The following is a 55,320-nucleotide window of genomic DNA, read 5'->3' as shown; positions in this document are numbered from 1 at the left end:
CGAAGGACGATTCCGTCCGCAAGGCTTTCGCCGGTGAGCTCGCAGAGCTCGGTGACGCGCTGGTCTCGGACGGATTCGGCGTCGTGCACCGCACGCAGGCGAGCGTCTACGACCTCGCCGAGATCCTCCCTTCGGCGGCCGGTCTCCTGATCGCCACCGAACTGGATGTGCTTGACCGTCTCACCGAGACCCCTGAGCGCCCCTACACGGTCGTACTCGGCGGCTCGAAGGTCAGCGACAAGCTCGGTGTGATCTCGCACCTGCTGCCGCGCGTCGACCGGATTCTCGTCGGCGGCGGAATGCTGTTCACGTTCCTCGCAGCCCAGGGGCACGCAGTGGGGTCAAGTCTCCTTGAGAAGGACCAGCTCGATACCGTGCGCGGATACCTCAGTGAGGCGACCGAGCGCGGTGTGGAGATCGTCCTGCCGACGGATGTCGTCGTCGCAGCGTCATTCTCTGCGGATGCTGCGCACGAGACGGTTGCAGCGGATGCCATCGAGGAGTCCTCGTTCGGAGCATCCGGAATCGGACTCGACATCGGCCCCGAGACCGCTGCAGCCTTCGCAGACGCGATCCGCGGGTCCAAGACCGTGTTCTGGAACGGGCCTATGGGCGTGTTCGAGTTCCCTGCCTTCGCGGCAGGAACCAAGGCTGTCGCACAGGCACTCACCGAGGTCGCCGGCCTCGGTGTTGTCGGCGGCGGCGACTCGGCGGCTGCTGTGCGTCAGCTCGGCTTCACCGATGACCAGTTCGGTCACATCTCGACGGGCGGAGGCGCAAGCCTCGAGTTCCTCGAGGGCAAGAAACTACCCGGCCTGGAGGTGCTCGGATGGGCATGACAACCCGTACCCCGCTGATCGCGGGAAACTGGAAGATGAACTTGGACCACCTGCAGGCGGTCGCATTCGTGCAGAAGCTGCACTGGGCGCTCAAGGACGCCAGGCATGAGGACGGCTCGGTCGAGGTCGCGGTCTTCCCGCCGTTCACCGACATTCGCAGCGTCCAGACGCTGATCGACGCGGACAAGATTCCGTTCGCGCTCGGGGCGCAGGACCTGTCGGCTCATGACTCCGGTGCGTACACCGGCGAGGTATCGGGTGCGTTCCTGTCGAAGCTCGACGCGAAGTACGTCATCATCGGCCACTCCGAGCGTCGTGAGTACCACGCCGAAGGCGACGATGTCGTGGCGGCGAAGGTTCAGGCGGCGTTGAAGCACGGTCTCGTGCCGGTGATCTGCGTCGGTGAGACAGCAGAGGACCTCGAGAAGTTCGGCGCGAGCGCTGTACCTGCCGGTCAGCTCGAGGCAGCGCTGAAGGATGTTCCTGCTTCTGCAGACATCGTGGTCGCGTACGAGCCGGTCTGGGCCATCGGCTCGGGCCAGGCTGCGACGCCGCAGCAGGCGCAGGACGTCTGCGCGGTTCTGCGGGGTGTGCTGGCGAAGGCACTGGATGACGATGCTGCGGCCCGCACACGCATCCTGTACGGCGGATCCGTGAAGGCTGCGAACATCGCCAGCTTCATGCGTGAACCCGATGTCGATGGCGCACTGGTCGGTGGCGCAAGCCTCGTCGTCGACGATTTCGCCGCGATCATCCGCTTCGAAAAGCACGTCGGGGTCTGAGGGGGTGCGGGGGCTGCGGCCCCCCACCTGCGTATACTTGACCCTTGCGGGCAATCACGGCCCAATCGAAAGGCATTCCCTCGTGGCAATTCTTGAGTTCGTTCTGCAGGTTCTGCTGGGCATCACCAGCGTCCTGCTGACACTCCTCATCCTTCTCCACAAGGGCCGCGGTGGCGGTCTGTCCGACATGTTCGGTGGCGGGATGACATCTGCGGTCGGCTCCTCTGGTCTCGCTGAGCGCAACCTCAACCGTTTCACCATCGTCCTGGCGCTCGTGTGGTTCATCTCCATCGTCGCGCTGGGCCTCATCACGAAACTTGAGGTGATCTGACATGGCCACTGGAGGCAATGCCATCCGCGGAACCCGCGTCGGTTCCGGGCCGATGGGCGAGCAGGATCACGGCTACCACGCCGATCGCATCGCCGTCTCGTACTGGGATGGGCTCGGCAACGAGACCGTCCGCCACTTTGCGGCGGGGCTCCCTGACGAAGAGATTCCCGAGACGATCGACCACCCGCAGTCCGGTCTTCCGGCCGGCCGCGACAAGGCGAACCCGCCCGAGCTGGCCAAGAACGAGCCGTACAAGACCCACCTCGCATACGTGAAGGAGCGTCGTACCGATGACGAAGCAGTACAGCTTCTCGATGACGCCCTGACGCAGTTGCGTGAGCGTCGCGGACAGGCCTGATCCATCACTTTTCGAAGCCGTCGTGCCCTCAGGGGTACGGCGGCTTTGGCGTAGGTGCTCAGCGGCACCCGGCGGCTACAGCGACCAGCTCCTGCGGGGGAGGACCGTAAGCAGAGGTTCCGTTTGCGATATCGGTGAAGCCCTGGCTGATCGCCCAGGCTGTCGCCCACGCTTCGATGCTCTGCGGGTTCGAGTCGTCGTACATCCCCTCGCACTTCACACTGATCGCGTGCCCGACTTCGTGAGCGATGAGTGCCTGACTGCGCGCGCCCGGCCAGTGCGCCGCCACTGAGTCCGACAGCTCGATCGTCGCGTACCCGGGGTCGCCGTACCACCACGTAGCGAGCCCGCCCATGCTGTCGCCATCGCCGAACCCATTGACGTACGCCGACCAGTCGAAGTCGAGCAGGATTCCCGGCGCGAGGCCGCGTGCGAATGCTTCGATCTGAGTTCGGGCCTCGAACAGAGCGCCCTGCTTCTCTGCGATCTCGGCTTGTTCAGAGCTCAGCATCGCTGCTGCGGCGGCTTCGAGTTGTTCATACGTGCCGGAGACTGTGGAATCGAGCTTCTCCACCCCGGCGAGTTCGGCCGCGGTGTTGCGCAAGGCGAGAATGTCGAGGTTGCGCGCCGCGATATGCGCTGCCTCGAAAGCACCAGCAGCGTCGGTTGCAGACAGAATTGCGCTTGTGCCGGCGTCGTTCACGGTCTCGGCAGCATCGTCAGCCACCGTCCGCGCGGACTCGAATTCTGAGCGCAGTCCAGACGCGGCCTCACGCTCATCGTTCAGCTCAGCGGCCTCGCCGAAGAGCTCCCATGCCCAGGTCGGCTTTTCCTCTGCCGTCGGGAGCGTCTCATCGAGGAGTGCACTCGTCGACGCCTCTGCATCTGCCGCGTCGGTCAATGCTGCCGCGAGGACCTCTTTCGCCCCGGGATCCATGAGAGTGCCGGTATCCGCAGCCGCAATGGTCGATGCGGCGTCCGTCATTGCCATCAGCGCAGCCATGTCCTGTTCGAGCTCGTTCTGGCTGGTCGCGGTCTGCACGACGGCATCCCGGAACGACTCCCGTGCGTCGTCGTACGCGACGTTGGCGCCCCACTGGGTTCCGATGCACGCGACGCAGATGACTACCGCACCGAGCACGGCGAGCACGACGCCGGTTCGTCTGCGACGGGGCGTGCGCTGAGAGGCGGCGTGGGAGATGACTGTGCCGCCGAAAGTCGGAGCGAGATGATGGCCGCCATGCGAAGGAGCGGGTGACATTGCCACGGGCATTCCTCCTCGGGGGAGATGGAGGGGCTGACGAGAATCGAACTCGCATCAGCTGTTTGGAAGGCTGATGACGCCCCGTTCAGGCGGGTTCAGAGAGGTTCAGGACGGGTCACGCTCAACACAGAAGCGCCTGATGAGATCGTGCGTTGTGACGCGATCTCAGTCTAGGCGAGGCGCTGGAGGGCATGGTCGGATGCCGAAACAAATGCTGTCAGGGATGCTGTCACGGTTCTTGACATGCAAGAAGCCCCATGACGAACTTGGGTCTGCTGTAGGAACAGTAGGCCCCCCGCTTGATCGTCCCATTTTGAAAACAGACACGGGATCGCCTCTATCTCAATGGAATGTAATTTCGGTTAGAAGCACGGGTGATACGAGAATGAGCTTGTCGGCCGCGTCGAGAAACCGGAAGCGAAACATGACCCTGACAATCGTGTACGCGAAGCACTCTGGTGTTGTCTGATGGTCAATTCAGATCATGACACACTCGCGGTATTCAGAAATTCCAAGCTCCAGATGAGCAGGCCGGTCATGAAAGCGGCCAATATCAGGTAAACGATCCATCGTCCAAGACTGTATTCCCAATAGGGGATGGGCTTTGGTTTCTCGCGTAGTGCGCCGATCAACACGCCAACGTAGGCTGCCGGCCAAATCAGGATCGCAAAGATGGGGAGACCGAACTCTTCGCCCGAGTTTCGCTGATTTAGTGTGATTGTTGTGTTCCAAGGGACCTGGACGAACACGTACAGCGCAATGATGACTGAAACTGCGAGTGCAATACCTACAAATATTTGTGTGCTCCGACGCGACCGAAGATATCTGGGATCATCAGCTGGTAGTAACGCTTTCCATTTTGACGGGACTGCGGGTCGGTCCTCTGGGAAGCTGTCTTCCTGATCTACGCTATTTAGTGCACCCATATTCTTAGTCCACCCATATTCCTGGATGAGGAGGGTGCCAGTGTCACCGGCGCCCCAGCCCACCATCTGACCAGCGCCGGCGGTACCCCAATAGTCCATGCCCGTGGGTTTTGCCCCGCCACTGAGATCAGTCGGGCCTGGCACGAGGGTACCACCAGCGCCTACCGCAAAGTCCCATGCCCCTTGGGTGGGGAGTAACCACCTATCCCGACCTGCGTAGATACCACGCGCGCACGCGAAGACGACGTTCCGATCGAGGTAGTGAGATGCGCAGCGAGAGCAGCGTCGAGCGGCAGGTTCACGCTTCTCGGACTGACCTCCGCCACCAACTAAAAAGCCCCTCCGTGGATAACCACGAGAGGGGCTTTTTGGTGCGTATGCTGTCAAAACTGTTGTCACATTTGAGGGGCTGACGAGAATCGAACTCGCATCATCTGTTTGGAAGACAGAGGCTTTACCACTAAGCTACAGCCCCGGAAACTGAGCGTGGCTCAGAGACCGATTCCGGCGCGAACCGGACTTATCGATCATAGCGGACGTTTCGGCTGTTCTCGTCCGTTAGACTCGTGGAGGCCGTTCCCGCCTGTGCGGGGTTTAAACGGGGCGTAGCTCAGCTTGGTAGAGCGCCCGCTTTGGGAGCGGGAAGTCGCAGGTTCAAATCCTGTCGCCCCGACCACGGCCCCCGAACCTCAGGCCGCGCCGGTTGCGCGGAAACCCAAAGGAGAACCACAAGCATGGCGAACAGCACCGTTGAGAAGCTGACCCCGACCCGGGCGAAGCTCACGATCACGGTCACCCCGGAAGACCTGGGGCCCTCCATCAAGCACGCGTACGAGCACATCGCGCAGGACGTGCAGATCCCCGGTTTCCGCAAGGGCAAGGTCCCGGCTCCGATCATCGACCAGCGTCTCGGTCGCGGTGCCGTCATCGAGCACGCCGTCAACGAGGCGCTCGACAAGTTCTTCCGTGAAGCTGCCAACGAGCACAAGCTCCGCGTCGTGGGCCGCCCGTCTGCCGACATCACGCAGTGGCCGAACGAGAAGGACTTCTCCGGCGACCTGCTCGTCGAGGTCGAGGTCGACGTCCGTCCCGAGATCGAGATCCCGGCGCTCTCCGACATCACCCTGACAGTCGACGCGGTCGAGGCAGACGATGCCGCGCTGGATGCCGAGCTCGACAACCTGCGCGCCCGCTTCGGCACCCTGATCCCCGTCGACCGCCCTGCAGTCAAGGGCGACTTCGTCGAGCTCGACCTCGTCGCAGCGATCGACGGTGCAGAGATCGACCGCGCCGAGGGCGTCTCCTACGAGGTCGGCTCCGGCGAGCTGCTCGAGGGCATCGACGACGCCGTCGAGTCACTGACCGCGGGCGAGGACACCACCTTCCGCTCGAAGCTGGTCGGTGGCGACCACGCGGGCGAAGAGGCAGAGGTCTCCGTCAGCATCAAGTCGGTCAAGGAGCGCGAGCTTCCCGAGGCAGACGACGACTTCGCGCAGATCGCCAGCGAGTTCGACACCATTGCTGAGCTCCGCGACAGCATGGCTGAGCGCGTGAACGAGCAGGGCGTCTTCGCCCAGGGCTCTGCAGCCCGCGACCAGCTCATCGAGGCGCTTCTCGAGAAGATCGAGATCCCGGTTCCGCCGCAGGTCATCGAGGACGAGGTGCACAACCACCTCGAGTCTGAGAACCGCCTTGAGGACGACGAGCACCGCGCCGAGGTCACCGAGGCGAGCGAGAAGCAGTTCCGCACGCAGGTGCTGCTCGACACGATCGCTGAGCAGTCTGACGTACAGGTCTCGCAGGAAGAGCTGAGCCAGTACCTGATCCAGTCGGCCGCGCAGTACGGCATGGCGCCGCAGGAGTTCGTCGAGGCGCTGCAGTCCTCGAACCAGCTCCCCGCGCTCGTCGGCGAAGTCGCCCGTAACAAGGCGCTCGCGATCGCACTCGGCAAGGTCAAGGTCGTCGACTCCAACGGAAAGGCCGTTGATCTGTCGAGCCTGGTCTCCGTCGAGGACGATGCTGCAGAGGACGACGCTGCAGAGGCCGACGCTCCCGCCGACGAGAAGGCTGACGAGAAGCCGGCCAAGAAGGCCGCCGCGAAGAAGCCCGCCGCGAAGAAGGCTCCGGCCCAGAAGGCTGACGAGGCCGCCGAGGAGAAGCCTGCTGCGAAGAAGGCTCCCGCCAAGAAGGCTCCCGCCAAGAAGGCTCCCGCCAAGAAGGCGGCCGACAAGGCCGAGTGATAGCACTGCGATTCTGACGAGAGGGCGGATGCTTCGGCATCCGCCCTCTCGCGTCTGTGAGGAGAACCGTGAACGACTGGCAGGACCGCGTTGATGCACTCTGGCAAGAGGATGCGCTGTCGGATGAGGACAGAGTCAGAGAGATCGACGCGCTCGCGCTCGAGAAGCCGAGCGACGACGCGGTCGCGCTGTTCGAGCGGGCGGGTGCTCGCGATGCCGCCGGGGCCGAACTGGCCGCAGTCTCCTTCTATCGTCGCGCTCTCGCTGCAGGCCTGGACGAATCGCGTCGGGCACAGGCGACGATCCAGCTGGCCAGCACTCTGCGCAACCTCGGACACGTCGACGAAAGTCTGAAGCTCCTGCGTGAGGAGCGCGAACGATCCGGAGCGCTCAGCGACGAAGCATCCGCGTTCTACGCACTCGCGCTGGTGTCTGCCGGCGAAAGCGCGCGCGCGGCAGCTATCGCTTTGGAGACGCTGGCTCCGCACCTGACGCAGTACCGACGTTCAGTGACGGCGTACGCGCAGGAGATCGGTGACAGCGACACCTGATATGCCGACGGCGAACAAGGCCTGAGGGCTGCGTCGTCGCCGGTAGATTCGAATCACCGAACACGGAAACAGGAGCGTGAAATGGCTGAACCGCTTGTCGCGACCAGCGTCTTTGACAGACTGCTGAAGGACCGCATCATCTGGCTGGGGTCAGAGGTGCGTGACGAGAACGCCAATGAGATCTGCGCGAAGATCCTTCTTCTTGCCGCAGAGGACTCTGAGAAGGACATCTACCTCTACATCAACTCGCCCGGCGGTTCCATCACCGCGGGAATGGCGATCTACGACACCATGCAGTTCGTCCCGAACGACATTGTTACTGTCGGCATCGGCATGGCGGCGTCCATGGGCCAGCTGCTGCTCACCGCGGGCACTAAGGGCAAACGCTACATCACGCCTAACGCCCGCGTCCTCCTGCACCAGCCGCACGGCGGTTTCGGTGGCACGTCGAGTGACATCCAGACCCAGGCGCAGCTCATCCTGTCGATGAAGAAGCGTCTCGCCGAGATCACCGCAGCGCAGACCGGCAAATCGGTCGAGCAGATCAACGCAGACGGCGACCGCGACCGCTGGTTCACCGCTGACGAGGCGCTGGAGTACGGATTCGTCGACCACATCCGCGAGTCCGCCAGCGATGTCATCGGCGGCGGCGGCACGGACTCGGCTGAGTAACGGATTCGAGAGGACGAATATGTACACCCCCACTTTCCAATCCGCTGGCAATCTGCCTTCCAGCCGGTACGTGCTTCCGCAGTTCGAAGAGCGCACGGCCTACGGTTTCAAGCGTCAGGACCCGTACAACAAGCTGTTCGAAGATCGTGTGATCTTCCTCGGCGTCCAGGTCGATGACGCATCTGCCGATGACGTGATGGCACAGTTGCTGGTTCTCGAGAGCCAGGACGCCGAGCGCGACATCACGATGTACATCAACTCGCCCGGTGGCTCCTTCACCGCGATGACAGCCATCTACGACACGATGCAGTACGTCGCGCCGCACATTCAGACGGTCGTTCTCGGACAGGCCGCTTCTGCGGCATCCGTGCTCCTTGCCGCTGGTGCGCCGGGCAAGCGTCTCGCGCTGCCGAACGCACGCATCCTGATCCACCAGCCCGCCATGGGCGAGGCGGGCCAGGGGCAGGCGTCCGACATCGAGATCCAGGCTGCAGAGATCCTGCGCATGCGCACCTGGCTCGAAGAGACCATGGCTCAGCACACGGGTCGCCCGGTGGAGCAGGTCAACCGCGACATCGATCGGGACAACATCCTCTCGGCGCAACAGGCTCTGGAGTACGGCATCGTCGACCAGGTGCTCACGACGCGCAAGCGTTCCTGAGCACCCCCTCCTCCTGACGCCCCGTCTTCGCGTCGACACCCCCTCGTAAATACGTATTTACAGGGAGGTCTCGACGCTAAGACGGGGCGTCGGTGGTTGGTGGCACGCGAAAGTGCACCGCTGTCCGCATCCGCTGCGCATATGAGCACTCACGTGCGCGAGCGTTTGCTCCCGCGTACGCTGGATAAGGAAAGGAGGCCGCCGTGAACGAAGACGTGCTTGCCGTGCGAGTCGCTGAACTCTACTACGACGAAGCGAAGACGCAAGACGAAATCGGTGCGCTCCTGAAGATCTCGCGCTGGAAGGTCGGACGCCTCCTGACGCAGGCACGTGAACGCGGCATCGTACGCATTGAGATCGTGCATCCTCGCGCGCGCAAGCTCGGTCTCGAGCGAGAGCTCACCGAGCGGTTCGGCTTGTTAGACGCGATCGTGGTCCCCGCTCCGGATGCGGAAGAAGCGGTGCTCGATCGCGTCGCGCAAGCTGCCGCTGACCATCTCGCAGCGATGCGGCCTGTGCCCCGTACTCTTGCCGTGAGCTGGGGCCGCACTCTCACTGCGGTTGCAGATGCGCTGCCGGAGGGATGGGCGACCGGTGTCGATGTCGTTCAGCTCAATGGCGGCGTGAGCCTGAGTCGTCGTTCTGGGGGAGCGGCGAACGTCGCGATGACCATCGCGCAGCGCGCAGGCGGCCAGGCGACGCTCCTGCCGAGCCCGGCCATTCTCGAACGCGTCGAAACGAAGCGTGCGATCGAATCCGACCGCACCGTCGCGGGCATCCTCGAGCAGGCCGGCCAAGCTCAGACGTACTTGTACTCGGCGGGCCCTGCAGATGCCTCCTCCGCGCATGTGGAGAACGGCTATCTGAAGATCGCCGACGTGGAAGAGCTGGCTCGACGCGGCGCTGTCGGCGACGTGCTCGGACGCTACGTCGATGCAGACGGAAACATCGTCGATCCTGAACTCGACGCACGCACCGTCGGCGTGAGCCTGGATCGATTGCGCACCGCAGCGCACGCGATTTTCGTGACCGCAGGAAGCGCAAAGCATGACATCGCGCGTACAGTCGTGACCAGCGGCCTGTGCAGCGTTCTGGTGACCGATGAGACCACAGCCCGAGCATTGTTGGAGGAACGATGACAACCACTGAACTTAGCCGTCGCACTGCGGTGGATGTGCTGGGCGGTGAGCCTGACGATGCAACGCTTCGCAGGTTCCTGCACGGGCTTCCCGGCGTAGATGCGACCGGCCTCGAGCAACGCGCGGCCGGCCTCGGTACGCGCTCGATCAAGACCACGTCGAAGGCCTGGGCCATTGACAAGATCATCTCGCTGATCGACCTCACCACTCTCGAGGGTGCAGACACCCCCGGTAAGGTCCGCTCGCTGGTTGCCAAGGCGAAGACGCCGGATGCCGCGGACCCCTCGACCCCGTTGGTCGCGGCTGTGTGCGTGTACGGCGATATGGTCGGCGAGGCCGTCCATGCGTTGGGCTCTCTCCACGGCGATCCCGACGATGGAAAGATCTCGGTCGCTGCCGTCGCGACGGCCTTCCCGAGTGGGCGCGCATCGCTCGCGATCAAGCTCGCCGACACCGCTGAGGCTGTTGCCGCCGGCGCGGACGAGATCGACATGGTCATTGACCGTGGCGCGTTCCTGTCTGGTCGCTATGGCCTGGTCTTCGACCAGATCGCCGCGGTGAAGGAAGCATGCCGTCGCGAAGACGGCACTTACGCCTCGCTCAAGGTGATCCTCGAGACCGGTGAGCTGAACACTTACGACAACATCAAGCGTGCGTCCTGGCTGGGGATTCTCGCCGGTGGCGACTTCATCAAGACCTCCACCGGCAAGGTGCAGCCCGCAGCGACCCTTCCGACCACGCTGCTCATGCTCGAGACCGTGCGCGACTGGCATCGAAGCACGGGCGAGAAGATCGGTGTGAAGCCCGCTGGCGGCATCCGCACCTCGAAGGACGCCATCAAGTACGTCGTTACCGTGGCAGAGACCGCGGGGGAGGAATGGCTGCAGCCTCACCTGTTCCGCTTCGGGGCATCCAGCCTGCTCAACGACGTGCTCCTGCAGCGTCAGAAGCTCACGACCGGGCACTACTCCGGCCCCGACTACGTCACGATCGACTGAGGATGCTTCGACAAGCTCAGCAACCAGTTGGACGCCGCTTCGCGGCGAAAGGACAAAGGTAAACATGTCATTCCTGGAATATGCTCCGGCGCCTGAATCGCTGGCGTCCCTGAACCTGCGTGACAGCTACGGACTGTTCATCGACGGTGAGTTCGTCGATGGGTCAGGCCCGAGCTTCACGACGATCTCTCCCGCCGACGAATCACACATCGCCGAGATCGCTGGCGCCTCTGATGAGGACATCGACCGAGCGGTCATGGCGGCTCGCCGCGCCTACGACAAGGTGTGGTCGAAGATGAGTGGCCGCGACCGCGGCAAGTATCTGTTCCGCATTGCGCGCCTCGTGCAGGAGCGTGCTCGCGAGCTTGCCGTTGCCGAGAGCCTCGACAACGGCAAGCCGATCAAGGAGAGCCGCGACGTGGATGTGCCGCTCGTCGCATCCTGGTTCTTCTACTACGCAGGCTGGGCAGACAAGCTCGATTACGCAGGCCTCGGTGCGAACCCACGTGCGCACGGCGTCGCGGGACAGATCATCCCTTGGAACTTCCCGCTGCTCATGCTGGCATGGAAAATCGCCCCTGCTCTCGCAGCAGGCAACACGGTGGTGCTCAAGCCCGCAGAGACCACGCCGCTCACCGCGCTGATCTTCGCAGAGATTCTGCAGCAGGCGGATCTGCCTGCCGGTGTCGTGAACATCGTGACCGGCGCCGGTGCGACCGGGGCGACGCTTGTTCGCCACCCGCAGGTCGACAAGGTTGCTTTCACCGGCTCGACCGGCGTCGGCCGCGACATCGCGAAGGCGGTCGCGGGGACGAACAAGAAGGTCACGCTTGAGCTCGGCGGAAAGGCCGCGAACATCGTGTTCGACGATGCTCCGATCGAGCAGGCCATTGAAGGAATCGTCAACGGCATCTTCTTCAACCAGGGGCATGTGTGCTGTGCCGGCAGCCGGCTGCTCGTCCAGGAGTCGATCCATGACGAGGTCATCGACCGGTTGAAGACGCGTCTGTCGACGCTTCGCCTGGGCAACCCGCTCGACAAGAACACCGATATCGGGGCGATCAACTCTGCCGCGCAGCTCGCGCGCATCCGCGAGCTCAGCGATATCGGCGAGGCAGAGGGCGCTGAGCGCTGGACCGCCGACTGCGCGATTCCTGAGAAGGGCTTCTGGTTCGCGCCGACGATCTTCACGGGGGTGGAAGCATCCCACCGGATCGCTCGCGACGAGGTCTTCGGGCCTGTGCTGTCCGTGCTCACCTTCCGCACGCCTGCCGAGGCGATCGCCAAGGCGAATAACACGCCGTACGGATTGTCAGCCGGTGTCTGGACCGACAAGGGATCTCGCATCCTTGCCGTCGCAGACCGCCTTCGTGCCGGTGTGATCTGGGCGAACACATTCAACCGCTTCGACCCGGCCAGCCCGTTCGGCGGCTACAAGGAGTCCGGATACGGCCGCGAGGGTGGCCGTCACGGTCTCACCGCATACCTCAAGGGAGCCTCAGCATGAGCAAGCGTCTGACAGTGCCGAAGACCTACAAACTCGCGATCGGCGGCAAGTTCCCACGCAGCGAGTCCGGGCGCACCTATGAGGTTCTCTCTGCGAAGGGCGCTTTCCTCGCGAACGCCGCGAAGGGCTCCCGCAAGGATGCTCGGGATGCCGTGGTGGCGGCGCGGGCAGCGGTGAAGGGCTGGTCCGGTGCGACCGCATACAACCGCGGGCAGGTGCTCTACCGGGTGGCGGAGGTGCTCGAGGGGCGCCGGGCGCAGTTCATCGATGAGATCGTCGCGCAAGAGGGCGTGTCGGCGGCAACCGCCGGCGCACAGGTCGACGAAGCGATCGACCTATGGGTCTGGTACGCCGGATGGTGCGACAAGTATGCGCAGGTCGCCGGGAACGCGAACCCGGTGTCCGGGCCTTACTTCAACATCTCCGTGCCCGAGCCCACCGGCGTGGTTGCGATCATCGCACCGCAGGACTCCGCTCTGCTCGGACTTGTATCGGTCATAGCGCCCGCCCTGGTTGCGGGGAACGCTGTGGTCGTCGTGGCGAGTGAGAAGCATCCGCTGTCGGCGATCAGCCTCGCCGAGGTGATCGCGACGAGCGACGTGCCAGGAGGAGTGGTGAACATTCTCACCGGCTCGCCGGCTGAGATCGCTCCGTGGCTCGCTTCGCACGCCGATGTCAACGCACTCGACCTCGCTGGCGCAGGCGCACTGGAGTGGATCGACCTGCAGATCGCTGCGGCAGACACGCTCAAGCGCGTGCTGGCTCCGGGAGATGTGACCGCTTCGCCCGAGCGGATCGGCGCGTTCACTGAGACGAAGACGGTGTGGCATACGAAGAGCATGATCTGAGTAGCCCGATCACGCATGCTCCCACCGCGACATCTCGTCGGTGGGAGCATCCGTCTGGTTAACCGCGCCAATGCGGCTCAGTGTCTGAGGGAGCGGTTAGGCTTTTGAGCAGGATCTCAGGTTCCCACCAAGGAGGATGCGCATGGCCAGAATCGGTGAAAGCGCTGACCTGTTCAAATGCTCGTTCTGCGGAAAGAGCCAGAAGCAGGTGCAGCAGCTGATCGCTGGCCCCGGCGTGTACATCTGCGACGAGTGCGTCGAGCTGTGCAACGAGATCATCGAAGAGCGCATGGCAGAGTCCTCCGCTGAAGGCGTTGCGGACTTCGAACTTCCCAAGCCGCGCGAGATCTACTCGTTCCTTGAGGAATACGTCGTCGGCCAGGAGCAGGCCAAGCGCTCGCTCTCTGTGGCCGTGTACAACCACTACAAGCGCATTCGCGCGCACGGCACCCTTCAGCTCGCTGAGCAGAAGGCTGATGAGGTTGAGATCGCCAAGAGCAACATCTTGATGATCGGTCCGACCGGTTGCGGAAAGACCTACTTGGCGCAGACGCTCGCGAAGCGTCTGAACGTTCCGTTCGCGGTGGCGGATGCTACGGCGCTCACTGAAGCCGGCTACGTCGGAGAAGACGTCGAGAACATTCTCCTCAAGCTCATCCAGGCCGCCGACTACGACGTCAAGCGCGCTGAGCAGGGCATCATCTACATCGATGAGATCGATAAGATCGCTCGCAAGTCCGAGAATCCGTCGATCACTCGCGATGTCTCCGGTGAAGGCGTGCAGCAGGCGCTGCTGAAGATCATCGAGGGAACCGTGGCTGCAGTGCCGCCGCAGGGCGGTCGCAAGCACCCGCACCAGGAGTTCCTGCAGATCGACACGACCAACGTCCTGTTCATCGTTGCCGGTGCTTTCGCTGGGCTCGAAGACATCGTCTCTTCGCGCGTTGGAAAGCACGGCGTCGGATTCGGTGCCCCTCTGCATGACAAGACGAAGGACCTCGATCTGTTCAGCGAGGTGCTTCCGGAAGACCTGCACAAGTTCGGTCTGATCCCCGAGTTCATCGGGCGACTCCCCGTGGTGGCCTCGGTGACTCCACTCGACCAAGACGCACTGATCGACATCCTGACCGGGCCCCGCAACGCACTGGTCAAGCAGTACCAGCGGATGTTCGAGCTCGACGGTGTCGAACTCGACTTCGAAGAAGATGCGTTGCGCTCGATCGCCGATCTCGCCGTATTGCGCAAGACCGGCGCGCGTGGACTGCGTGCGATCCTCGAGGACGTGCTCGGACCGATCATGTTCGAGATCCCGTCGGCAGAGGACGTGAAGAAGGTCATCGTGACCCGTGCATCGGTCGAGGAGGGCGCTCCGCCCACCGTCGTGATGGAGCGCAAGCGCAAGAGTGCCTGAACGGCAGAGGGAACAGCGCCTGCGGCCTGGATCGTCACGGCGAGCGAGACGCGATGTCCGAGCCCCGGAGTAGCGTTGCGGCATGCGACCGTTTCAGATCTCGGTACCGGAGGAGGTCCTCGAGGACCTGGGTGCACGTCTCAGCCGCGCGCGGCTGCTCCCAGACTCGCCTCGTCGCCCTGAATCCGGCATGTCCGCGTCGTATCTGCGCGAACTCGTCGACGCGTGGACTGCATTCGATTGGCGTGCTCGCGAGGATTGGCTGAACTCTCATCCGCAGTTCATCGCTGATGTCGGCGGCACCAGCATCCACTTCGTCCACATGCGGTCCGAGTACGAGGGTGCGCCGGCCCTGCTGCTCATGCACGGATGGCCGCACACGTTCGCGCTGCAACTCGAGCTCGCGGAGCTGCTGCCGGACTTCCACGTGGTGATGCCGAGCATGCCCGGATTCGCGTTCTCCGAGCCGTACGACGGCACCATGACCGAGAGCGTGATGGCTCGCTTGATGCACACGCTGATGACCGATGTATTGGGCTACGAGCACTATCTCACCTACGGAGAGGACATCTCGGCGAACGTCAGCGACTTGATCGCCGCGACGTATCCCGCGCATGTACGGGGGATTCTCGCGACGCATTCACACTTCGGCACAGATGAAGAGCGCGCAGCGGTGACCGACCCCGAAGCGCGGGCGTTCTTCGAGCGACTCGTCGCGAGTGGCGAACTTGACGGCGCGTACGGCCACGTGCAGGGCACACGGCCCGACACGCTGGCTGCTGCGCTCAACGACTCGCCGGCAGGCCTTCTCGCCTGGCTCGCAGAGAAGCTCGTCGAGTGGAGTGACACGCCGACGGCGCAGCCGGAGCTCGTGGAGGATCGCATCTCCCGCGAGCGGATACTGACCGAGGCGACGATCTACTGGGCGACGGGGAGCATCGCGACATCGTTCCGGCGATACTTCGATACTGGTGAGGACGAGCGGATACCGCCGGTCGCAGTACCGGCCGCAGTTGCTATCCAGCGGCACGAGCATGACTACCCCGAGAGTGTCGCTCGCGCCTTCTACCGCGACCTTCGTACTTTCGATCGTCTGCGCGAGGGCGGGCACTTCACCGCCGCCGAAGTGCCGCAGGAAATCGCGACTCGGATGCGGGCCTTCGCGCGAGACCTCGGACTCCTCACGGCGCGGGAGTCCGGCGCGAGCGCATAGCATCCCGGACCTGAGCGGGACGAAGGGGTAGCCGGAGTTCCCGCTGATGATTAACATCGGCACATGCAGGGTGAACGGTACGTGGAGGCTTTCCACCAGCTGACGGCCGAGGTCAACGCCGCCAATCTGATGCGCAGACGATACCGCTATTACTGGACGATGATGATCTTCTGGACGTTGGTCGTCGTGGTGATTCTCATTGGGGTGGTGCTGCTGGGGGACAGCTGGTGGCAGCTGGTCCTGGCGGTGCTGTTCGGCGTCGCGATGGCGCAGCTCGGCTTTCTCGGGCATGAGGCTGCCCACCAGCAGATGTTCGCCTCGCAAGGGTGGAACGAGTGGACGGGGCGTGTGCTCGCGGGTCTGTTCGTCGGGCTCAGCTTCGGTTGGTGGATCGACAAGCACGGTCGCCATCATGCGAACCCCAACAAGGAGCGGGAGGATCCTGACGCCGCACCCGGAGTGTTGTCGTTCACGCCGGAAGGCACCGATGCGCGCGAGGGGATCGCCGCGACGCTCGCGAAGTATCAGGGATACTACTTTCTGCCGCTGCTGTTGTTCGAGGGCTTCTCACTGCACATCGACTCGATCAGGACCATCCTGTTCGGCAAGGGAGTGACGCATCGCTGGTCGGAGATTCTGTTCGTCGGTATCCGCATCATCGGATTCCTCGTCTTCCTCTTCGTCGTGCTTCCACCGCTCATCGCGACGGTGTTCGTTCTGGTGCAGGTTGCTGTATTCGGCTTCCTGCTCGGTGGCGCGTTCTCGCCGAACCACATCGGGATGCCGACCGTCCCGCATGACGCGGACATCGACTTCCTGCGTCGACAGGTGCGGATGTCGCGTAACGTGCGCGGCGGAGTCTTCGTGCACTTCTTCATGGGCGGGCTGGAGTACCAGGTGGAGCATCATCTGTTCCCGATGTGCCCGCGTCCCAATCTGCCGATGGTGCAGAAGGTGGTTCGTGAGCACTGCGCCGCCTACGACATCCCCTACGCCGAGACAACTCTCGGCGAGGCGTTTCGGACGATCCTCGCCTATCTGAATCAGGTCGGACTGAAGAACCGAGACCCATACACCTGTCCCTTGGTCCGCGAATACCGAGGATGAGATCGGAGAGACATGAAGGTCACTGTGAACCCCACCACCTGCATCGCATCCGGCAACTGCAGCCGGACAGCACCGCGGGTGTTCGCCAACCGGGAGGAAGATGGTGGGTTCGTGAGCGTTCTCAATGCGAGTCCGCCGGAATCCGAGTGGGGCGCGGTGCGCGAAGCCGAAGACCTGTGCCCATCGGCGACCATTCACACCGAGGATGACGCGGACGGGCAGCAGACCACGCCGTGATCGCCGTCACCCTCCCAGCCCGCGGCGTTTCAGCAGCGGAGCGATCTCCGCGTCGCGACCGCGGAAGTCGCGGTACGCCTCGAGGGGGTCCTTCGATCCGCCCACGGCGAGCAGCCGTGCGCGGAAGCGGTCGCCGTTCTCGCGGGTGAGGCCGCCGTTCTCGCGGAACCACTTCACGGTGTCGGCGTCGAGCACCTCGCTCCAGATGTACGAGTAGTAGCCGGCACTGTATCCGCCGGAGAAGACGTGCGCGTAGTAGGTGGAGGAGTAGCGGGTCGGCACCACGGGGTTGTCCAGTCCGATCTCGGCGAGTGCCGCTGCTTCGAACTCGGCGACGTCGGCCACCGAGTCAGAGTCTCCGAGCCGGTGCCACGCCTGATCGAGCCAGGCGGCTGCGAGGTATTCGCTCGTGTCATGACCCTGATTGAAGGTCTCTGTCGCACGCAGTCGCTCGACGATCGCCGCATCCAACGGTTCATCGGTCTCATAGTGCCGCGCGTAGTTGTCCAGCACCTCTGGCCAGAGAATCCACATCTCGTTGACCTGGCTGGGGAACTCCACGAAGTCACGGAACACGTTCGTGCCCGCGAAGTGCGGGTAGTTCACCGTCGCGAACAAGCCGTGCAGGGCATGGCCGAACTCGTGGAACAGCGTCGTGACTTCATCGAGCGTCAGCAGCGTCGGCTGACCGTCTCCCGGCTGTGCCACATTGAGATTGTTGACGACCACGGGAGCTGTGCCGCGCAGCGCGGATTGGCTGACGATCGGGTTCATCCATGCGCCGCCGCGTTTCGTGTCGCGCGTATACAGATCGAGCACGTACAGGCCGAGTGCTGAACCGCCAGGGTTGAACACCTCGAACACGCGAGCGCCGGGGTGATAGGCGACGAGGTCGTCACGCTCGCGGAATGTCAGGCCGTACAGCTGTGTCGCCGCGTAGAAGACGCCGTCCTGCAGGACCCGCTCGGCTTCGAACCACGGCCGGAGTGCGGCCGTGTCGATGTCGTACTTCGCGGCACGCACCTTCTCGGTGTAGAACGCCCAGTCATGCGCCTCAAGGGCGAACGGCTCTGTCTCGGTCTCGTCGATGATCGTCTGCAGAGCCGCCTGTTCCGCGCGCGCGTTGGATGCTGCGGCTGGAGCGAGCTGGTGGAGAAGCTCTGAGACGGCCTCCGGGGTTCCCGCCGTCTCATCCGCGGTGACATAGGCGGCGTGTGATGCGTAACCGAGCAGGGCTGCCCGCTCCGCGCGCAGCGCGACGATCTCGGTCAGCACACCGCGGTTATCGTTGGCGTTGCCGCGGAGCGCGCGCGAGCGCGACGCCGCCATGATCTGCCGCCGACTCTCGCGACTCGTCAGCGAGGACAGATACGGATGCCCCGTGAACAGCGGCAGCGTGATGAGAAAGCCGCTCTCGTGGCCGCGGTCGGTTGCCGCGCGCGTGGCAGCGGAGAGCTCACCGTCGGTGAGCCCGTCGAGTTCTTCGGCCGTCTCGAAGAAGACCGCGAGATCGTTGGTGTCGGCGAGGAGGTTCTTCTCGAATGCCGTCGTGAGCGTGGAGAGCTTCTGGTTCAAGGCGGTGAGCGTCGACTTCGCCGTATCGTCGAGCGCCGCGCCTGCGTGCGTCATCTCACGGAAATGCCTGACCAACAGGTAGCGGCTCTCGGTATCGAGTTCGAGCTGGTCGATCTGCTCGTGCAGGGTCTTCACACGCCAGTACAGCTGAGCGTCGAGGCGGATGGCGTCTTCGTGTGCCGCCATGAGGGGCGCGAGATCTTCATCGATCTGCTGGATCTCTGTGGTCGCATCCGCTGAGCTCACGGTGTAGAAGGCGTGTGCGACGCGATCGAGCATGGCGCCGGCCTGCTCCAGCGGCACCATCGTGTTCTCGAACGTCGGCATGGATCGCACGCGCGTGATCGCTGCGATCTCCTTGACGTGCTCATCGAACGCGACAAGAAACGCCGGCAGGTAGTGCTCTGGGCGGATCGCAGCGTAGTCCGGAAGCGCGTAGGGGAGAGCGGACGGCGTGAGGAGCGGATTCGCGGCATCGGTCATTCCACGAGCCTAATGCGAACGAACGCAAAGAAACACTTGCAAAGAAAGCGTTGCAAAGATATCTTTGCAATATGACCGAGAACGAGAAGAACCCTGGGGCCGGCAGGCGTCGTGTGCTGGATGCTGGAGCGCTCCGCGCGCTGTCGCACCCGCTGCGCGTGCGGATCTTCGACATCCTCGAGCAGGAGGGGCCGCAGACAGCTAGCACTCTCGCCGAGATCCTGGGGGAGTCCTCGGGTGCCACGAGCTACCACCTGCGCTCGCTCGCCCGCCACGATCTCATCCGTGAGCTCGAGGGCACTCGCGGCGGCCGCGAGCGCTGGTGGGAGCGCCCGCCCGGCGGCATCATCTACGACTCGCGTGCTGTGCAGGGATCGCCTGCGGGCGAAGCGGCGCTCCAGGTGGCAGTCGCAGAGGCAATGCGTCGGCGCCACGACGAGCTCATGGACTACTTCGTCGGTGGGATCGACCGGGAACCGGTCGAATGGGTCGACGCGAGCTCGTCGATGACTAGCGGCATCAGCATGACCGCGGCTCAGACCACCGACCTCATCAAGAAGATCGAAGCAGTCATCGATGAGGCCGCCGACAAATACCGCGAGCAGAAGGGCGACGGTGTTCGCCGGGTCAGCGTCCGCGCTGACGTCTTCCCCCTCAAGAACCTCAAGAACAAGAAGGAGAACGCATCATGAGCGCAGTAGCAGTAACTCGTACATACCCTGTTCCGCGCGGTGCGACCTCACTCGAGCGGTGGTCGATCGGGGTCGCCGAGACGGTCGCCCGATGGGCGACAGCTCGTGCCGAGCGTCGGGAAGACCGACGCGACGCGATGCTCGCGTCGATCCAGGCGGAGCAGACGCGAAAGGCAGACCCGCGGGCAGCGGACCACCTGCTGGCGCAGATGGGGATGCCGCGGCGCTGAGTCAGTCCTGGAAGGGGCGGGCGATGACCTCGCCCGACGCGTCTTGGAAGACTTCCCAGCCGGCATCCAATTCAGCGATCGGTCGACCCTCGAGCCAGGTGAGAGTCCAGTGCCCGCCCAGACCGCGTGCTTCGACCTCGGCGATGGCTGGGCGCAGTACGGCAGGAACGGAGGCCGGAGCCTCCGACCCCGCCGGCCAGCGCGTACCCAGCTGCATCAGTTCTCCTCCACGGGAGCGAGTTCGATCTCTGTGACGGTGAGCTCGTCGCCTGCCACGATCTCGAGCTCGGCGATGCGTCCCACGGCGCTGAGGTCCCCCGCAGCGGCGCGAAGCGCCTCGATCGAGTCAGCGGGAGCTGCGATCACAGCGCGTGACACCGGCGTCTTCTGAGAAACCTTCGCCTCCGTCTTCGCGCGACGGATGCCGATCAGCGCAGCGCTGGCAACATCGAGCACCGTGGCATCTCCGCCGGCGAGCTCGCCGGCGGTCGGCCATGCGGCGGTGTGGATCGAACCCTCTTCGAACCAGCTCCAGGCCTCTTCGGCCGCGAATGACACGACCGGGGCCAGCAGACGCAGCAGCGTCGACAGCGCGATGTGCAGCGCGAGCGCGGCGGAGGGCTGTCCGACGTCGGTCTGGTCGTAGGCGCGTTCCTTGACGAGCTCGAGGTAGTCGTCACAGAACGTCCAGAAGAACGACTCGGTGACTTCCAGCGCGCGGGCGTGATCGAAGGCATCGAACGCCGCGGTGGCATCAGCAACCACCTGGTCGAGGGCAGCGAGCATCGAAGCATCCAGAGCGTGCGTGACCTGCGCGCCCTCGGAGACCGGGAACGACAGCACGAACTTCGCAGCGTTGAGGATCTTGATCGCCAGGCGGCGACCGATCTTCATCTGCGTGGGGTTCTGCGGGTCGAACGCGGCGTCGACGCCCAAGCGGCTGGAGGCTGCCCAGTAGCGCACAGCGTCCGAACCGTGTTTGTCGAGGATGTCAGCGGGCGTGACCACATTACCCTTGGACTTCGACATCTTCTTGCGGTCGGGATCGACGATGAAGCCGGAGATCGACGCGTGCTTCCAGGGCGAGCGCTGGTCCTCGAGGGTCGAGCGAAGCATGGTGGAGAACAGCCAGGTGCGGATGATGTCCTGAGCCTGAGGGCGCACATCGAACGGGGCGACGAGGTTCCACAGCTCTTCGTCACGCTGCCAGCCGCCGGCCAGCTGAGGGGTGAGCGACGAGGTCGCCCAGGTGTCGAGAATGTCGGTCTCGGCCTCGAAGCCCCCTGCCTTGCCGCGCTGGTCCTCCGTGTAGCCTGCCGGCACGTCGATCGTCGGATCGATCGGCAGCAGTTGTGGAGCGGGCATCAGCACGCGGTCGTAGTCGCGCTCGCCGTTCTCATCGAGTCCGTACCAGACGGGCAGCGGAACACCGAAGAAGCGCTGACGCGAGATCAGCCAGTCGCCGGTGAGGCCACCGACCCAGTTCTCGTAGCGCACGCGCATGAAGTCCGGGTGCCACTGGAGCTGCTTTCCGTGTGCGATGAGCTGATCGCGCAGGTCCTCGTCGCGGGCGCCGTTGCGGATATACCACTGGCGCGTCGAGACGATCTCGAGCGGGCGGTCGCCCTTCTCGAAGAACTTCACCGCATGGTTGAAGGGCTTGGAGACCTCGAGCAGCTCGCCGGACTCTTCGAGCAGCTCCGCCATGCGCTTCTTGGCGCTGAAGACCGTCTTTCCGGCGATCTCGGCGTAGGCTGCAAGGCCTGCCTCTGAGGTGATCGCTTCGGGAGCCTCTGCGATCACGCGGCCGTCGAGGCCCAGGATCGTACGGATCGGCAGGTCGAGCTCGCGCCACCACACCATGTCGGTCACGTCGCCGAAGGTGCAGACCATGGCGATGCCGGAACCCTTGTCCTGCTGTGCGAGGTGGTGCGCGCGCACCGGAACCTCGACATCGAACAGCGGCGTGCGCACGGTCTTGCCGAAGTACGGCTGGTAGCGCTCGTCATCGGGATGCGCCACGAGAGCAACACAGGCGGCGAGCAGTTCTGGGCGCGTGGTTTCGATGTGGATGTCGCCCGAGCCGTCGGTCTTGTGGAACGCGAGACGGTGGTACGCGGCCTGCTGCTCGCGGTCTTCGAGCTCAGCCTGCGCGATCGCGGAGCGGAAATCGACGTCCCACAGCGTCGGCGCAAGGGCCTGGTACGCCTCGCCGCGCTCGTGGTTGCGGATGAAGCCGAGCTGGCTCTGGCGGATCGTCTCATCGGAGATCGTGCGGTAGGTCTGCGTCCAGTCGACACTGAGACCGAGCTGGCGGAAGACGTCTTCGAACTGCTTCTCGTCCTCGACGGTGAGCTTCTCGCACAGCTCGATGAAGTTGCGGCGGCTCACCGGCTGCTGATCGGCGGCCTTCAGGCTCTTCGCGTTGCCCTCGAACGGCGGGGTGAAGTCGGGGTCGTAGGGGAGTGTCACGTCAACGCGCACGCCGTAGTAGTTCTGCACGCGGCGCTCGGTCGGCAGGCCGTTGTCGTCCCAGCCGATCGGGTAGAACACGTTCTTGCCGCGCATGCGCTCGTAGCGCGCCTTGACATCGGTGTGCGTGTAGGAGAACACGTGACCGATGTGCAGGGATCCGGATGCTGTGGGCGGAGGAGTGTCGATCGAGTAGACACTCTCGCGGCCGAGTTCTGCGGAACGCAGGCGGTCGAACAGGTAGGTGCCCTGCTCAGACCAGACGCCATCCCACTTCGCTTCGAGACCTTCGAGTGCGGGCTTGTCGGGGATTGCTGACATCGAGGTCTCCTTGAGCGATGTATGCGGCACGGTGTGTACGTGCCTGAGTGTGTGGGATGCGCTCAACAGTCTAGCTGGCGGTGCGCAGAACGCATCCTGGCCTAAATCGACCCCGTCCAATAATCATCGCTAAACTGAATGCACCCCTTCCGCCTTTCTGAGGATTCGCATGCCCACCTCTCTCGTGCGCCGTTTTCTTCCCGTAACCGCCTTCTTCGCGGCATCCGCTCTGCTGTTGAGCGGCTGTGCCGGCGCAGCCGACGACAGTGCGCAAAGCGGTGGTGAGGTCGTCTGGGCCATCGAGGGAGCGAACCTCGCTGCCGGACACATGGACCCGCAGACCAGCCAGCTCGATGTCTCGGGCATGGTGCAGCGCGCCATTCTCGACTCCTTGGTGTTCCAGGAGGCCGATGGCTCGTTCTCGCCGTGGCTCGCGAAGAGCTGGACGGTCTCAGACGACAGCACCACCTACACGTTCGAACTGCGCGACGATGTCACCTTCCATGATGGTGAGCCCTTCAATGCTGAAGCAGTGAAGGCGAACTTCGATCGCATCGTCGATCCCGAGACCGCGTCTGCTCAGGCCGCGAGCATGCTCGGCGCCGATTTCTACGAGGCGACGACAGTTGTCGACGAGTACACGGTCGAGGTGAAATTCACTCAGCCGTACTCTCCCTTCCTGCAGGCAGCGAGCACGGCGAACCTCGGCTTCTATTCGCCCGCAGTGCTGGAGACCTCCGCGGATCAGTTCAAAGCGGGGGGCCCCGGCATCAACGTCGGCACCGGCCCGTTCGAGCTCACCGAGTACACCCCCGACCAGGAGCTCGTCTACACCCGCAACCCCGACTACACCTGGGGCCCAGACGGGGCAGAAGCCGCGCAGTTCGAGACCCTTCGGGTCGAGCTGCTTCCTGAGGCATCCGTGCGCGCCGGTGTTGTGGAAAGCGGCGAGGCGGATCTTGCCAGCAATATCCCCCCGAACCTCGCCGTCGAACTCCCTGACACGCTCACGGTCGACTCCGTCGAGTACCCGGGCCTGCCGTACTCGCTGTACCTGAATGAGAAGTACGGCGTCTTCGCCGACGAGAAGGTCCGTCAGGCCTTCGCTCGCGGTATCGACATCGATGCCGCCGTCGAGGAGATCTTCTTCGGTCAGTTCCCGCGGGCATGGAGCATCCTCGGCTCCACCACCCCCGGATACGACGCCTCGCTCGAGGACTCCTGGCCCTTCGACCAGGATGCGGCGAACGCGCTGCTCGACGAAGCAGGATGGACCGAGCGCGACAGCGACGGCATCCGCATGAAGGACGGCACGCGTCTCTCGGCGCGTTGGATCGCCTGGACGCCGGTCCCGGATGACAAGGCCGCGCTCGGCAACGCCATTCAGTCCGACCTCGCCGAGATCGGGTTCGAGGTCAAGCGCGAGGTTCTCGAACCGGGGGCTTACAACGAGCAGTATGGTCCCAAGACCTTCGACCTCACCGACTGGGGCTTCTCCGGTGTCGACGGCGACCTGCTGCGTAGCCACCTGCACACCGAAGGCTTCCAGAACGCCTCGCAGGTCACTGACCCCGAGATCGACGCACTGCTCGAACAGGGAATCTCGACGAGCAATGTCGATGAGCGCGCAGACATCTACAAGAAGCTGCAGCAATGGAATGCCGAGTACACCGCGATCGTTCCGCTGTACAGCCCGTCGCTGATCACCGCGTACAACGACACGATCTCGGGCCTCGAGTACGACCTGTACGGTCGCCCGCTGTTCTATGAGGTCACGGTCGGCTGATCTGCTCGTGAAACCGCTTCTCGTCCGGATCGCGGGGCTCGTAGCATCCGTCATCGTCGTCCTCTGGGGCGCGGCGACATTGGCGTTCCTCGCGTTCCGGGTGATTCCGGGAGACCCGGTCTCGGTCATGCTCGGGCCGCAGGCTCAGGTGAGCGAGGCCGTGAAAGACGGCATCCGTGCCGATCTCGGACTTGACCTCCCACCTCTCGAGCAGTACCTGTCGTACCTCGGGCAGCTCGTGCAGGGGAACCTGGGCGAGTCCTACCAGTTACGGATGCCGGTGACGGAGGTCATCGGACGACAGCTCGGTTCGACGCTGCAGCTGACCGCTCTGGCGCTCGTCATCGCGCTCGTCCTCGCGCTTGCTGTCGCACTGTTCGTGCGCGGACGCGTCGGGCGGGGAGTCGTCGCCGGCGTGGAGCTGATCGTGCTGTCATCGCCGGTGTTCTGGATCGGTCTGCTTCTGCTGAGCACCTTCGCCTTCGGGCTCGGCTGGTTCCCGGTGTCCGGCACCCGCAATCCCGCGACGATCGTGCTGCCTGCGGTCACGCTGGCGCTTCCTGTGGCAGCGCTCCTCGGCCAGGTGCTGCGAGACGGCATCGAAGCCGCCGAACGCCAGCCGTTCGCAACGACTGTTCGTGCGCGCGGCGCGGGGCAGGTCCGGCTGACGGCTCACCACACCCTCCGCCACGGGGCGGCGGGTGCTCTGACGCTCACGGCGTACCTGGTGGGATCACTGCTCGGCGGCGCGGTGCTGGTCGAGACGGTTTTCGCACGACCCGGCATCGGGCGCGTCACCCTGGCGGCGATCACCGACCGCGACCTGCCGGTCATCACCGGGATCATTCTCTTCAGCGCACTCGTGTTCGTCATCGTCAACGTCATCGTCGAACTGCTGCATCCGCTGCTCGATCCGCGACAGCGACGGGCGGTGCGCGCATGACGCTCTCTCGTCGCATGCTGCTGGGCGCGGCCGTACTCGTGTTGGCCGTCGTGGCGGCAATGGCTCTCTTCCCTGGAATCATCGCCCCCGCCGACCCACTGCAGACCGACGTGCGGGCCGCGCTCGAAGCCCCCAGTGCCGCACACTGGTTCGGAACCGATCAGAGCGGTCGCGATGTGTTCTCTCGTGTCGTGCATGGTGCCGGCCGCTCAGTCGGCATCGGTCTGCTCGCGACGGCACTCGCCCTCATCATCGGACTCATCATCGGTGCCCTCTCCGGCATCGCCCCTCGTGCCGTCGATGCCGTGGCGATGCGTATGAACGACGTACTCATGGCGTTCCCGGAGTTCCTGGTCGCGCTCGTCGTCGTCGCGATCCTCGGGCCTGGGCCGGAGAAGGTCGCCGTCGCTGTGACCATCGCCGCGATCCCGGTGTACGTACGGCTCGCTCGGGTGCAGACGCGTACGCTGGCGCTCGCTGAGCACGTCGAGGCGGCCCGGATCCTCGGGGTGCCGCGGGCGCGGGCGTTCGTCCGGCATGTCATGCCCGGCGTACTGGGTTCGCTGAGCATTCTGGCGACGATCGGGATCGGGTCGAGCATCCTCGCCATCGCGGGCTTGAGCTTCTTGGGGCTGGGCGAGAGCGAGCCTGCCGCGGAGTGGGGCCTCATGCTCTCCGGCGGTCGCAATTCTCTTGGCACGGCATGGTGGATCGCGGTCTTCCCCGGGCTCGCCATCACGCTCACAGTGATCTCGGCGACGATCGTCGGCCGCACACTGCGGGCGCGCGCGGAAGGGCGAGTGTGATGAGCGTATTGAGCGTGCAGAACCTGTCGATCGCCATCGGGAACCGCGTGCTCGTCGATGGAGTCTCCTTCGAGGTCTCGCCGGGAGAGTGCCTCGCGATCGTCGGCGAATCGGGGGCGGGCAAGTCCGTGACGGCATCCGCACTTCTCGGGCTCGCGCCCGGCAAGGTCACCGCCTCGCGCCTGGAGATCGACGGGGTGGATGCACGTGGATTCTCAGAGACGCACTGGCGCGGTGTGCGCGGCGACCGTATCGGGCTGGTTTCACAGGACGCCCTCGTCTCGCTCGACCCGCTGCGACGAATCGGGGCGGAGGTCGCCGAGCCCCTCGCGATTCACACGCGACTGTCGCGCGCAGGGCGCCGCGCGCGTGCTCTGGAGCTGCTGGAATCTGTCGCGATGCCGTCGCCCCCTGAGCGGGCGGCGCAATATCCGCACGAGCTGTCGGGTGGGCTCAGGCAGCGTGCGCTGATCGCGTCAGCGCTGGCAGGAGAGCCGGTCGTGCTCATCGCGGATGAGCCGACCACGGCTCTGGATGCCACGGTGCAGGCTCATGTTCTGGCGCTGCTTCGCGATATCGCGAATGCCGGAACCGCCATCGTCTTCATCAGTCACGACTTCGCGGCAGTGCGCAGGGTCGCCGACCGTGTGCTCGTCATGCGTGCAGGACGCGTGATCGAGCAGGGCACTGTTGCAGACGTGTTGGATGCTCCCGCTGAGGCCTACACGCGCGAGCTCATCGCCGCGACGGCCCATGAGCCGCGGACGGACCGGTTCGGGCTCGGAGACGCAGTTCTCACCGGAATCGACGTCTCGAAGTCGTTCTCGGGTGTGCCGGCGGTCATGGACGCAGCGTTCACCCTGCTGCAGGGACAGACGCTGGGGATCGTGGGGGAGTCGGGTTCTGGAAAGACGACGCTCGCTCGAATGATCGTCGGAGTCGAGACACCTGATGCCGGTGATCTGCGCTGGGTGGGAGAGCACCGTGTGCAGCTCGTGCACCAGAACCCGCTCGGCGCGTTCGATCCCCGCTGGAGCGTGGGCCGCTCACTGCGTGAGGCGCTCGCCGCAGGGGGAGTCCCGCGGGCCTTGCGTGCCGCCCGGGTCGCGGTGCTGATGGCAGAAGTCGATCTTGCGCCTGATCTCGCCACCCGGCGCCCGGCGCAGCTTTCGGGCGGGCAGCGGCAGCGTGCGGCGATCGCACGGGCGCTCGCCGCGGATCCTGACGTGCTGGTGCTCGACGAGCCCGTCTCGGCGCTGGATCCCTCCGTGCGCGAAAAGGTGCTGCAGCTGCTCGGACGGCTGCAGCGCGATCGCGGCTTGACGATGATCTTCGTCTCTCACGATCTCGACGTCGTCGCGGCCGTCTCCGACGACGTGCTCGTGATGCAGAACGGTGCTGTTGTCGAACAGGGGTCGGTGGCTGCCGTGTTCAATGCCCCACAGCATCCGTTCACTCAGGAACTGCTGGCCGCCTCCGGCGAGTGAGGTGCGCAGCGTCAGTCGCTGATCCGAATCCCCAACCCGGCCGCAATGACAGGAGCGAGCTGCTGCACCTGGAAAGTCGTCAGCGTCACACCGCGCAGACTGTTCGCATCGGTGAATGCCATCGCGTCGAGTCCGCGCAGGTCGACGTCTTTCGCGCGCAGTCCGCGCGGATCGACCTCTTCACTGCGAGCGTTCTCGAAGCTGACGCGGGTGAGTTCTGCCTGGGGTAGGTCGAGTGTGCGGATGGCGGAGTCCGCGATCACGATGTCGCGGGCCTTTGCCCCGCCGAGGTTCAGGTAATCAATGCGCAGATCCCGCAGCTCGAGCTCATCGATACGTGCGCCGCTGAGATCGAGGGTGCCGATGCGTCCGCCGGCGATGCGCAGGCGGCGGATGCTCGCGTTGCGCAGGGGCATGGATGCCGCGCGCACATCGTGCATCGCAACGTCGAGGATCGTGGCGCCGGTGAGGTCGAGCAGATCGACGTCTGCGGCGATCACGCACTGCTCGATCGAGGAGTGGGCGAGATCTGCGGTGCCGGTCAGGTCGAGACGTGCAGCGATCAGATCGGCATTGCGCTGCGGCACCGCAAGAGCGAGATTCTCCGGCAGATCGGGCGGTGAGACGCGCGGAGCGGCGAGGGAGTCAGTGTTGCGTGCCATTCCCCAAGGGTACCCGTCAGTGTGTGCTATGTTGCTAGCATGCAAGCAAATGAGTCGAAGAAGGTGCAGTTCAACGTGTATCTGCCGCCGGAGCTCGTCCGCGATGTGAAGCACCGGGCAATCGATGAGAACACGAGCCTGTCTGCGCTCGTTGAAGTGGCACTGCGCGGGTATCTGGAGGAGAAGTCATGAGCGTGGTTCAGCAGATCGTGTACACGGATCACGCGGAGCGATGGTGGGCTCTTGTGGAAGCTCTCGGCTTCGTGGCACCGTTCCCGCCTGTGCCCGAGTGGGCGGAGTTCCACGCGGACGGAGTCCTGGCTGTGCACAGGGCGACGGCTGGGCACCGAGCAGGCATGGTCGACATTCACCTCGTCGTCGCGGATCTGGATGCTGCGGCATCCGCTCTTTCGTCCTTCGCCGTCACTCCGACGACGATGGACGGAGTAGGGGACATGCTTGTCGTGCGCACGGCATCCGGTGTATCGATCTCGGTGTCCGAAGGTGCTGCCCAGCAGGGGGCAGGGCAGGTCGCCGTCCAACCGATCTGGTTCCAAGGCGACCTCGATGAGCCGCGGGCGATCCTTGAGGCGCTCGGCCTTCGCGGCGGCATCGCAGCCGATCGCGGCGGGTGGATCGAGATGGTCGCTGGAGGCGGGGCGGTCGGGCTGCATGCGGGGGAGCCTCGGATCGGGGTGTCTTTCGAAGCGCGCGGTGATCTCGACGCGCTGGCAACGAGGCTGCAGGATGCCGGGTTCGAGGCATCCGTCGTCGATGAGGCCTTTGCGCGGACCATCCGCATCCCCGACCCCGACGGAGGAGATGAGATCTGGATCAACGGCGCCCAGGACGACCTGCACGGCTATCACCGACGATGAGGTTCGAACGCGATCGGGGAGACGGTGTCACCCTCGCACTGCGGACGCCAGCGATGGCCTGCGCAGTGCGCGATGTGGAGGCAGCGAACATCGAACGGCTGCGCCTGTGGGAGCCGTGGGCGCACGCCTTCGACGTGAACGGCACCGACGACGAGTGGAACCGCGAGTAGCTGAGGTGATTCATCGGTGGAACCGCGATTCCGACGGTGATGCTGCAGGACGGGCAGCCGCCCCGCACGATGTCGCCGTGTTCGGACTACTCGCGTAGCCACGCGGGCAGTTTCTTCGGAGAAGTGCAGCTCCTTCGGATCAGATGCCGGGTATGGCTCCGAAGAACGTGTACATCTCCGAGCGAAGCACACGGAGAAATGCCGCGGCTGACTGGTACTGCACAACTGTGGATTCCCGGAACTTGTGCACGGTTCGAGTGTTCTCGGACCCGGGAGATGCCCTGCGCGTCGCAGAATCACAGGATGCATCCGAATGGTCCTGACCCAGTCGAGCTCGTTGTTGAGCTGGGCGGTGTCGTGCGCACTGAACGACTGAGAGCCCACGGCATCGCGCGTCGCTCCCTCGAGCAGGCAGTCGCATCTGGACAGCTCATCCGAATCCGTCGAGGCTGGGTGGCTGCCCAGGGCGCCGAACCGATCCTTGTCGCCGCAGCCAGAACCAGTGTTGTCGTGAGCTGTGTGACCCAGGCTGCAAGGCTCGGTCTGTGGGTGCACGGGGAACCGGAAAAGTTCCATGTCGCCGCGAAACCGAAGGGGACGAGCGTGTCAACCGGGCGCGTGCATGTGCACTGGTCGATGCCTCTCGTTCCACGGCATCCGGACGTGTTGGTCGACCCGATCGAGAACGTGCTCGCGCTGGTGGCAGATTGTGAGCCCTTCGAGCGTGCCCTCGCCACCTGGGAGTCGGCGCTCAATCAGCACCTCGTGACGTTGCCGGGCCTTGTCGAATACGACTGGAAGCCTGCAGCGTGCGCAATTCTCGCCGAAGCTGATCCTTTTGCTGATGCCGGCACGGAGACGTACCTGCGCTCGAGACTGAAGTGGTTGAGGTTGCGGATCCTCAGCCAGATATGGATCGCCGGGCACAGAGTGGACACGCTCATCGGGGAACGTCTCGTACTGCAGATAGACGGCAAGCATCATGTCGGCGCGCAGCGCAGCCAAGACATCAGGCACGACGCCGAGCTGCGGCTCATGGGCTATCACGTGATCAGGGTCAGCTACCAGCAGCTGATGCACGACTGGCCCATGGTCCAGGACCTGATCATGCGGTCAGTGGCACTGGGGTTGCATCTGGCCGCGTGAAGCAGCGCAGCTTCTTCGGAGAAGTGCAGCTCCTTCGGATCAGATTCCGGGTATGGCTCCGAAGAACGTGTACATCTCCGAGCGAAGCGCCCGCACCAAAGCCGCGTACAATGGGCGTACATGCTTTGATCCGGCCATCACCGGGGAGCACTCGGAAGAACGGCCGCGAGGCCCAGTAGAACCGAGCGGGGCAGGCCCGTCATCGCCGCAGTGAGAGTGGCAGCGCCGAGAGGCGCCGCACGCGAGGTGGTACCGCGGTCCTTGTGAAAGACAGAGGGTCGTCCTTGCGCAGCATCCATCCACGACACTGCGAGCGCACATGACCTACCCCCGCACCTCCGCCTTCGGCCCCGCAGCCGTTGCTGCCAGTCCTCGGTTCCCGGAGATCGAGCAGGACGTTCTTGCGTTCTGGAAGAGCGACGACACGTTCCGCGCGTCGATCGATCAGCGCGAGGGCGCCGAGGAGTGGGTCTTCTACGATGGCCCTCCCTTCGCCAACGGCCTACCGCACTACGGTCACCTGCTCACCGGGTACGCCAAAGACCTCTTCCCGCGCTTCCAGACCATGCGCGGCAAGAAGGTCGATCGCGTGTTCGGGTGGGACACGCATGGCCTGCCCGCAGAGCTCGAAGCGATGAAGCAGCTCGGGATCACCGAGAAGAGCGAGATCGAAGACATGGGAATCGATGTCTTCAACGGCAAGGCTCGCGACTCCGTCCTCGCGTACACCGAGGAATGGAAGGCCTACGTCACCCGCCAGGCGCGCTGGGTCGACTTCGACCGCGGATACAAGACGCTCGACCTCGGCTACATGGAGAGCGTGCTCTGGGCGTTCAAGACCCTGTACGACAAGGAGCTCGCATACGAGGGCTACCGCGTGCTGCCGTACTGCTGGCGTGATGAGACGCCGCTGTCCGCACACGAACTGCGCATGGATGACGATGTCTACCAGGATCGCCAGGACCCGTCGGTCACCGTCACGTTCCCGCTCACCGGCGCGAAGGCCGAATCCCTCGGGCTCACCGCCGTGCGCGCTCTCGCCTGGACGACGACTCCCTGGACCCTGCCCACCAACCTCGCACTCGTCGTCGGGCCCGACATCGACTACGTCGTCGTGCCGGCAGGTCCGAACGGCGCCGCCGACATCCACATCGGCGATGACGTGGCCGAAAGCGCCGCGCACCGCTATCTGATCGCCCGCGACCTCCTCGCGGGCTACGCGAAGGACCTCGGCTACGAGGCGACCGAGGACGCGCTCGCCGCAGTCGAGGCGTCCCACCGCGGAGCCGACCTCGAAGACATCACCTACGACCGTCTCTTCGACTACTACGCGGATGCTGAGACCTGGGGCACCGAGAACGCCTGGCGCATCCTCGTCGATGACTACGTCACCACCACCGATGGCACCGGCATCGTCCATCAGGCCCCGGCCTACGGTGAGGATGACCAGCGCGTGACGAACGCCGCCGGCATCCCGACGATCCTCTCGCTCGATGACGGCGGCAAGTTCCTCTCGAGCGTCACGGATGTCGCAGGCCAGCTGTGGATGGATGCCAACCGCCCGCTGATCCGCCTGCTCAAGGAGAACGCGCGCCTGCTGCGCGAGCAGAGCTACGTGCACTCGTACCCGCACTGCTGGCGTTGCCGCAACCCCCTGATCTACAAGGCTGTCTCGAGCTGGTTCATCCGCGTTACCGACATCAAGGACAAGATGCTCGCGAACAACGAGCAGATCACCTGGGTGCCCGAGAACGTCAAGGAGGGCCAGTTCGGCAAGTGGCTGGAAGGCGCCCGCGACTGGTCGATCAGCCGCAACCGCTACTGGGGCTCGCCGATCCCGATCTGGAAGAGCGACGATCCCGAGTACCCGCGCGTCGATGCCTACGGATCTCTCGAAGAGCTCGAGCACGACTTCGGCACCCTGCCGCGCAACCCCGAGGGCGAGATCGACCTGCACCGGCCGTACATCGATGACCTGACGCGGCCGAATCCCGACGACCCCACCGGCAAGAGCACCATGCGCCGCATCGAGGACGTCTTCGATGTCTGGTTCGATTCGGGCTCCATGCCCTACGCGCAGGTGCACTACCCGTTCGAGAACCAGGAGTGGTTCGACTCGCACTCGCCGGCGGACTTCATCGTCGAGTACATCGGTCAGACCCGCGGCTGGTTCTACGTCATGCACGTGCTCTCTACTGCGCTGTTCGATCGGCCGGCGTTCACTGGCGTCAGCTGCCATGGCATCGTGCTCGGCAGTGACGGCTACAAGATGTCGAAGTCGCTGCGCAACTACCCGGACGTCTCCGAGGTCCTTGACCGTGACGGTTCCGACGCCATGCGCTGGTTCCTCATGTCGAGCTCGGTGCTGCGCGGGGGAAACCTCGCGGTCACTGAGGAAGGCATCCGCTCGGGCGTGCGGGAATTCCTGCTTCCGTTGTGGAGCTCCTGGTACTTCTTCGCCACGTACGCCAACGCGTCTGGTGGCGGCTACGAGGCGACCTGGCGCACCGACTCGACGGATGTGCTCGACCGCTACATCCTGTCCCGCCTCGGCGAGCTCGTGCGCGATGTGGCAACGGATCTCGACGGGCTCGACTCGACCACGGCATCCGCGCGTCTGCGTGACTTCGCCGAGGTATTGACGAACTGGTACATCCGCCGCTCGCGCGACCGCTTCTGGGTCGGCGCCGAAGGCGGAACCGACGCGTTCGACACGCTGTACACGGTGCTCGAGACGCTGACCCGCGTGGCCGCGCCTCTCGTGCCGCTGGTCAGCGAGAAGATCTGGCAGGGCCTCACAGGCGGACGCAGTGTGCACCTGACGGACTGGCCCGACGCTGACGCGTTCCCCTCCGCCGACGACATCCGCGAGGCGATGGATGCTGTTCGCGAGCTCTCCAGCGTCGGAAACGCGCTGCGCAAGAAGGAGAAGCTGCGCGTGCGTCTGCCGCTCGCGCGCTTCACCGTCGTCTCTGCTGTGGCGCAATCCCTCGGCCAGTTCGAGGACATCCTTCGTGAGGAGCTGAACGTCAAGTCCGTCGAACTCGTTCAACTGACCGACACGACTGCTGCCGAGTACGGCATCAGCCACCGTCTCAGCGTCAACGCGCGTGCTGCGGGGCCCCGCCTCGGCAAGCAGGTGCAGCACGTCATCGCGGGTGCGCGTGCGGGCTTCTGGGAGGAAAAGGACGGTGTCGTCGTCGTCGACGGAATCGCGCTCGAACCTCAGGAGTACGACCTCGTTCTCGAGACCGCAGGCCGACCTGAGGGAGAAGCGCTCGCACTCGTCCCCGGTGGCGGGTTCGTGCTTCTCGATACGCAGACCACGCCTGAGCTGGAGGCAGAGGGCATGGCGCGTGACGCGATCCGCGTGGTGCAGGAAGCCCGCAAGAATGCCGGTCTCGAAGTCAGCGACCGGATCGTGCTCGCGCTGAACGTCTCGCCCGCGAACGCGGAGGCGCTGCGGGCGCACGCCGAATTGATCGCGGGGGAGACTCTCGCCATCGGCTTTGCGGTTCAGGCGACGGATGAAATGGATGAGCTCGTGAAGACGGTCACCAGCCCGGGTGATGGTGTATTCCGCACCGGCTCGACAGCGCTCGGATCGCACAAGGCCCCGATCGTCGTGACGATCGACTCGAACATCGATGGAGTGGAAAATGTCTGAGCGTGACCGCGCGGATGCCGTCTACGACGCGCTGCTCGAACGGGCAGGGGAACGGTGGGTGCAGCCTCGCAAGGAGCGCACCGCCCGCGTCCTCGAGCTGCTCGATGACCCGCAGAAGACATACCGCGTCGTGCACCTCACCGGAACGAACGGCAAGACGTCGACCGCGCGGATGATCGAGAGTCTGCTGCGCGCGCACGGACTGCGCACCGGTCTGTTCACGAGCCCGCATCTGGAGCGCTTCACCGAGCGGATCATGATCGACGGCGAGCCGATCGCGGATGCCGCGATTGCCGACGCCTGGGACGAGATCGAGCCGTTCGCCCGCATCGTGGATGCTGAGCTCGAGAAGGCGGGCGACGCACCGCTCACCTTCTTCGAACTGCTCACCGTTCTCGCGTTCGTCGCGGCATCGGATGCTCCGGTCGACGTCCTTGTGCTCGAAGTCGGCATGGGCGGCGAGTGGGACTCCACGAACACCGCCGATGGCGACGTCGCGGTGTTCGCGCCCATCGCGATCGACCACGCAGACCGTCTCGGCGACACAATTGAGAAGATCGCGACTGTGAAGGCCGGCATCATCAAGGAGGGCGCCGCGGTCGTATCCGCAGAGCAGCCCGCAGAGGCCGCCGCGGTACTGCGGCGCGTGGCCGCTGAGCACAGCGCCACGATCGCGTTCGAGGGCGAAGAGTTCGGTCTCGCAGAGCAGAAGCTCGCCGTCGGGGGTCAGCTTCTGACGATCCGTGGCATCGCCGGGAACTACGTCGAAGAGTACCTGCCGCTCTACGGTGCGCACCAGGGGCACAACGCTGCTCTGGCTGTCGCCGCGGTCGAGTCGCTCATCGGCGCAGGGTCGCAGCGCATTGCCGACGACATCATCACCGATGGCCTGCAGGGCGCGACGTCGCCTGGCCGACTGCAGCTGCTGGGGATCGCACCGACAGTCGTTGTGGATGCCGCGCACAACCCGCACGGCGCCCGGGCGCTTGCGCAGTCGCTCGAAGACAGCTTCGACTTCGACGAGTGGGGCCTCGTGCTCGGCGTTCTCGCCGATAAGGATGCCGCCGGCATCGTCGCCGCCCTCGCACCCGCAGCAGCTCACGTCTTCGCCACGGTGCCCGAGTCGAATCGCGCGGGCGATGCTGATTCCCTCGCAGATATCATCGAGAGCGCCGGATATCGAGCGACCGTGCACCACTCACTCGCAGATGCCGCAGATGCGGCCCGTGAGTGGGCGGCGTCGTCCGAGCGTCGTGCCGTCGTGATCGCCGGCTCCATCGTGCTCGCCGGTGAGGCGATCGCCCTCGCCGAAGAAGAGGATTGGAAGTCGGGGTGGCGCGCATGAGTGGCACACCGCGCCGCATCCGGGCGCCTCGCACGCTCGCGCAGAAGCTCGCCCCGGTCGTCCTCGGATTCGAAGCGATCGTCGTGATCCTCGCCGGGTTCACGATCTTCGGGCTGAAGACCCTTCCGGAGAGCATCCCGCAGTGGTGGGCGATCATCGGCGGCGTCATCGTCGCACTTGCGATGATCGTCGTCGCGGGAATGATCACGAAGCCGTGGGCGATCCCGGCCGGCTGGGCACTTCAGGTGGTCGTCGCACTGTCGGCCATCTTCGTTCCCGCCATCGTGCTCGTCGTGCTGATTTTCGGCGGCATGTGGGCATATGCGACGATCATGGGGCCCCGGTTGGAGGCCAGCCGTCCGATCGACGCGAATCCGAACCAAGAACAAACCCAACCTCACACAGAGAGCGACTGACATGGCCACTGAAGAAACACTCGTCCTCGTCAAGCCCGACGGCGTCGCCCGCGGTCTCACCGGCAGCATCCTCGCCCGCATCGAGGCCAAGGGCTACGTGCTCGTCGACATCCGTTTCGTCCAGCCCGAACGCGAGCTGCTCGCCGCTCACTACGCCGAGCACGAGGGCAAGCCCTTCTACGAGCCGCTGCTCGAGTTCATGATGTCCGGACCGTCGGTCGCGCTCCGCCTCTCGGGCAACCGCGTCATCGAGGGCTTCCGCTCGCTCGCGGGCACGACCGATCCCACGACGGCGGCTCCTGGGACCATCCGCGGCGACTTCGGCCGCGACTGGGGCCTTGCTGTGCAGCAGAACCTCGTTCACGGCTCGGACAGCGTCGAATCCGCTCAGCGTGAGCTGGGCATCTGGTTCTCCTAACCTGAACAGCACGAAGCCCGTCGGTTCTCTCTGAGAGACTCCGACGGGCTTCGTCGTATCAAGGCCGGGTCAGAACAGCATCCCGAAGACTTCACCCAGCAGGTCGAGGCCGCGCAGCTGCGCCAGCAGAATGACGATGGCGTACGCGAGGATCGTGGCGAGCGGAACCCATGCCATCAGGCGCCCGGCGTTCTCCTGCGTCCTCTCGGATCTGCTGAAGGTGCCGTTTCGGAACAGGTGCACCATCGTTGCGAAGAAGGTCGGAATCGTCACCACCCACGTGAGCATGCACCACGGGCAGAGCACACCGAGGTTCGGCGCGTACAGGCTCTGCCCAATCAACCAGCACACCAGACCGAACGCGAACGTGACGCCCGCACCGAACGTCGCCCAGAACCAGCGGGGGAACCGTGCGCCGGCAAGCAGCGCGACGCCCATGAAGATGGGTGCCATCCACCCGGCGAGGCCGATGATCGGGTTGGTGAACCCGAAGATCTCTCCCTGCCATGAGTCGAGGTTCTTTCCGCACTGGATCATCACGCTGACGTTGCAGCTGAGATCCGCATCCGGATTCTCGAGTTGGATGAGCTTGTCGAGCGTGAGCTGGAATGCCGCCCACCATCCGACTACGCCGGCGATGATCAGCCAGATGGCATAGAACACGGGGCGGGTACGCTGCTCGCTCATATCGGGATTATCCCAGCGTCCGCTATGGATCGGGCGAGAGCGCACCGATTCGCGACCGTGTTGACACCCGGATGCCACGAACTGGCCAACATGATGCGATAATGGCCTGTGATGGACAGCACGGTGCAGCCGTACAACACATCGCCGCAGACTTCGGGGCCCAATGCCTCGCGCGATCAGAGCCATGAGCCGGTCGCAGATCGATTGAGTTAGCGACACCCGCGGGCGTCGCACGAGATTTCGCGGAACACTGAGTGTCCCGCGCAGGGAGTACGCCAGAGATGGCCGATGAGACGAATGACAACAACACCCCTACCCTCGATGCGGAAGAAGCGACTCCGGTAGCGCTTGACGTATCAACCGACGCGGCCTCGCAGCTGGTTGTCGAAGCAGTGGCAGAGGTGATCGAAGAGCCCGCCATGCCTGACGAGCCCGTGAAGGCTGCTGAGCCTGCGAAGCCGGCCGTGCCGGCGAAGCCGGAGCCGGTCACCGCAGTAACGCTCGGCCTCATTCCTGAGGTGTTCGTCTCGCGGGTGTCCACCCAGCTGCACTTCTACGCACCCGAGATCGCAGCGCTGCCGGCTCGTCCAGGACGTGATCGTGACCGCGATCACGATCACGATCGAGACAGCGATCAGGACGATGCGCCTTCCGGCCGTCGCGGTCGTCGTCGCCGTGGTGGCAGCGAGGGTGACGAGCAGCGCGATGAACCGCGTCAGCGTCAGCGGGCTGTCGAGTACATCACCGAGCCGAAGGCGATCAAGGGATCTACGCGGCTCGAGGCGAAGAAGCAGCGCCGCCGTGACGGACGCGACGCTGGCCGCCGCCGCCCTGTGGTGACCGAGGCAGAATTCCTCGCGCGCCGCGAGTCGGTCGACCGCAAGATGGTCGTCCGGTCGAAGAACGGCCGCACGCAGATCGGCGTTCTCGAGGATGCGGTGCTGGTCGAGCACTACGTCGCTCGCAACCAGGATGCTTCGCTGATCGGCAACGTCTACCTCGGTCGCGTCCAGAACGTGCTGCCGAGCATGGAGGCGGCCTTCGTCGACATCGGCCGCGGCCGCAACGCCGTGCTGTACTCCGGCGAGGTCGACTGGGACGGCGTCGAGACCGGTAACCAGCCACGTCGCATCGAACTCGCGCTGAAGCCCGGCGATCGTGTGCTCGTGCAGGTCACCAAGGACCCCATCGGGCACAAGGGCGCACGCCTGACCAGCCAGATCTCGCTGCCCGGTCGCTACCTCGTGTATGTTCCCGGCGGTTCGATGAACGGCATCAGCCGCAAGCTTCCCGACAACGAGCGCGCACGTCTGAAGCGCATCCTCAAAGAGGTTCTGCCCGAGTCCAGCGGCGTCATCGTGCGCACCGCGGCCGAGGGAGCAACCGAGGACCAGCTGACGCGCGATGTTCAGCGCCTCACCTCACAGTGGGAGCACATTCAGAAGCAGGTCGAGAGCCAGCAGGCGCCCGCGCTGCTGCACGCCGAGCCTGACCTTCTCGTCAAGATCGTCCGTGACGTCTTCAACGAAGACTTCACGAAGATGCTCATCCAGGGCGAAGAATCGCAGCAGACCATCCGCTCCTACCTGGAGAGCGTGGCTCCCGACCTCCTGGAGCGCGTCGAACCCTACGAGGACGAGACCGATCCCTTCGATGCCTTCCGCATCACCGAGCAGATCGAGAAGGCACTCGACCGCAAGGTGTGGCTGCCCTCTGGTGGTTCGCTGGTCATCGACCGCACTGAGGCGATGACCGTCGTCGACGTGAACACGGGCAAGTTCGTCGGCTCTGGCGGAAACCTCGAAGAGACTGTCACGAAGAACAACCTCGAGGCTGCCGAAGAGATCGTGCGCCAGCTTCGCCTGCGCGACATCGGCGGCATCATCGTCGTCGACTTCATCGACATGGTGCTCGAGTCCAACCGTGACCTCGTGCTGCGCCGACTCATCGAGTGCTTGAGCCGTGACCGCACGAAGCACCAGGTCGCTGAGGTCACCTCGCTCGGCCTCGTGCAGATGACGCGTAAGAAGCTCGGCCTCGGCCTGCTCGAGACGTTCAGCGAAGCGTGTGAGGTCTGCGCCGGCCGTGGCGTCGTCGTTCACCACGATCCGGTGGTCAAGCACCGCTCGAACTCCCAGGGCTCACAGTCGGGGAACCGTCGCCAGCGTGGCGGCAACGCGCAGCAGAACCAGGGCTCGCAGCCTGCCGCACCCGTCGCACACAGCATCCCCGAGGGCGCGAAGTCGGCTCTTGCGCAGATCGCGGCGTCCACCCTCGCGCCGACGGCCGAAGTGGTTGTCGAGCTGGACACAGCTGCCGCGGCAGAAGAGGTTGCACCGCAGGAGCGCGCGAAGAAGCCGCGTCGCAAGCGCGGTTCGGAGAAGAACGGCGCACCGAAGACCGAAACTCAGCAGCTGCTGGACTCGGTACTCGATGCGCTGCCAGAGCCTAAGGCTCCGGGGCAGGGACGTCGACGTCGGGTGACGACGGCCGCACTGACAGGCACTCCAGTGACTGTGAACGCCTCACCAACGACGGTCGCGAGCGGGGATTCGGAGTCCTGAGCCGATCAGACGGCGCACCAGCTCTTTGCCGCCGACATGCTCTGCGCCGGCCGCGATCAATCGCGGGACGGCGTCTTCGGGCACGTCATAGTGATCGCGGTCGAAGGATCGCTGCGGCAGCTGGTTGCGGCGCGCGAAAGTATGCAGCTCTTCGAGACTCCGGTCGCTGACGAGATGCGCCCAGAGGCGTCCGTGTGCGGGCCAGATGGCATCGTCGATCAGTATGCTCACTCCGTGATCCTAAGCTGGGGCGACACGGACGGGGCTCGCTTTGCGAGAGTGCGTTCCATCCGGTAAAGTGGTCCCTTGGTGCGTGAGCTGAATCGTCCGTCGAGGTCGATGTGCTGCAGCCTTGTGCTCGTACCCGTCAGACCTGCGACGAACGCAGGCAAAGTCTTCCCGTGAGATTTCCGGAGCTTTCCGCTCCCCAACGAAACAGGTATCAAGTGGTTTACGCAGTAGTGCGCGCCGGTGGGCGACAGGAGAAGGTCGAGGTCGGCACGATCGTTCAGCTCGATCGTGTGCAGGCGGCTGAGGGCGAGAAGATCGAACTTCCCGCAGTGCTCCTCGTTGACGGCACCACGGTGACCACCGACGCCGACAAGCTGGCGAAGGTCAAGGTCACCGCCGAGGTCATTCGCAACCTCCGCGGCCCGAAGATCATCATCCAGAAGTACAAGAACAAGACCGGCTACAAGAAGCGTCAGGGCCACCGCCAGGAGCTCACGCGCGTCAAGATCACCGGCATCAAGTAAGCAGAAGAGGCATAGGACATGGCACATAAGAAGGGCGCAAGCTCCACCCGCAACGGTCGTGATTCCAACGCTCAGCGACTTGGCGTCAAGCGTTTCGGTGGCCAGCAGGTCAGCGCAGGCGAGATCATCGTCCGTCAGCGCGGCACTCACTTCCACCCCGGCGTGAACGTCGGCCGTGGTGGCGACGACACGCTGTTCGCTCTCGAAGCGGGCGCTGTCGAATTCGGCGCAAAGGGCGGCCGCAAGGTCGTCAACATCGTCGCCGCTGCGCAGTAATCGCAGCGCAGCAGACATCCGGACGGGGCGGGCTTCGGCTCGCCCCGTCTGCGTATCCAGGGGCCCTCGACATGCTCAGGGGCCAGTAGGCAAGAGAATCTGAGGACACGACATGGTCACGTTCGTCGACACGGTGACGCTGCATCTGCGCGCCGGCAAGGGCGGCAACGGCTGTGTCTCCGTTCACCGCGAGAAATTCAAGCCGCTCGGCGGTCCTGACGGGGGCAACGGCGGCGACGGGGGCGACATCATCCTGGTCGCAGACACGCAGACCGGCACGCTCCTCTCGTATCACCACTCGCCGCATCGCTCGTCGGGCAACGGCGGATTCGGTATGGGCGACCACCGCTCGGGCTATGCAGGGGAGCCGCTCGAGCTTCTCGTGCCCGTCGGCACCGTCGTGAAGAACCCCGATGGTGAAGTCCTCATCGACATGGTCATTCCTGGCGAGCGGTTCGTCGTCGCAGAGGGTGGTCGAGGCGGCCTCGGCAACGCGGCGCTGTCGAGCCCCAAGCGCAAGGCGCCCGGCTTCGCTCTGCTCGGAACGCCCGGCTACGAGGGCGACGTCGTCCTCGAGCTGAAGACCGTCGCCGATGTCGCTCTCGTCGGCTATCCGTCGGCCGGAAAATCCAGTCTCATTGCGGCGATCTCAGCAGCACGCCCGAAGATCGCGGATTACCCCTTCACGACGCTGCATCCGAACCTGGGCGTCGTCCAGGCCGGTGACTTCCGCTATACCGTCGCCGACGTGCCGGGGCTCATCGAAGGCGCGAGCGAAGGACGCGGTCTCGGACTGGAGTTCTTGCGCCACGTCGAACGTTGCTCCGCACTCCTGCACGTCCTCGACTGCGCAACGCTCGAACCGAACCGCGACCCGATCTCCGATCTCGACGTCATTCTCGCCGAGCTCGGGGCGTACACAGTGCCCGAGGGCCAGACGCCTCTGCTCGAGCGTCCGCAGCTCGTGGCGCTGAACAAGATCGACGTGCCCGAGGCGCGGGATCTCGCCGACCTCGTGCGCCCAGAACTGGAAGCACGTGGATTCCGCGTCTTCGAGATCTCCACCGTTGCCCGCGAGGGACTGCGCCCGCTGACCTTCGCGCTGGGCGAGATCGTCGACAAGCACAGGGCCGAGCTGGCCGTCGAGGCCCCTGCCGAGCGGGTCGTCATTCGTCCCCGCGGCTCCCGCAAGCCTTTTAGCATCCGCGTCGATGGCGGGTCGTACGGCACGTTCTACCGCATCCTCGGAGAAAAGCCCGTGCGCTGGGTTCAGCAGACCGACTTCCAGAATGAAGAAGCTGTCGGATATCTCGCTGACCGTCTGGAGCGCCTCGGCATCGAGGACGAGCTCTTCCGCCTTGGTGCGACCCCTGGGGCAACCGTCGTCATCGGCGAGGGCGACGGTCTGATCTTCGATTGGGAGCCGTCCATGCGCTCGGCTGCTGAGCTCATGACTGCTCCTCGCGGCACCGACCCGCGCCTGGCTCCGAACTCGCGCCGTACGACCGGCGAGCGCCGTGAGCAGTATTACGAGCGGATGGATTCCCGCGCCGCATACCGTGCGGATCAGGACGAGAAGCGTCGGGCAACGGCCGGACAGGACCTGGACGGAGACGACGCGTGACAGCGCGCGCCAGAGCTGATCTGGCGACTGCATCACGCATTGTGGTCAAGGTCGGCTCGTCGTCGATCAGTGGGACGTCATCGTGGAGAATCCCGATGATCGTGCACGCACTCGCAGAGGCGCACGCGCGTGGATGCGAGATCGTGCTCGTGTCTTCCGGTGCGATCGCGACCGGCATCCCGTTTCTCGACCTCGACGCCAGGCCCAACGACCTGGCGACGCAGCAGGCCTCAGCAGCCGTCGGACAGACTGTGCTCGTCTACCGGTACCAGGAGGCTCTGCGGCCCTTCCGGATCGTCGCCGGCCAGGTGCTTCTGACCACGGCAGATCTTGAGACCCAGACATCGCGCAGCAACGCTCAGCGCGCCATGGAACGGCTACTGTCGCTTCGCGTTATGCCCATCGTCAACGAGAATGACACTGTCGCCACGCAGGAGATCCGCTTCGGCGACAACGATCGTCTCGCGGCCCTCGTCGCACAGCTCGTGCATGCTGACGCACTCGTGCTCCTCAGCGACGTCGAGAGCCTTTACACGAAGCCACCGACGGAGCCAGGCGCCCAGGCGATCGACGTCATCGCGGCTGACGATGAGCTCGCAGGTCTCGAGTTCGGCGCCACAGTCGTCAACAGCGTCGGCACAGGGGGAGCGGCGACGAAGGTTTCCGCCGCACGTCTGGCCGCGGCATCCGGCATCGGGGTTCTCGTGACGAGCGCAGACCTGGTCGAGCGCGCCCTGAGCGGGGCCGAGATCGGTACGTGGTTCGCGCCTGCAACATCGGCCTCTGAGGATGTTCCGGTCTCGTAAGCTGAGGGCATGACCACCGACACGCCGCAGGACCGTCTCGCACGCGCCAAGGAGGCTTCGCGCGTGAGCGCGCGCCTGACGAGCGATGAGAAGGTCCAGGCGCTCGAAGGCATCGCGCATGCGCTCGAAGACAGTGCGGCGGCGATCATTGAGGCCAACGCGCGCGATATCGAGAACGGGCGGCGCGACGGCATCGGCGACGCGCTGATCGACAGGCTTCGCCTTGACGAGAAGCGGGTGGTTTCGCTGGCATCAGCAGTGCGCGAGATCGCAGCCCTTCCGGATCCTGTCGGTCAGGTCATTGCGGGCCATCGCATGCCGAACGGAGTGGCGCTCGAGCAGGTGCGCGTGCCCTTCGGCGTTGTGGGGGCGATCTATGAAGCTCGTCCGAACGTGACTGTTGATATCGCGGCCCTCGCTCTGCGTTCCGGAAATGCCAGCGTGCTGCGAGGAGGAAGCGCAGCACGCGAGTCGAACGCCGTGCTCGTCGACGTCATGCGCGGGGCGCTCGAACGTGCGGGAATCACTCCGGAGGTCATTCAGACGGTCGACGACTTCGGGCGTGCTGGAGCAAAGGCTCTCATGCAGGGGCGAGGGTTCGTCGACGTGCTCGTTCCCCGAGGCAGTGCGGCGCTCATCGAGACCGTCGTCACTGAGTCGACCGTGCCGGTGATCGAGACCGGGGCGGGGAACGTGCACATCGTGCTCGATGAGACAGCGCCGGATGACTGGTCCCAGGAGATCCTCGTCAATGCCAAGGTGCAGCGGCCGAGCGTCTGCAACGCCGTCGAGACCGTGTTGGTGCTGCGCCAGGCCGCGCCGCGCCTCGTGCCGCTCGTCGCCAGTGCTCTGCAGAGCGAAGGAGTTGCCGTGCACGGTGATGACACCGTCATGGGTCTCGTGAGCAATGTCATTCCCGCAACAGAAGAGGACTGGTCCACCGAGTACCTCAGCCTCGACATCGCGATGAAGGTCGTCGACACGCTCGATGACGCACTGGCGCATATCCGCACCTACAGCACCGGTCACACCGAGTCGATCATCACCACTGATACCCGCAACGCCGAGCGCTTCCTCGCCGAGGTCGATTCCGCCGTCGTCATGGTGAACTCATCGACCCGGTTCACTGATGGGGCCGAATTCGGCTTCGGTGCAGAGGTCGGCATCTCCACGCAGAAACTGCATGCTCGAGGCCCGATGGGGCTTTCTGAGCTCACCAGCACGAAGTGGCTCGCGCGTGGGTCAGGTCAGACCCGCGGGTGAGCGATAGGATGAGGGAGCGTCTTCTCGCACCCGGTCACGAAACGGAGTCAGGATGAACCTCGTCGCACAGATTGCGATGGCAGCAGCAGAAACCGAGCACCACGGAAACGTGGCGCTGGAAACGGTCATCTTCGGGCTCATCGCTGCGGCCCTGTTCGCGGTTCTCGGACTCGCTACTTTCTCGTACCGCCACGTCGCGAATCGCCACTCCGCCAAGGCTGAAGCCTGGGCGCAGCAACACGGCGCTGACGGCCACGGCGCAGGGCACCACTGAGGCGCATGGAGATACCGACCACGCGTGCCCCCCGAATCGGAGTGATGGGCGGGACGTTCGATCCGATCCACCACGGGCACCTGGTCGCGGCGAGCGAAGTCGCGCACTCCTTCGACCTCGATGAGGTTGTGTTCGTCCCCACGGGGCACCCCTGGCAGAAGTCGAACGTCTCCCCGAGCGAGCACCGGTATCTGATGACCGTGATCGCCACGGCATCCAACCCGCAGTTCACGGTGAGTCGGGTCGATATCAACCGTGAAGGCCCGACCTACACGATCGACACACTCCGTGAACTCAAGACCGCGCGTCCCGACGCTGAGCTGTTCTTCATCACGGGAGCAGATGCCGTAGCGCAAATTCTCAGTTGGAGGGACCATGATGAACTGTGGGAACTGGCTCATTTTGTCGCGGTATCACGCCCAGGACATGTTCTGAGCACTGATGGGCTTCCGAGTGAGAACGTCAGCCAGCTGGAGGTTCCGGCCCTCTCGATCTCCTCGACCGCGTGCCGTGAGCGAGTGAATGAGGATCAGCCGGTCTGGTACCTCGTTCCCGACGGAGTCGTTCAGTACATCGCAAAGCATCATCTGTATCGGAGCAAGGCATGAGCACAAGGGATCAGCAGGGCGATCAGCCGCTGACCCGCAAACAGCTGCGGGAGATCCGTCTCACGGGCGCTACGCCGGTGATCGGTGAAGAAGAGGCAGCGGCTGCCGCGAAGAAAGCTCGACCGACACCTGCCGTACCGGTGCCGAAACCTGCCGCGCCCGTCGAGGTGCCGCCCGCGCCCGTCGATGCCGCTCAGGTCGATACACACTCCACTCCGCTGACGCGGCGCCAGGCCAGGGCGCAGGAGCGCATTCGCACCGCGTCTGTACCGGTGATCCAGCCGGAAGAGCAGAACGAGACGCCAGAGGTTCAGGAGCCGGACGAGAGCGAGAACGAGAACGAGCTGGTCTCGGAGATCCCGTCGTTCGCGCCGGTGTCTGCGAAGCCTGTTGATGCTTCTGCGGATGAGTCCGCTTCCGCGGATGATGTTGAAGAAGAGTCGGATGCCGCGGCGGACGAAGAGACGGCATTCGAAGCTGATGTCGACGCAGAATCTGACGATTTCAGCACTGTGTTCGGTGTCAGTGAAGAAGAAGCTGAAGAGGAAGACGCAGAGCAGGACGACATCGGTGAGGGCGATGAGCTCCCCGTTGCTGATGCCGTCATCACCGGCGAGCGTCCTGTCGTCAGCCCGACGTTCGGCAAGGAGCTCTTCGAAGAGAAGGCCGGCAAGGGCGATGTTCCTTCATTCAGCCCGTCCTTCGACGAGCTCATCACCTCGGACTCCGGCGGTTCGAATCGTGCGCCCAACACCCTGATCTTCACGCACCCGGGGGCGAGCTCGCTCTCTGGTCCGGTGGCGTCGACGGGCGAGCTGCTGATCACGGGCAGTTATGAACTCCCGCAGGGGCTCGGTTCGCACGGGCATGCTCACGGTGCTGCTGACGGCAAGGAAATCGATGCGACTCTCATCGACAAAGAGCTGCCGCCGGCATCTTCTCCCACGCCGATCGCGGCAAGCTCCGCGATCAGCACGCTCAAGCCTGCCGGTGAGGTCATCCGACCCCCGGCGCCCGAAAAGGGCAACAAACTCATGCTGACATTGGCGATCACGGCGGGCGGGCTCGCGCTTGCTCTCGCCGTTGCGCTGGTCGTCGCCTTCACCACGAATGTGTTCGGATGATGCAATCACCTCAGACCGCTGAAGCCATGCTGAAGATCGCGGCCGATGCCGCGGTGTCCAAGGGCGGGGAAGACCTCGTCGCGTTGAACGTGTCGGAGCCGCTTCCGCTCGTCGACATCTTCCTCATCGTCACAGGAAACAGCGAGCGCAACGTCGCCGCGATCGCCGACGAGATCGAAGACAAGCTCCTCGAAGCGGGTCACAAGCGCGTGCGCCGTGAAGGTCGCGCCGAGGCGCGGTGGGTGCTGCTCGATTTCGGTGATCTGGTCGTGCACGTCTTCCACGGCGAAGAGCGCGTCTACTACGGCCTGGAGCGGCTCTGGAAGGACTGCCCTGTCGTTCCGTTCGAGCTCTCCGATGCCGCTGAGCGCGTCTGAGATGACCACGCATCTGCTCACCGGCGCCGGATCCGGCATCGGTGCGGCACTCGCGCGGCGTCTGCTCGAGCGCGGTGATGATCTTGTGCTCATGGCGCGGGATGCTGGTCGTGCTCGCACTCTCGCCGAGCGCTTCCCGGGGGCTTCGACACTTGTAGGCGATCTGGCAGAGCCAGGGCGCCTGTCGTGGGCGTTGTCGAAGCAGCAGCTGCCAAGGCGCATCGACTCTCTCATCCATGTGGCGGGCGTTGTCGACCTAGGGCTCGTGTCAGATCTGTCGCCCTCTGTGTGGGAACGTCAACTCGCGGTGAACCTGATGGCGCCGGCCGAGCTCACCAGGCTGCTGCTGCCCTTGTTGCGCGTGTCACGCGGACAGGTGCTGTTCGTGAACTCTGGCGCAGGTCTGCGTGCACATGCCGCATGGAGCGCGTACGCGGCATCCAAGCACGGCCTCAAAGCACTGGCCGATTCGCTGCGCGAAGAAGAGGCCCAGAACAGTGTGCGTGTGACGTCGGTCTACCCAGGGCGCACAGCGACCCCGATGCAGGAACGTGTGCACCAGCAGGAGGGTGCGGAGTATGACCCCGCGCGCTTCATCGATCCTGAGTCCGTCGCCACCAGCATCCTCACCGCGCTCGACCTGCCACGTGACGCACAGATCACCGATCTGTCCGTGCGGCCTGGCGTCTGAACCAGCTCAGACCGAGCGGCGCACCGTCAGCAGGAACACGCTGTCTTCGCGTGCGAGGACGGCGTGACGCTCCGGCGGGATCGGGATGATATCGCCTTCACCGAGTTCCCATGATCGCCCCTGACCGGTGAGCCGCAGATGACCGCTCAGTACCTGCAGCGTCGCCTCGGGAGGGCTTTCGTGCTCGGGAAGCTCTGCATCGCCGAGTAACGCCACCACAGTCTGTCGGAGCACCGCATCATGTCCGCCGTAGATCGTCGTGGCTGCGCGACGCGCGGATGATCCGCGTGCCTTCTCAAGAAGGTTCTCTTGGAGCTCAGCAAGGTTCGTGTGAGTCAGTGGCGCTTCGGTCATGACCTTCTCCTCCGTCGGCATCTCCTTCATCTTCGCACCGAACGAGAAGGGGCGGTGGCTGGTCGTGCCAGCCACCGCCCCTCGCGGAACGAGAGCTCAGATGATCTGACGTCCCTCTCGTTTCGCTTCACGAGCGTCCTTGACGAAGGCTCGGATGATCATGGTGAGTGTACCGATGACGATGATCGGCCATACCAGCACGTAGGCGGTCAGCAGCAGCGTTTCCATCATGCGTCCTTTCCTGCGTATGCGTCGGTGGTCGAGGCATCCGCGACGATCTCCGTCTCAGCCGTGTCGAAGTCACCGGTGCGCTTCTTGATCAGGTCGAAATCGAACCGTTTCGTCGTGTTCATCATCGTGATGGCCACACAGACGATCGTGCTGACCGCGTAAGCGATGAGCGATCCGGACAACACCGGGTACGTGTGCAGGAATCCGATCCCGAAGGGGGCTGATACCACTGTCGCGATGCTTCCGACGATGACGGCGACCCGCAGACCGAAGAATCCGAATGCCATGAGGCCGAGCACAACGCCGATCCCGACGACCGAGAACACATCGCTGACGATGCCGAGCCCTCCTGTGAGGTCGACCCATTCGAAGCGGACCGGGAGGAAAGCGGCAAGACCTGCGATCACCGCGGCGGTGAACGCTGCGTTGGTGACGCGGTTCCAGTAGAAGCTCGAGATCACTGGGAAGACCAGTGCACCCCAGAGAGCGCCGACGAACACGAGCAGGTCGAGGATGTTGAACTGCATCGAGGCGAAGCAGAGCCCGGCCACAGTAGCCCCGACCATCGTGAGTCGACCGACCAGCAGCATCGTCTTCGGGTTGGCGTTCTTCTTGCCCGCGATGTTCTGACCGTAGATGTCGGCCATCATGATCGATGAGAGCGCCGTCATGTCGGCATCCGCTGTCGAAGAGAGCGAGCCGATGATCATGACGAAGAACAGGCAGATCAGAATCGGTGGCAGATATGTGGCCGCCATCTGCGGAATGAGGTTGTTGATGTCTCCGCTCAACGGCGAGATGCCGGCGTACAGGGCGATGACGCCCAGCATTCCGATGCCGATGATGGTTGCTCCGTAGCCGACCGTGGCGGTGATGAACGTCTTCTTGATGAGGTCCTCACGCACCGCGAACAACCGTTGGGCGATGGTCTGGTTGCCGATTGCGTAGGCGAGGACGGCGGCGATGTACGGCGCGCCCTGGTTGAAGAACGCGTCAGAGGAGAAGAAATCACCCTGCTGCGGGGTGAGGTTCTTCGCCCCCTCGACGAAGAGCGCGGGTCCACCGGCGGCGAAGAAGATCACCGGAACGATGATGGCGACGGCTCCGAGCATCGCGATGACCTGCGCGAAGTCGGTGAGCACCGAAGCGCGGAAGCCGGACCACAGTGTGTAAGCGAGCACGCCGATGGCGATCGCGACGATTCCCTGGGTGAAGGTGAACGGCGACAGCATCGCGATCAGCGCGCCACCGGCGATCAGGTTCGAGGTCAGGCTGATGACGCTGCCGAGAACGTTGGAGCCCGCGAGCATGAGCTGGCTGGAGCGTCCGTGCCGCGCGAACATGACTTCGGCGATCGTGTGCGCTTTGGGGGCGACTTTGCGGATACGGCGACCGAAGGGGTAGATGAGCAGGATCATCAGGGCACCCCAGAGCCCGTAGTGGATGGGGCCCGAGATGCCGTAGGTATAGCCCGACGTGGCGGATGCGTACATGGACGATGCCCAGATCCACGTGGCGGTCATGGACGCGGCGGAGATGCCGAACCCGATCTTGCCGCCGCCGGTCATGTAGCCGTCGGCGTTCTCTCGCTTGCGGGAGATTCGGATTGACATGTAGAGGCTGCCGCCGAAGAACAGCAGCATGAGGAATATGACGATGGGGCCGGAGAGTGTCTGGAGTTCTTGCATAGCGAACGAACCTGGGCCACTGAGACGCGCGGTGGCGCACGGACGAGTGGCCCGGGGTGCGGCTCCTTTCAGCGCTTCCGTATTTCGGGCACGCCGAATATCGACGCATCCTCAGCGGGATTCGAATGATCGCAGTTGCGCGCAGTCAGGCGCGCGTCGCGTGAGAGCGCACAATGCGCCCCCTGCCCATGCACGCATGAACATCCTTTCCACCATAGCAAAGTCTCAGCAAACTCCCGGCGAGTGCCTCTTCACGCAAAGAGCACGATCGTGTAGGCAGCGAAAAGTGCGAGGTGTGCGGCGCCGTGCATCGAGTTCACCTGCTTTGAGGTGAAAGTGGCGACCGAGAGCAGCAGCGTGACTGCGAGCAGGAGGAGATTCGCGGGAGTTTCGGCGAGGACGACTCTCTGTTCTGTCGCCATCCCGATGAGGAGAACAGCGGGAATCGTCAGGCCGACGGTGGAGACGAGTGCGCCGTGGCAGAGGTTGATGACACGCTGCATCTCACGACCAAGTGCTGCGCGAATTGCGGTGATGGATTCAGGGAGGAAGACGATCGCCGCGATGAGCACGCCGGCCAGCGCGGGCGGCGCGCCGAGTCGTCCAAGGCCGTCGTCGAGGAGAGTGGCCATGTCGTGCGACAGCAGCACGATCGGAACCGCAGTGGTGATGAGCAGGACGAGCCGGGTGAGGATCTCGGTGCGGTGCTCGCGCAAGACGTCACGGATGCTGTCGGCGCCGGCTTCAGACGTTGTTGCGGTCGTAGGAGTGAGCGCGCGATCGACTTCCGTGAAGTCGCCTGCCTGCACACCCATCTGCCGGTACAGGAAGAATCCGTAGAGCACGACTGTCATAGCGACGACAGGGATGGCCTGAGCGATGGTGAACGCGCCGCCATCCCCGATGACTGCGGGAAGGCCGAAGGCAAGGGCGATCAGGGCGATCAGCATCCCGAGATATGCGGACGTGCCGGTGCGGTTGTGCGCCATGCGGCGATAACGGATGCCACCGAGCAGCAGGGCCAGACCGACGACCAGATTCAGGATGATCATCGACACGGCCATGACGGAGTCGCGCGCGATCGTGGTGTGTTCGCCTGGTCCGAGCATGACGGCGGAGATCAGGACAACCTCGATCATCACGATCGACAGAGTGAGTACGAGCGAACCGTAGGGGTCGCCGAGGCGGCGAGCGAGTGCCTCAGCCTGTGTGACGACACCGAAAGCGCACACGAGGATCACTGCGACGATGATCACGAGTGCGACGACGAGCAATGGCGCTGGCGCCGGCGGGCGGAGCAGGGGACCAGCCAACAGCAGAGCGCCGAAGGCACCCCAGCCGACAGCGATCCGGACGAGGTCGGATACGGTGATGAACCGGGTGAGATTTCTCATGGACGGGACTCCGTGCGGGGCCGTCCCCATCTGAGTCCTCCGTCGAGGGTCGTCCCTCACAGCATACGAAGAAATCCCGCGATCTCTCACGGGATTCTTGGTGGACCTGAGGGGACTCGAACCCCTGACCCCCTGCATGCCATGCAGGTGCGCTACCAGCTGCGCCACAGGCCCATCTTGCTTCCCCGGTTCAATGGGGCAACTCGAAAAGAATACAACACCCTACGCAGTGGGCGCGAATCGCCATGAAGCCGGGCGGGTCTGCGGGAACAGTCCCGTCGAGGCGCGCGTTGTCACAGATATGGAACCCAGAGAGAGCATCGTCATCGGTGCAGGCCAGGCAGGCCTCTCAACGTCCTTCCACCTCACGCGTCTGGGTATCGATCACCTTGTGCTCGATGCGAACCACGCGCCTGGCGGTGCGTGGCAGCATCGGTGGGATGCGCTCACCATGAGGGACGTGCACGGCGTCGCTGAGCTCCCAGGAGCAGAAGCCCCCGCACGTGATGCGCAGCGCGCAAATCTTGCGGTACCGGCATCCTTCGCCGATTACGAACGCGACTACGAGCTTCCGATCCTCCGGCCGGTCCATGTGGATCGCGTCACCGATGACGACGGCATCCTCGTCGTGCATGCGGGTGAGCGAGAGTGGCGCACGCGCACTGTCGTGAACGCCACCGGAACGTGGACGCAGCCGTTCCTTCCGCACTACCCGGGCATGGAGACGTTCCTCGGCGAACAGCTGCACACGATCGACTATCCGGGCCCGGACCACTTCCGTGGCAAGCGCGTGCTGATCGTCGGCGGAGGTGCATCAGCGGTGCAGTTCCTCGGCGCGCTGGCTCCCATCACCGATACGCTGTGGGTCACTCGCCGGGAACCGGTCTGGCGTGTCGACGATTTCACTCCGGAAGCCGGGGCCGCGGCTGTCGCACTCGTCGAGCAGCGCGTCGCACAGGGCCTGCCGCCGCAGAGTGTCGTGGGCGTCACAGGACTGATGCTTCGTGAGCAGGAGCGGGAGGCCGAACGGCTCGGTGCGTACGACGATCGCCGACCGATGTTCCAGAGCATTGAACCTGACGGTGTGCGCTGGGCTGACGGCTCGTTCGAACGCGTGGATGTGATCCTCTGGGCGACCGGCTTCCGCCCCGCTATCGGTCACCTGGCACCGCTGCGCCTGCGCACCGAGGCCGGTGGCATCCAGCTCGATCGTCGCGGCCGCGGAACGACCGCGGTGAAGGACCCGCGCATCCAACTCGTCGGTTACGGACCGTCTGCCAGCACCATCGGCGCGAACCGCGCGGGACGCACAGCGGCCAAGGGCGTACAGAACGCGCTGTCACAGAGTCGTGCCATGAGCAGCTGACACGGTTAGCCTGGAGCCATGTCTCGCGTCATCGTCTTCGGCGGCCACGGTCGCATCGCTCTGCTCCTTGCTCCACTCCTGGTCGCCCGCGGAGACGAGGTCACGTCGGTCATCCGCAACCCCGCCCACGTCGGTGACGTCGAGGGCACCGGGGCAGCCGCACTCGTCGCTGACCTCGAACAGCTCGACACGGGGGCGATCTCCGACCTCGTCCGCGGGCATGACGCCGTTGTCTGGTCGGCGGGAGCCGGAGGAGGGGACCCGAAGCGCACATACGCCGTTGATCGCGACACCGCGATCAGATCGATGGATGCCGCGTCTGCAGCGGGCGTCGACCGCTACGTCATGGTGTCCTGGTTCGGATCGACCGCAGACCACGGCGTTCCAGAGCAAGACTCGTTCTTCCCGTACGCGGATGCGAAGTGGGCGGCAGATGAGCACCTGCGCAGCACGGACCTCAGAGCGACGATACTCGCCCCCGGCGCGCTCACCTTCGACGACCCGACCGGTCGCATCGAGCTCGACGCACCCGACCGCAGCAAGGTCGCACGCGCCGATGTCGCCGCGGTCATCGCGGCGACGCTGCAACAGCCCCTGACGATCGGACGCACGATCCGATTTGGCAATGGCACGGCAGAATCAGCCGAGCCGATTGCCGACGCACTCAAGCGCTGATGCCGTCGGCTCCGCGCCAAGCGCTGAGCAGACGACGACGCAGCACATTGCCGCGTTCGGCGAACTCACGCTGACGACGCACGTACTCGGCTTTGCCCTCTGCGGTCTCGATCGGCACCGGGATCACACCCCAGTCCGACAGGTCGTACGGTGCCGCCTCCATATCGAGCAGACGAATGTCGCGCGCGAGCTCGAACGTGTCGAGCAGCAGTTCTCCCGGAACGAGCGGACCGAGCTTCATCGCCCACTTGTACAGGTCCATACCCGCGTGAAGGCAACCAGGCTGTTCGTGCGCGGGCTGGTCGGCACGGGTGAGCGGCAGTCGGTTGCGCGGCACCGCATTGGGCGTGAAGAAGCGGAACGCGTCGAAGTGCGTGCAACGAAGATCGTGTGCCTCTACAACAGCATCCGTCTCGGCCTGCCCCAGGCGCAGGGGAGCGGAGTGACGGTGCTCATCCTCGCGGTAGACCATTGCCCATTCGTGGAGTCCGAAGCATCCGAACTGTCCGGGGCGCGCGGCCGTACGGCGCAGGATGCGTTCGATGAGGTCCGCGAGCGCCGACTTCTCGTTCGCGAATGCCGCAGCGTTGGGAATGACTGATCCGGAGGCAGAACCTTGCGCATACCAGCGCCATTCTTCGCGCTCTGGGGCATCCTCGATCTGGACACCCGCGCCGGGATGCCAGCGTCGCAGCTGCGAAGGCGAATGCGAGTAGTAGGTGAACAGAAAATCCCAGACCGGATGCTTTTCGCCCCGTGACGCACGCTCGCGGTGCGCGGCGGTGAGAGCATCGGCGCGCTGCTGGTGGGCGCGCTCGCGCGCTGTCCAGGTTTCACGTCCGAGCGAGATCATTCGTCGTGCAGTCAGTGCAGAATGCCCACGGCCGTGAGCTTCTCACGGAGGCCAGCGCCATCGGACGCAGCAACCCAGGGCGCGGAATCCGCCGAGTGATCGTCGGCTGCCGCGCGTCCACCGGCGAGCATCGCCTCGGCGGTGGAGAGCTGACGGATGGCGACGCCGGTGACCGAGTCAGGATGTTCGGCCATGAACTCGGTGTAGATCGCCTCATCGTGCTGGCCGTCATCGCCGATCAACAGCCATCTCACGTTCGGGAACTCTTCGGCGAGCCGGCGCAGATTGCTGAGCTTGTGGTCACGACCGCTGCGGAACCAGCGGTCGTGCGTCGGGCCCCAGTCGGTGAGCAGCATCGAGCCCCGAGGGAACAGGTGGCGGCTCATGAAACGACTGAGGGTGGGAGCGACGTTCCATGCTCCGGTGGACAGGTAGATCATGGGGGAACCCGGATGCTGACGCATGAGTTGCTCGAGCAGGACTGCCATGCCGGGAACGGGGATCCGGGCGTGCTCATCGACGACGAAGGAGTTCCACGCCGCGATGAACGGGCGGGGGAGAGCCGTCACCATCACCGTGTCGTCGATATCGGAGACAACGCCGACCTTGACATCATCGCCGACGATGAACGTCGTGCCCTCGACGGGCTCCTGACCCTCGACCACCATGGTGAAGCTCTGCCACCCCGGGGCGAGGTCAGCTTCGAGCACGACATCGACCACCCCGCCACGGTCGGCGACCACTTCGTGTGTGCGCCCGGCGATCGTGATGCTCACTCGGGCGGAGCCCACCGGGATTCCGACGAAACTGCGCCATCCCCGCACTGAGCCGTACTGTCCATCCGCCCCGCGTCGGCGTGGGGGGACGATCAGCACTCGGCCGAGCACACGGGTCCATCCGGTGCCGCCGTAGCCGGCGAATGGAAGAACAGTCGCGGTGCGTCCACGACGGCGTGCGCGGCTTTCGCGCCACGCATGCACTCGACGCTCCAGGCGCGCGAACCAGTGGATTCTGGTCTTGGGGGGACTGTCTTCAGACATCCACTCAGTCTTTCATGTCGCGCGGCGTGCTCTCGTCTGGTCCCGGGGGGCGCATGTGGCGAGCTTCCCATTTCTGCAGGATCTTCTTG

At 64.6% G+C, this 55,320-nt stretch carries 57 protein-coding genes and 3 tRNA genes (2 of these 60 running past the window's edge); 44 read left to right on the top strand and 16 right to left on the bottom strand.

Annotation, left to right across the window (positions count from 1 at the left end):
- The 4 genes from ACTU6U_RS12305 to ACTU6U_RS12290 all read left to right on the top strand — a co-directional run.
- Positions 1 to 839 carry the 3' portion of a phosphoglycerate kinase gene (locus ACTU6U_RS12305; protein ID WP_443469395.1) on the top strand. It extends 376 nt beyond the left edge of the window, so 839 of the gene's 1,215 nt are visible here — the last part of the coding sequence; the start codon falls outside the window, past its left edge; the stop codon is at positions 837 to 839.
- Positions 830 to 1,621, top strand: coding sequence for a triose-phosphate isomerase (gene tpiA / locus ACTU6U_RS12300; protein WP_443469394.1), 792 nt, complete (start codon positions 830 to 832; stop codon positions 1,619 to 1,621). The genes ACTU6U_RS12305 and tpiA overlap by 10 nt, the downstream gene beginning before the upstream one ends.
- An 82-nt stretch (positions 1,622 to 1,703) precedes the next feature.
- Positions 1,704 to 1,952, top strand: coding sequence for a preprotein translocase subunit SecG (gene secG, locus ACTU6U_RS12295; protein ID WP_033107536.1), 249 nt, complete (start codon positions 1,704 to 1,706; stop codon positions 1,950 to 1,952).
- A gap of 1 nt (position 1,953) precedes the next feature.
- Positions 1,954 to 2,310 (top strand): RNA polymerase-binding protein RbpA, encoded by a 357-nt coding sequence (locus ACTU6U_RS12290; protein WP_443469393.1) that lies wholly within the window; start codon positions 1,954 to 1,956, stop codon positions 2,308 to 2,310.
- Positions 2,311 to 2,368: 58 nt separating this feature from the next.
- Here the strand turns inward: ACTU6U_RS12290 and ACTU6U_RS12285 are convergent, their stop codons facing one another.
- Both ACTU6U_RS12285 and ACTU6U_RS12280 read right to left on the bottom strand, forming a co-directional pair.
- A complete protein-coding gene (locus ACTU6U_RS12285; protein WP_443469392.1) occupies positions 2,369 to 3,577 on the bottom strand; it encodes a hypothetical protein in 1,209 nt (402 codons plus the stop codon).
- 1,327 nt (positions 3,578 to 4,904) lie between these two features.
- Positions 4,905 to 4,975 (bottom strand) — tRNA-Gly (locus ACTU6U_RS12280).
- Positions 4,976 to 5,099: 124 nt separating this feature from the next.
- Between ACTU6U_RS12280 and ACTU6U_RS12275 the strand changes: the two genes are divergently transcribed.
- The 13 genes from ACTU6U_RS12275 (at position 5,100) to ACTU6U_RS12215 (ending at position 17,084) form a co-directional block, all read left to right on the top strand.
- Positions 5,100 to 5,176: transfer RNA gene (locus tag ACTU6U_RS12275), tRNA-Pro, on the top strand.
- 58 nt (positions 5,177 to 5,234) lie between these two features.
- Entirely contained in the window at positions 5,235 to 6,740 is a 1,506-nt protein-coding gene (gene tig / locus ACTU6U_RS12270; protein WP_443469391.1) for a trigger factor, read from the top strand.
- A 68-nt stretch (positions 6,741 to 6,808) separates the two neighbouring features.
- A complete protein-coding gene (locus ACTU6U_RS12265; RefSeq protein ID WP_443469390.1) occupies positions 6,809 to 7,291 on the top strand; it encodes a tetratricopeptide repeat protein in 483 nt (160 codons plus the stop codon).
- 21 nt (positions 7,292 to 7,312) lie between these two features.
- On the top strand, positions 7,313 to 7,963 hold the full coding sequence (locus ACTU6U_RS12260; RefSeq protein WP_443469500.1) for an ATP-dependent Clp protease proteolytic subunit: 651 nt from the start codon (positions 7,313 to 7,315) through the stop codon (positions 7,961 to 7,963).
- A 19-nt stretch (positions 7,964 to 7,982) separates the two neighbouring features.
- The gene (locus tag ACTU6U_RS12255) at positions 7,983 to 8,624 is read left to right on the top strand and encodes an ATP-dependent Clp protease proteolytic subunit (RefSeq protein WP_443469389.1); all 642 of its coding nucleotides are present in this window, start codon (positions 7,983 to 7,985) and stop codon (positions 8,622 to 8,624) included.
- Between the two features lie 203 nt (positions 8,625 to 8,827).
- Complete coding sequence (locus tag ACTU6U_RS12250) at positions 8,828 to 9,763, top strand: sugar-binding transcriptional regulator (protein ID WP_443469388.1); 936 nt, start codon at positions 8,828 to 8,830, stop codon at positions 9,761 to 9,763.
- A complete protein-coding gene (gene deoC, locus ACTU6U_RS12245; protein WP_443469387.1) occupies positions 9,760 to 10,761 on the top strand; it encodes a deoxyribose-phosphate aldolase in 1,002 nt (333 codons plus the stop codon). Before ACTU6U_RS12250 ends, deoC begins: the two co-directional genes overlap by 4 nt.
- 64 nt (positions 10,762 to 10,825) lie before the next feature.
- The gene (locus tag ACTU6U_RS12240) at positions 10,826 to 12,268 is read left to right on the top strand and encodes an aldehyde dehydrogenase family protein (RefSeq protein WP_443469386.1); all 1,443 of its coding nucleotides are present in this window, start codon (positions 10,826 to 10,828) and stop codon (positions 12,266 to 12,268) included.
- Complete coding sequence (locus ACTU6U_RS12235; RefSeq protein ID WP_443469385.1) at positions 12,265 to 13,116, top strand: aldehyde dehydrogenase family protein; 852 nt, start codon at positions 12,265 to 12,267, stop codon at positions 13,114 to 13,116. The genes ACTU6U_RS12240 and ACTU6U_RS12235 overlap by 4 nt, the downstream gene beginning before the upstream one ends.
- Positions 13,117 to 13,258: 142 nt before the next feature.
- A complete protein-coding gene (gene clpX / locus ACTU6U_RS12230) occupies positions 13,259 to 14,527 on the top strand; it encodes an ATP-dependent Clp protease ATP-binding subunit ClpX (protein WP_443469384.1) in 1,269 nt (422 codons plus the stop codon).
- 82 nt (positions 14,528 to 14,609) lie between these two features.
- Positions 14,610 to 15,740: an epoxide hydrolase family protein gene (locus ACTU6U_RS12225; RefSeq protein WP_443469383.1), complete on the top strand. Its 1,131-nt coding sequence runs from the start codon at positions 14,610 to 14,612 to the stop codon at positions 15,738 to 15,740.
- 63 nt (positions 15,741 to 15,803) lie between these two features.
- A complete protein-coding gene (locus ACTU6U_RS12220; RefSeq protein WP_443469382.1) occupies positions 15,804 to 16,847 on the top strand; it encodes a fatty acid desaturase family protein in 1,044 nt (347 codons plus the stop codon).
- A 12-nt stretch (positions 16,848 to 16,859) separates the two neighbouring features.
- Positions 16,860 to 17,084 (top strand): ferredoxin, encoded by a 225-nt coding sequence (locus ACTU6U_RS12215; RefSeq protein ID WP_443469381.1) that lies wholly within the window; start codon positions 16,860 to 16,862, stop codon positions 17,082 to 17,084.
- Between the two features lie 6 nt (positions 17,085 to 17,090).
- On the opposite strand, the gene ACTU6U_RS12210 is transcribed toward ACTU6U_RS12215, so the two are convergent.
- Positions 17,091 to 19,142: a M3 family metallopeptidase gene (locus ACTU6U_RS12210; protein WP_443469380.1), complete on the bottom strand. Its 2,052-nt coding sequence runs from the start codon at positions 19,140 to 19,142 to the stop codon at positions 17,091 to 17,093.
- A 71-nt stretch (positions 19,143 to 19,213) separates the two neighbouring features.
- Between ACTU6U_RS12210 and ACTU6U_RS12205 the strand changes: the two genes are divergently transcribed.
- Positions 19,214 to 19,834, top strand: coding sequence for an ArsR/SmtB family transcription factor (locus tag ACTU6U_RS12205; RefSeq protein WP_443469379.1), 621 nt, complete (start codon positions 19,214 to 19,216; stop codon positions 19,832 to 19,834).
- A complete protein-coding gene (locus ACTU6U_RS12200) occupies positions 19,831 to 20,064 on the top strand; it encodes a hypothetical protein (protein WP_443469378.1) in 234 nt (77 codons plus the stop codon). The genes ACTU6U_RS12205 and ACTU6U_RS12200 overlap by 4 nt, the downstream gene beginning before the upstream one ends.
- A 1-nt stretch (position 20,065) precedes the next feature.
- Here the strand turns inward: ACTU6U_RS12200 and ACTU6U_RS12195 are convergent, their stop codons facing one another.
- Positions 20,066 to 20,281 carry a hypothetical protein gene (locus ACTU6U_RS12195; protein ID WP_443469377.1) on the bottom strand — a complete coding sequence of 72 codons (216 nt, stop codon included), beginning with the start codon at positions 20,279 to 20,281 and terminating at the stop codon, positions 20,066 to 20,068.
- Entirely contained in the window at positions 20,281 to 22,857 is a 2,577-nt protein-coding gene (gene valS / locus ACTU6U_RS12190; protein ID WP_443469376.1) for a valine--tRNA ligase, read from the bottom strand. Before valS ends, ACTU6U_RS12195 begins: the two co-directional genes overlap by 1 nt.
- A 169-nt stretch (positions 22,858 to 23,026) precedes the next feature.
- Between valS and ACTU6U_RS12185 the strand changes: the two genes are divergently transcribed.
- The 4 genes from ACTU6U_RS12185 to ACTU6U_RS12170 are packed head-to-tail and all read left to right on the top strand — an operon-like array spanning position 23,027 to position 27,879.
- Positions 23,027 to 24,643: an ABC transporter substrate-binding protein gene (locus tag ACTU6U_RS12185; RefSeq protein WP_443469375.1), complete on the top strand. Its 1,617-nt coding sequence runs from the start codon at positions 23,027 to 23,029 to the stop codon at positions 24,641 to 24,643.
- Positions 24,624 to 25,586 (top strand): ABC transporter permease, encoded by a 963-nt coding sequence (locus tag ACTU6U_RS12180; protein ID WP_443469374.1) that lies wholly within the window; start codon positions 24,624 to 24,626, stop codon positions 25,584 to 25,586. The genes ACTU6U_RS12185 and ACTU6U_RS12180 overlap by 20 nt, the downstream gene beginning before the upstream one ends.
- Entirely contained in the window at positions 25,583 to 26,392 is an 810-nt protein-coding gene (locus ACTU6U_RS12175; RefSeq protein ID WP_443469373.1) for an ABC transporter permease, read from the top strand. Before ACTU6U_RS12180 ends, ACTU6U_RS12175 begins: the two co-directional genes overlap by 4 nt.
- The gene (locus ACTU6U_RS12170; protein ID WP_443469372.1) at positions 26,392 to 27,879 is read left to right on the top strand and encodes a dipeptide ABC transporter ATP-binding protein; all 1,488 of its coding nucleotides are present in this window, start codon (positions 26,392 to 26,394) and stop codon (positions 27,877 to 27,879) included. Before ACTU6U_RS12175 ends, ACTU6U_RS12170 begins: the two co-directional genes overlap by 1 nt.
- An 11-nt stretch (positions 27,880 to 27,890) precedes the next feature.
- Here ACTU6U_RS12170 and ACTU6U_RS12165 read toward each other — a convergent pair whose 3' ends face one another.
- Positions 27,891 to 28,541, bottom strand: coding sequence for a pentapeptide repeat-containing protein (locus ACTU6U_RS12165; RefSeq protein WP_443469371.1), 651 nt, complete (start codon positions 28,539 to 28,541; stop codon positions 27,891 to 27,893).
- 39 nt (positions 28,542 to 28,580) lie between these two features.
- On the opposite strand from ACTU6U_RS12165, the gene ACTU6U_RS12160 reads away from it, so the two are divergent.
- The 8 genes from ACTU6U_RS12160 to ndk all read left to right on the top strand — a co-directional run bounded on the left by ACTU6U_RS12160 (position 28,581) and on the right by ndk (position 36,581).
- Positions 28,581 to 28,733: a ribbon-helix-helix domain-containing protein gene (locus ACTU6U_RS12160; protein WP_443469370.1), complete on the top strand. Its 153-nt coding sequence runs from the start codon at positions 28,581 to 28,583 to the stop codon at positions 28,731 to 28,733.
- Entirely contained in the window at positions 28,730 to 29,419 is a 690-nt protein-coding gene (locus tag ACTU6U_RS12155; protein ID WP_443469369.1) for a hypothetical protein, read from the top strand. Before ACTU6U_RS12160 ends, ACTU6U_RS12155 begins: the two co-directional genes overlap by 4 nt.
- Positions 29,416 to 29,589: a hypothetical protein gene (locus ACTU6U_RS12150; protein ID WP_443469368.1), complete on the top strand. Its 174-nt coding sequence runs from the start codon at positions 29,416 to 29,418 to the stop codon at positions 29,587 to 29,589. Before ACTU6U_RS12155 ends, ACTU6U_RS12150 begins: the two co-directional genes overlap by 4 nt.
- Before the next feature lie 303 nt (positions 29,590 to 29,892).
- Positions 29,893 to 30,735 (top strand): type IV toxin-antitoxin system AbiEi family antitoxin domain-containing protein, encoded by an 843-nt coding sequence (locus tag ACTU6U_RS12145; protein ID WP_443469367.1) that lies wholly within the window; start codon positions 29,893 to 29,895, stop codon positions 30,733 to 30,735.
- A 319-nt stretch (positions 30,736 to 31,054) separates the two neighbouring features.
- Positions 31,055 to 34,402, top strand: a complete 3,348-nt coding sequence (gene ileS, locus ACTU6U_RS12140) for an isoleucine--tRNA ligase (protein ID WP_443469366.1) — start codon at positions 31,055 to 31,057, stop codon at positions 34,400 to 34,402.
- Positions 34,395 to 35,747, top strand: coding sequence for a bifunctional folylpolyglutamate synthase/dihydrofolate synthase (locus tag ACTU6U_RS12135; protein WP_443469365.1), 1,353 nt, complete (start codon positions 34,395 to 34,397; stop codon positions 35,745 to 35,747). Before ileS ends, ACTU6U_RS12135 begins: the two co-directional genes overlap by 8 nt.
- Positions 35,744 to 36,163 carry a DUF4233 domain-containing protein gene (locus ACTU6U_RS12130; RefSeq protein WP_443469364.1) on the top strand — a complete coding sequence of 140 codons (420 nt, stop codon included), beginning with the start codon at positions 35,744 to 35,746 and terminating at the stop codon, positions 36,161 to 36,163. Before ACTU6U_RS12135 ends, ACTU6U_RS12130 begins: the two co-directional genes overlap by 4 nt.
- Before the next feature lies 1 nt (position 36,164).
- Entirely contained in the window at positions 36,165 to 36,581 is a 417-nt protein-coding gene (gene ndk, locus ACTU6U_RS12125; RefSeq protein ID WP_417511404.1) for a nucleoside-diphosphate kinase, read from the top strand.
- A gap of 69 nt (positions 36,582 to 36,650) precedes the next feature.
- On the opposite strand, the gene ACTU6U_RS12120 is transcribed toward ndk, so the two are convergent.
- Entirely contained in the window at positions 36,651 to 37,268 is a 618-nt protein-coding gene (locus ACTU6U_RS12120) for a vitamin K epoxide reductase family protein (protein ID WP_443469363.1), read from the bottom strand.
- A gap of 281 nt (positions 37,269 to 37,549) precedes the next feature.
- On the opposite strand from ACTU6U_RS12120, the gene ACTU6U_RS12115 reads away from it, so the two are divergent.
- Positions 37,550 to 39,832, top strand: a complete 2,283-nt coding sequence (locus ACTU6U_RS12115; protein ID WP_443469362.1) for an Rne/Rng family ribonuclease — start codon at positions 37,550 to 37,552, stop codon at positions 39,830 to 39,832.
- Here the strand turns inward: ACTU6U_RS12115 and ACTU6U_RS12110 are convergent.
- Positions 39,794 to 40,063 (bottom strand): DUF4031 domain-containing protein, encoded by a 270-nt coding sequence (locus ACTU6U_RS12110; protein WP_443469361.1) that lies wholly within the window; start codon positions 40,061 to 40,063, stop codon positions 39,794 to 39,796. The two genes, ACTU6U_RS12115 and ACTU6U_RS12110, sit on opposite strands and share 39 nt — an antisense overlap.
- Before the next feature lie 215 nt (positions 40,064 to 40,278).
- Here ACTU6U_RS12110 and rplU point away from each other — a divergent pair, with 215 nt between their 5' ends.
- The 10 genes from rplU to ACTU6U_RS12060 all read left to right on the top strand — a co-directional run bounded on the left by rplU (position 40,279) and on the right by ACTU6U_RS12060 (position 47,630).
- Positions 40,279 to 40,587 (top strand): 50S ribosomal protein L21, encoded by a 309-nt coding sequence (gene rplU, locus ACTU6U_RS12105; protein ID WP_443469360.1) that lies wholly within the window; start codon positions 40,279 to 40,281, stop codon positions 40,585 to 40,587.
- Between the two features lie 18 nt (positions 40,588 to 40,605).
- On the top strand, positions 40,606 to 40,863 hold the full coding sequence (gene rpmA / locus ACTU6U_RS12100; protein ID WP_147039363.1) for a 50S ribosomal protein L27: 258 nt from the start codon (positions 40,606 to 40,608) through the stop codon (positions 40,861 to 40,863).
- Between the two features lie 112 nt (positions 40,864 to 40,975).
- Positions 40,976 to 42,487 carry a GTPase ObgE gene (obgE, locus tag ACTU6U_RS12095; protein WP_443469359.1) on the top strand — a complete coding sequence of 504 codons (1,512 nt, stop codon included), beginning with the start codon at positions 40,976 to 40,978 and terminating at the stop codon, positions 42,485 to 42,487.
- Positions 42,484 to 43,293, top strand: coding sequence for a glutamate 5-kinase (gene proB / locus ACTU6U_RS12090; RefSeq protein ID WP_443469358.1), 810 nt, complete (start codon positions 42,484 to 42,486; stop codon positions 43,291 to 43,293). Before obgE ends, proB begins: the two co-directional genes overlap by 4 nt.
- Before the next feature lie 9 nt (positions 43,294 to 43,302).
- Positions 43,303 to 44,556 carry a glutamate-5-semialdehyde dehydrogenase gene (locus ACTU6U_RS12085; RefSeq protein ID WP_443469357.1) on the top strand — a complete coding sequence of 418 codons (1,254 nt, stop codon included), beginning with the start codon at positions 43,303 to 43,305 and terminating at the stop codon, positions 44,554 to 44,556.
- 52 nt (positions 44,557 to 44,608) lie between these two features.
- The gene (locus ACTU6U_RS12080) at positions 44,609 to 44,830 is read left to right on the top strand and encodes a hypothetical protein (RefSeq protein ID WP_443469356.1); all 222 of its coding nucleotides are present in this window, start codon (positions 44,609 to 44,611) and stop codon (positions 44,828 to 44,830) included.
- 5 nt (positions 44,831 to 44,835) lie between these two features.
- Positions 44,836 to 45,438: a nicotinate-nucleotide adenylyltransferase gene (nadD, locus tag ACTU6U_RS12075; RefSeq protein ID WP_443469355.1), complete on the top strand. Its 603-nt coding sequence runs from the start codon at positions 44,836 to 44,838 to the stop codon at positions 45,436 to 45,438.
- Entirely contained in the window at positions 45,435 to 46,562 is a 1,128-nt protein-coding gene (locus ACTU6U_RS12070; protein ID WP_443469354.1) for a hypothetical protein, read from the top strand. The genes nadD and ACTU6U_RS12070 overlap by 4 nt, the downstream gene beginning before the upstream one ends.
- Positions 46,559 to 46,939, top strand: coding sequence for a ribosome silencing factor (gene rsfS / locus ACTU6U_RS12065; RefSeq protein WP_443469353.1), 381 nt, complete (start codon positions 46,559 to 46,561; stop codon positions 46,937 to 46,939). Before ACTU6U_RS12070 ends, rsfS begins: the two co-directional genes overlap by 4 nt.
- Position 46,940: 1 nt before the next feature.
- On the top strand, positions 46,941 to 47,630 hold the full coding sequence (locus ACTU6U_RS12060) for an SDR family oxidoreductase (RefSeq protein ID WP_443469352.1): 690 nt from the start codon (positions 46,941 to 46,943) through the stop codon (positions 47,628 to 47,630).
- A 6-nt stretch (positions 47,631 to 47,636) separates the two neighbouring features.
- Here ACTU6U_RS12060 and ACTU6U_RS12055 read toward each other — a convergent pair whose 3' ends face one another.
- The 5 genes from ACTU6U_RS12055 to ACTU6U_RS12035 all read right to left on the bottom strand — a co-directional run bounded on the left by ACTU6U_RS12055 (position 47,637) and on the right by ACTU6U_RS12035 (position 51,471).
- Entirely contained in the window at positions 47,637 to 47,984 is a 348-nt protein-coding gene (locus ACTU6U_RS12055; RefSeq protein WP_443469351.1) for a cupin domain-containing protein, read from the bottom strand.
- Between the two features lie 96 nt (positions 47,985 to 48,080).
- Complete coding sequence (locus ACTU6U_RS12050) at positions 48,081 to 48,215, bottom strand: putative transporter small subunit (protein WP_443469350.1); 135 nt, start codon at positions 48,213 to 48,215, stop codon at positions 48,081 to 48,083.
- Complete coding sequence (locus tag ACTU6U_RS12045) at positions 48,212 to 49,903, bottom strand: sodium:solute symporter family protein (protein ID WP_443469349.1); 1,692 nt, start codon at positions 49,901 to 49,903, stop codon at positions 48,212 to 48,214. Before ACTU6U_RS12045 ends, ACTU6U_RS12050 begins: the two co-directional genes overlap by 4 nt.
- Positions 49,904 to 50,154: 251 nt before the next feature.
- Complete coding sequence (locus ACTU6U_RS12040) at positions 50,155 to 51,297, bottom strand: calcium:cation antiporter (protein ID WP_443469348.1); 1,143 nt, start codon at positions 51,295 to 51,297, stop codon at positions 50,155 to 50,157.
- Positions 51,298 to 51,395: 98 nt separating this feature from the next.
- Positions 51,396 to 51,471: transfer RNA gene (locus ACTU6U_RS12035), tRNA-Ala, on the bottom strand.
- A gap of 127 nt (positions 51,472 to 51,598) precedes the next feature.
- Between ACTU6U_RS12035 and ACTU6U_RS12030 the strand changes: the two genes are divergently transcribed.
- Both ACTU6U_RS12030 and ACTU6U_RS12025 read left to right on the top strand, forming a co-directional pair.
- Positions 51,599 to 52,663: an NAD(P)-binding domain-containing protein gene (locus ACTU6U_RS12030; RefSeq protein WP_443469347.1), complete on the top strand. Its 1,065-nt coding sequence runs from the start codon at positions 51,599 to 51,601 to the stop codon at positions 52,661 to 52,663.
- 18 nt (positions 52,664 to 52,681) lie between these two features.
- A complete protein-coding gene (locus ACTU6U_RS12025; RefSeq protein WP_443469346.1) occupies positions 52,682 to 53,338 on the top strand; it encodes an SDR family oxidoreductase in 657 nt (218 codons plus the stop codon).
- On the opposite strand, the gene ACTU6U_RS12020 is transcribed toward ACTU6U_RS12025, so the two are convergent.
- The 3 genes in view from ACTU6U_RS12020 to ACTU6U_RS12010 are tightly spaced (at most 11 nt apart) and all read right to left on the bottom strand, a layout consistent with a single transcriptional unit that may run on beyond the window.
- Positions 53,328 to 54,191 (bottom strand): 3-methyladenine DNA glycosylase, encoded by an 864-nt coding sequence (locus tag ACTU6U_RS12020; RefSeq protein WP_443469345.1) that lies wholly within the window; start codon positions 54,189 to 54,191, stop codon positions 53,328 to 53,330. The two genes, ACTU6U_RS12025 and ACTU6U_RS12020, sit on opposite strands and share 11 nt — an antisense overlap.
- Positions 54,192 to 54,202: 11 nt before the next feature.
- Entirely contained in the window at positions 54,203 to 55,231 is a 1,029-nt protein-coding gene (locus ACTU6U_RS12015) for an App1 family protein phosphatidate phosphatase (RefSeq protein WP_443469344.1), read from the bottom strand.
- Between the two features lie 4 nt (positions 55,232 to 55,235).
- Positions 55,236 to 55,320 carry the 3' end of a DedA family protein gene (locus tag ACTU6U_RS12010; protein ID WP_443469343.1) on the bottom strand. The gene runs 593 nt beyond the window's last position, so the window shows 85 of its 678 coding nt (coding positions 594-678); its start codon lies off the right edge, out of view; its stop codon occupies positions 55,236 to 55,238.

This window comes from Microbacterium zouquanmingi (assembly GCF_052266695.1).
Taxonomy (GTDB): Bacteria; Actinomycetota; Actinomycetes; order Actinomycetales; family Microbacteriaceae; genus Microbacterium.
Note: the sequence above shows the minus strand (reverse complement) of the source record. Positions and strands in the feature narration are given on the sequence as shown.

Bases quoted from the DNA above. Each gene is read 5' to 3' on its own strand.
- tpiA (WP_443469394.1), top strand. From the start codon at position 830: ATGGGCATGACAACCCGTACCCCGCTGATCGCGGGAAACTGGAAGATG.
- ACTU6U_RS12290 (WP_443469393.1), top strand. From the start codon at position 1,954: ATGGCCACTGGAGGCAATGCCATCCGCGGAACCCGCGTCGGTTCCGGG.
- tig (WP_443469391.1), top strand. From the start codon at position 5,235: ATGGCGAACAGCACCGTTGAGAAGCTGACCCCGACCCGGGCGAAGCTC.
- ACTU6U_RS12255 (WP_443469389.1), top strand. From the start codon at position 7,983: ATGTACACCCCCACTTTCCAATCCGCTGGCAATCTGCCTTCCAGCCGG.
- deoC (WP_443469387.1), top strand. From the start codon at position 9,760: ATGACAACCACTGAACTTAGCCGTCGCACTGCGGTGGATGTGCTGGGC.
- ACTU6U_RS12240 (WP_443469386.1), top strand. From the start codon at position 10,826: ATGTCATTCCTGGAATATGCTCCGGCGCCTGAATCGCTGGCGTCCCTG.
- ACTU6U_RS12235 (WP_443469385.1), top strand. From the start codon at position 12,265: ATGAGCAAGCGTCTGACAGTGCCGAAGACCTACAAACTCGCGATCGGC.
- clpX (WP_443469384.1), top strand. From the start codon at position 13,259: ATGGCCAGAATCGGTGAAAGCGCTGACCTGTTCAAATGCTCGTTCTGC.
- ACTU6U_RS12225 (WP_443469383.1), top strand. From the start codon at position 14,610: ATGCGACCGTTTCAGATCTCGGTACCGGAGGAGGTCCTCGAGGACCTG.
- ACTU6U_RS12220 (WP_443469382.1), top strand. From the start codon at position 15,804: ATGCAGGGTGAACGGTACGTGGAGGCTTTCCACCAGCTGACGGCCGAG.
- ACTU6U_RS12215 (WP_443469381.1), top strand. From the start codon at position 16,860: ATGAAGGTCACTGTGAACCCCACCACCTGCATCGCATCCGGCAACTGC.
- ACTU6U_RS12210 (WP_443469380.1), bottom strand. From the start codon at position 19,142: ATGACCGATGCCGCGAATCCGCTCCTCACGCCGTCCGCTCTCCCCTAC.
- ACTU6U_RS12205 (WP_443469379.1), top strand. From the start codon at position 19,214: ATGACCGAGAACGAGAAGAACCCTGGGGCCGGCAGGCGTCGTGTGCTG.
- ACTU6U_RS12200 (WP_443469378.1), top strand. From the start codon at position 19,831: ATGAGCGCAGTAGCAGTAACTCGTACATACCCTGTTCCGCGCGGTGCG.
- ACTU6U_RS12195 (WP_443469377.1), bottom strand. From the start codon at position 20,281: ATGCAGCTGGGTACGCGCTGGCCGGCGGGGTCGGAGGCTCCGGCCTCC.
- valS (WP_443469376.1), bottom strand. From the start codon at position 22,857: ATGTCAGCAATCCCCGACAAGCCCGCACTCGAAGGTCTCGAAGCGAAG.
- ACTU6U_RS12185 (WP_443469375.1), top strand. From the start codon at position 23,027: ATGCCCACCTCTCTCGTGCGCCGTTTTCTTCCCGTAACCGCCTTCTTC.
- ACTU6U_RS12180 (WP_443469374.1), top strand. From the start codon at position 24,624: ATGAGGTCACGGTCGGCTGATCTGCTCGTGAAACCGCTTCTCGTCCGG.
- ACTU6U_RS12175 (WP_443469373.1), top strand. From the start codon at position 25,583: ATGACGCTCTCTCGTCGCATGCTGCTGGGCGCGGCCGTACTCGTGTTG.
- ACTU6U_RS12170 (WP_443469372.1), top strand. From the start codon at position 26,392: ATGAGCGTATTGAGCGTGCAGAACCTGTCGATCGCCATCGGGAACCGC.
- ACTU6U_RS12165 (WP_443469371.1), bottom strand. From the start codon at position 28,541: ATGGCACGCAACACTGACTCCCTCGCCGCTCCGCGCGTCTCACCGCCC.
- ACTU6U_RS12160 (WP_443469370.1), top strand. From the start codon at position 28,581: ATGCAAGCAAATGAGTCGAAGAAGGTGCAGTTCAACGTGTATCTGCCG.
- ACTU6U_RS12155 (WP_443469369.1), top strand. From the start codon at position 28,730: ATGAGCGTGGTTCAGCAGATCGTGTACACGGATCACGCGGAGCGATGG.
- ACTU6U_RS12150 (WP_443469368.1), top strand. From the start codon at position 29,416: ATGAGGTTCGAACGCGATCGGGGAGACGGTGTCACCCTCGCACTGCGG.
- ACTU6U_RS12145 (WP_443469367.1), top strand. From the start codon at position 29,893: ATGCATCCGAATGGTCCTGACCCAGTCGAGCTCGTTGTTGAGCTGGGC.
- ileS (WP_443469366.1), top strand. From the start codon at position 31,055: ATGACCTACCCCCGCACCTCCGCCTTCGGCCCCGCAGCCGTTGCTGCC.
- ACTU6U_RS12135 (WP_443469365.1), top strand. From the start codon at position 34,395: ATGTCTGAGCGTGACCGCGCGGATGCCGTCTACGACGCGCTGCTCGAA.
- ACTU6U_RS12130 (WP_443469364.1), top strand. From the start codon at position 35,744: ATGAGTGGCACACCGCGCCGCATCCGGGCGCCTCGCACGCTCGCGCAG.
- ndk (WP_417511404.1), top strand. From the start codon at position 36,165: ATGGCCACTGAAGAAACACTCGTCCTCGTCAAGCCCGACGGCGTCGCC.
- ACTU6U_RS12120 (WP_443469363.1), bottom strand. From the start codon at position 37,268: ATGAGCGAGCAGCGTACCCGCCCCGTGTTCTATGCCATCTGGCTGATC.
- ACTU6U_RS12115 (WP_443469362.1), top strand. From the start codon at position 37,550: ATGGCCGATGAGACGAATGACAACAACACCCCTACCCTCGATGCGGAA.
- rpmA (WP_147039363.1), top strand. From the start codon at position 40,606: ATGGCACATAAGAAGGGCGCAAGCTCCACCCGCAACGGTCGTGATTCC.
- obgE (WP_443469359.1), top strand. From the start codon at position 40,976: ATGGTCACGTTCGTCGACACGGTGACGCTGCATCTGCGCGCCGGCAAG.
- ACTU6U_RS12085 (WP_443469357.1), top strand. From the start codon at position 43,303: ATGACCACCGACACGCCGCAGGACCGTCTCGCACGCGCCAAGGAGGCT.
- ACTU6U_RS12080 (WP_443469356.1), top strand. From the start codon at position 44,609: ATGAACCTCGTCGCACAGATTGCGATGGCAGCAGCAGAAACCGAGCAC.
- nadD (WP_443469355.1), top strand. From the start codon at position 44,836: ATGGAGATACCGACCACGCGTGCCCCCCGAATCGGAGTGATGGGCGGG.
- ACTU6U_RS12070 (WP_443469354.1), top strand. From the start codon at position 45,435: ATGAGCACAAGGGATCAGCAGGGCGATCAGCCGCTGACCCGCAAACAG.
- rsfS (WP_443469353.1), top strand. From the start codon at position 46,559: ATGATGCAATCACCTCAGACCGCTGAAGCCATGCTGAAGATCGCGGCC.
- ACTU6U_RS12060 (WP_443469352.1), top strand. From the start codon at position 46,941: ATGACCACGCATCTGCTCACCGGCGCCGGATCCGGCATCGGTGCGGCA.
- ACTU6U_RS12055 (WP_443469351.1), bottom strand. From the start codon at position 47,984: ATGACCGAAGCGCCACTGACTCACACGAACCTTGCTGAGCTCCAAGAG.
- ACTU6U_RS12050 (WP_443469350.1), bottom strand. From the start codon at position 48,215: ATGATGGAAACGCTGCTGCTGACCGCCTACGTGCTGGTATGGCCGATC.
- ACTU6U_RS12045 (WP_443469349.1), bottom strand. From the start codon at position 49,903: ATGCAAGAACTCCAGACACTCTCCGGCCCCATCGTCATATTCCTCATG.
- ACTU6U_RS12040 (WP_443469348.1), bottom strand. From the start codon at position 51,297: ATGAGAAATCTCACCCGGTTCATCACCGTATCCGACCTCGTCCGGATC.
- ACTU6U_RS12030 (WP_443469347.1), top strand. From the start codon at position 51,599: ATGGAACCCAGAGAGAGCATCGTCATCGGTGCAGGCCAGGCAGGCCTC.
- ACTU6U_RS12025 (WP_443469346.1), top strand. From the start codon at position 52,682: ATGTCTCGCGTCATCGTCTTCGGCGGCCACGGTCGCATCGCTCTGCTC.
- ACTU6U_RS12020 (WP_443469345.1), bottom strand. From the start codon at position 54,191: ATGATCTCGCTCGGACGTGAAACCTGGACAGCGCGCGAGCGCGCCCAC.
- ACTU6U_RS12015 (WP_443469344.1), bottom strand. From the start codon at position 55,231: ATGTCTGAAGACAGTCCCCCCAAGACCAGAATCCACTGGTTCGCGCGC.